Origin of the sequence: Brachybacterium fresconis (genome assembly GCF_017876515.1) — a bacterium.
Lineage (GTDB): Bacteria > Actinomycetota > Actinomycetes > Actinomycetales > Dermabacteraceae > Brachybacterium > Brachybacterium fresconis.
Map to the genome: position 1 here is coordinate 2,564,015 of NZ_JAGIOC010000001.1, position 56,598 is coordinate 2,620,612.

Below are 56,598 nucleotides of genomic sequence, written 5' to 3' on the forward strand. Positions count from 1 at the left end.
GACAGCGGCCCCCCGAGGAGGCCTCCGACGGCAGAGCCGCCCGCGAAGATGAGTGTGGTCGCCCAGTCGATCTGCACCTCGGTGCCGAGGCGGGCCAACAGGCTGGCGGCCGTCGCGATCACCATCACCAGCAGGCTGGTCCCGGAGGCGCGACGCATCGCCAGGCCCAGCGCGATCACCAGCATCGGCACCACGATGAAGCCACCGCCCACCCCGAAGAAGCCGGTGAGGAACCCGGTGACGGTCGCCGCGGCCAGGACCAGCGGCAAGCGCGGGGAGGCGGGCGGGGCCGGCGCCGTCGGCAGCTCGGGCTCGCCATGATGGCGGTGGATCCCGTCGGCCGACTCGACGGTATCGGGACCCGGCTGGTCCAGCACGGGGTCGTCGTGGGTGGTCACCGGCTCGTCGGCCTCGTGCTCCGCCCGCCAGGAGTGCGCGGCGGCCTCGGCGCGCTCCTCCGCGCGGCTGCGCAGCCCTCGACGCAGCATCATCACGGCCACGCCGACGAGCATCACGCCGAACAGGGTGAGCAGAACAGACGCCGGCACCAGCGAGGACAGGCGGGAGCCGACGAACGCGCCGACCACCGAGACCCCCGCGAACACGAGCCCGTTGCGCCATTCGACGTTCCCGTGACGGGCGTGGTGCGGAAGGCTGACCAGCGCGGTGATCAGCACGATGATCAGGCTGGAGGCCGTCGCGGAATGCGCAGGCATGCCGAGCAGGAACACCAGGACCGGCACGGCGAGGATTCCGCCGCCCGCGCCGAGCGCCCCGACCACGATCCCGACACCGACCCCGACGCCGATCGCGAGCAGGGCGAGCTCCATGGGCGGACTCCTGGGGGACGGCGGAACAGGTCGGCCCCCAAGGTACTCGCTCACCGCCGCGCCCCGGGTCAGCGGCCGCAGAGCAGCCGTCGGTCGCCGCGTAGGATCGAAGGCCCGTCCCAGGAGGTGCCATGGTCCCCGGTCGTCCCGGCCACCCCACGGCCCTGCTGGATCCCGCGTCCCCTGCGATGGGCCGGCGGCTGGTCGAGGCCTGGCGCAGCGGCACCCTGGTCCTTCCGCTGCGCGAGGACATCTCCCCGCTGCCGCTGCCAGGGCTGCACCGGTCGGTGCTGCCGTCCTCGCTCTCCGGCGCCGCGCGAGCGGTCCTGGCCGGCGTCGGCGAGCGCTTCGCCGCCTGGCGCGTGATCCCGCAGGGGAACGCCCCGGTCATCGTGCGGATCCCGCACGTCGCCCCGTCGGAGCTGCACCAGGACCTCGTCCACGAGATCGCGGCGCTGACCCTGTCCCCGCGAGGGGTGGGGCCCGTCCCCATCGCCGTGCACGACGACCCGAGCACCAGCCCCGTCGGCCACCCGTACGTGGTGACCACCGAGGTGCCGGGCACCGCCGCGGCTCCCGAGACCTGGACGCAGGGGCATCTGGAGGCCCATGCCGCACGCCTCGCGCAGCTGCACGCCGTCCCTGCGCCGGGGCGCGGACCGGTCACCCTCGGCGAGGACGCCTGGGCCGCGGTCCCGCCCGGACCACCCTCCCTGCTGCGCGAGGTGGAGCAGGAGGTCGCCTCCTGGCAGGAGCAGCACGGCGGCGTGCTCGCCGAACACGGCCTGGAGCCGTTCCTGGCCGCCGCGCTGGAACGGGTCACCGGCATCGAGGGGGAGATCGCGGAGCTGGACGGATTCGCCCTCGCCCACGGCGACCTGTGCACCACGAACATCATGTGGGAGCACGCCGAGCGGGGACGCGCCGACCCCGTCGTGCGCTATATCGACTTCGAGTGGGCCCAGGGCGATGATCCCGCCCGTGACCTGGCGATCATCGGCGGCGCCGTGCACGGCGGACCCTGGTACGTGCCGCTGTCCGAGGAGCAGGTGGCCGCCTTCGTGGGCGCCTATGTGCGCGCCCGCGCCGAGCACGGCGAGGTGCCGTCCTCGGTCACCGACCTCGCCGCGCTGCGCCGGCGGATGCGGGCGTGGACCGCGTACGACCGCACCGCGATGCTGGTGCATGTCGCCTCGCGCGCTACGACCCGGGCCTCGCATCGTCGGGTGCTGCCGCTGCTGCGCGGCACCCTGGCCGCCGAGCTCGCGATCGAGGTCTGAGCGGGCCGTCTCGGGAAACGGCGGGATGCGACGGACGCCACGGCGCGTCACGACGGCGATGGGCGTTCCCTATGCCGCCTTCGAGGCGCTCACGCTGGGCACGCTCGCCTTCATCATCGCGATCGCCCTGGTCGGCTACCTCGCCGGACGGCCCCTGCGGGTGCCAACTGGTGCCGCGGGGACGACGACGGAGCACCAGGACGCCGCGTCCTGACCTGCCCGCCTGCCGGTGTGACCGAGCAGCCGTCCACATCAGGTGGCGCCCACCCCTGGGCATCTGCGTACTGTGGGCCCATGAGTGACTTCGTGAAGACCGGACCCAGCGCGCCCCAGGGATACTTCGCCGCCGAGGCGGCGGGTCTCGCCTGGCTGGATGAGCCGCAGGCCGTGCCCGTGGTGACCGTGCTCGAGACCGGCAAGGACGAGCTGCGCCTGGAGCGCCTGGAGTCCGTCGAGCCGACGGCCGAGGCCGCCCGCGAGTTCGGCCGCCGCCTGGCACGGCTGCACGACGCCGGGGCCGAGGGCTTCGGCTGGGCACCCGGGGACAAGGCCTGGTTCGGACCGCTCGAGAAGCCCTTCGACGTCGCCTCCGACGTGCGCGAGGACTTCCCGGACTACTGGGCCGACGACCGCCTGCGCCCGCTGGCCGACCGCGTCACCCGCACCCTCGGTGCCGACGGGCACGACACGGTCGACGAGGCGATCGACGTGATCGCCGACGGCGCCTTCGACGGGATCAGCGGACAGGGCACCGAGGAGGCCTCCCGGGTCCACGGCGATCTGTGGTCCGGGAACGTGCTGTGGACCGCCGACGGCGCGACCCTCATCGACCCTGCCGCGCACGGCGGCCACCGCCTCGAGGACCTGGCGATGCTGTCGTTGTTCGGAGCGCCGTTCCTGGACGCGATCTTCGAGGGCTACGAGGCCGAGCATCCGATGCCGGGCGACTGGGAGCAGGACCTGCCCGCCCACCTGTTCTTCGGGCTGCTGGCGCATGTGCATCTGTTCGGGGAGGCCTACGTCGACCAGACGATCGCCACCGCCGAGGCGATCATCGCTCGGGCCGACCAGCTGGGGTTCTGACCCGCGCACACCCGGACGCCGGCACCGCGGCCGTCACCGCCGCCGGACCAGCACCAGCACCAGCACCACCACCAGCACCACCAGCACCACCAGCACCACCAGCACCACCACCACCACCAGCACCAGCACCAGCACCAGCACCAGCACCACCACCGTTGCGCGCTGTGCTTCCACGAACGGAAGCACAGCGCGCAATCGCGTGAGTGATGGGGCTCGTCAGTGCTCGTGCCCCTCGTGCTCGCCGTCGCCGCTCCCATGGTCGTGGCCCTCGTGCTCGTGGCCCTCGTGGTCCTCGTGGTCCTCGTGGTCCTCGTGCTCACCGCCGCCGTCGCTCGCCGCATCGTCGGATGCGGCGTCCCCGGCACCGGCACCGTCGTCGGCCCCGGGCGCGACCTCGTACTCGCCGGAGGCAGTACCGGTGGTCACCTGGATCTCGTGCGGGACCACCGGCAGATCCAGCTCGCGGTAGATCTCGCCGCTGGCCACATCGACCATGGTCAGCGTCTGTGCCGCGGGGTCGACGACGAAGGCGGTGCCATCGGCGACGTCCAGCATCGGGCCGGGCTCCTGCCAGTTCTCCGGCTCGGTCCACTCCCCCGTCACCGGCACCTCATGGAGCATCTCGCCGGTGTCCGGGTCGAGGATGTTCAGCTCCCCGTCGGCGGTGAGCACCAGTGCCTCACCGTCCGGGCCGCGGTCCAGCGAGCGGAACCAGTAGGGCGACCCCAGGTCGACGGTGCTCATCGTGTCGTCCCGGGTATCGATCAGTGCGATCTCGGTGGGGTGCTCGGCTCCTCCCGCGGGGTCCGCCTGCACCTTGTGGTCGGCGAGCACGATCGGTGAGTCCTCATGCCCCTTCTGATTGCCGGACCGCTGGTAGTCGCCCTCGATCGCGACCTTGTGGAACTCTCCGTCGCGGTAGATCACCGGACCGTTCTCGCAGCCCAGGCTGATCACGTCCCCGCTCTCGGTGGACTGGGCGGCCGCCTCCCCGTGCACGCCCGGGCAGTCGTCGGTCTCGGCGGTGACGTTCCCGTCGGCGTCGAGCACCTGGACCGTGCTGCGGGCTTCCTCGGTGCCCTGGGTGGTGAGCAGCCCGCCGTCGGACAGCGGCACCGCGACGCCGTGGTGGGGATCCGCGGTGCTGGTCTCCTCGAGCACGCCGAGGTCCCCCTCCCCGAGCGCGCTCGGGTCGATGACGGTGATCTCCCCGGAGCCGTCGGCGAACAGCGCGGTGCGGTCCCCGTGAGGGACGACGTGTCCTGGCATCGGAGCATCGAGCGAGAGGTCGGTCAGGGCCGGGTCCTGCACGTAGTAGTGGAAGTGGTCGCCGTGGCCCTGGGCGAGCAGACCGGTGTCGTACATGGTGATGGTGTCCGAGGCGCTGACCGCGACATGACGGCCGTCCCCGGCGGGGTTCAACCGCACATAGCCCTCGACGTCCTCGCTGCTCAGGGTGCTGCCGTCGGCCGAATCGAGGGTGGTGATCCCGCCGTCGTGGGCGAGCACGATGCGCGGCGAGAGGGCACCGACCTCGGTGCGATCCGAGGCGGGCGCGGTGTCGCCGCCGGCGTCGGAGCCTCCGTCCGAGGCCCCTCCGCCGGACGGCGCACCCCCCTCTCCGGCTCCGGCGCAGGCCGAGAGGGCGAGCACCCCGACTCCGAGGAGCGCGACAGCTCGCCGCTTCATGACAATGGTTCTCATCTGAATCATGCGACGAAGCGTACCAGGTGTTGAGAACCCTTCTCACCATAGCGACGGCTCATCATAGCGACGGCTCACCATTGCGACGGCCCGACCCGGGAGCCTGTCGTGCGCGCACCGAGCACGACGATCGAGGCACCGCCGGCGACGCGAGTTCTGGGCCCGAACGCGATGGCGCGCTGTGCTTCCGTTCGTGGAAGCACAGCGCGCAATGGCGTCAGGGGCAGGCCGTGCGAGCGGCGGTGGGTCGGCTCAGATGACGCCGAAGGCGATCATCGCGTCGGCCACCTTGCGGAAGCCGGCGACGTTCGCGCCCACCACGTAGTCGCCGGGACGGCCGAGCTCGTCGGCGGTCTCCAGGCAGGTGGTGTGGATGCCCTTCATGATCTCGGTCAGCCGCTGCTCGGTGTGCCCGAAGCTCCAGGCATCGCGGCTGGCGTTCTGCTGCATCTCCAGGGCGCTGGTCGCCACACCGCCGGCGTTCGCGGCCTTGCCCGGGCCGAAGGCCACATCGGCGTCGTGGAAGATGCCCACGGCTTCCGGCGTGCAGGGCATGTTCGCGCCCTCGGAGACCGCGAGGACCCCGTTCTTGACCAGGGTGCGGGCGGCGTCGGCGTCGAGCTCGTTCTGGGTGGCGCTGGGCAGGGCGATGTCGACCGGGACGTCCCAGACGCTGCCGCCGGGGACGAAACGGGCGCTCCCGCCCCGACGCTCGGCGTACTCCACGATGCGTCCGCGCTCGACCTCCTTGACCTGCTGGAGCAGCTCGAAGTCGATGCCGTTCTCGTCGACGACGTAGCCGGAGGAGTCCGATGCGGTCACCGGGATGCCCCCGAGCTGCTTCGCCTTCTCGATCGCGTAGATCGCAACGTTGCCGGAGCCGGAGACGGCGACGCGACGGCCGTCGAAGGAGGAATCGCGGGCCTTGAGCATCTCGTCGGCGAAGATCGCGGCACCGTAGCCGGTGGCCTCCTTGCGCACGAGGGACCCGCCCCAGTCCAGACCCTTGCCGGTCAGGACGCCGGCCTCGTAGCGATTGGTCAGGCGCTTGTACTGGCCGAAGAGGTAGCCGATCTCGCGGGCGCCGACGCCGATGTCGCCGGCGGGGACGTCGGTGTACTCCCCCATGTGCCGATGCAGCTCGGTCATGAAGGACTGGCAGAAGCGCATCACCTCGCCGTCGCTGCGCCCGTGCGGGTCGAAGTCGGAGCCGCCCTTGCCGCCGCCGATGGGCAGCCCGGTCAGGGAGTTCTTGAAGATCTGCTCGAAGCCGAGGAACTTCACGATGCCGAGGTTCACGGAGGGGTGGAACCGCAGACCGCCCTTGTAGGGGCCGAGCGCGGAGTTGTACTCGACGCGGAAGCCGCGGTTGATCTGGACGGTGCCCTCGTCGTCCACCCAGGGGACGCGGAAGATGATCTGACGCTCCGGCTCGCACAGGCGCATGATGATGCCCTGGTCGTTGTACTCCGGGTGACGACCCTGGATGACCTCCAGCGACTCGAAGACCTCCCGCACCGCCTGCTGGAACTCCGGTTCACCGGGGTTGCGGTGCAGCACCTGGTCGTACGTGTTCTGGAGCATCGAATCGATCATCGCGGTCCTTTCAGGGCCCGGGGGTCCCGGGGTCACGGGGTCTCCGCCGAGGCGGAGGTCGGAGCGCCGCCCAGGGTACGCGTCCGCTCCCGGCCGCGGCACGGGCCGTTCGCCGAGTGAACATGCATAGGCCCGATTACCCCTGCACGCTGGGGATACGTCCGACGGGGTCGTTCCGGGGGCAGTTGCCTTCGTCACGAACCCTCCGTCAACACTCCGCCACGAACCCTCCGCCACCAGCCCTCCACCTCGTCCCCCGGTTCGCCCGCTGCAGGGCGCGCGGCGGGCTCGATCGGATGTGACGTCCGACGCGGCGTGCGACGTGCCTCGGACTCATGGGTACGATCGTACGCATGCGCTCCGAGCCGTCCACCCTGCGCCGTGCCCGCGCGGCCGTCGCCACCCTGTTCTTGACGAACGGGGCGCTGCTGGCCAATCTCCTGCCCCGCTACCCCGAGATCAAGGCGGAGCTGGCACTCACCAATTCGACCTACGGGCTGGTCCTGGCCGCCTTCCCCGCCGGCGCGATCCTGGCCGGACTGGGAGCCGGGGCGCTGATCCGACGGCTCGGCTCCGCGCCTCTGGCCACCGGCGGGACGATCCTGACCGCTCTCGGACTGCTGGGGGCCGCCTGGTCACCGAGCGCAGGACTGCTGGCCCTCGCCCTGCTGTGCGCCGGGGGCAGCGATGCGATCACCGATGTCGCGCAGAATGCGCACGGCCTGCGGGTCCAGCGCGCCTACCGCCGCTCGATCATCAACTCCTTCCATGCCGTCTGGTCCATCGGGGCGGTGCTCGGCGGGTCCCTGGCGGCCCTCGCGATCGCCCTCGAGATCCCGCTGCGGATCCATCTGGCGGCCTCCGGCCTGCTGTTCGCGGTGGTCGCGCTGGTGGCGCTGCGCTTCACCCTGCCCGGGAAGGACCCCGAGAACACGCAGATCCCGGCGGGGGCCGATCCGGCAGGCCCCTCCTCCGGTGCCGGGACAGCGCCCTCAGCCGCCGGCGCGAGCCGGGCACGGCTCGCGGTGATGCTGTCGGTACTGGTGGCCATCGCCATCGGCGGCACCCTGGTCGAGGATTCCGGCAACTCCTGGGCGACGCTCTACCTCGGCCGCGATCTCGGTGCCCCGGCAGCGATCGCCGCCACCGGGTACATCGCCCTGGTGGGCGCGCAGTTCATCGGCCGCACGATCGGCGATGGCCTGGTGGACCGCTTCGGTCAGCGCGCCGTCGCCCGGGGCGGGGGCGTGGTCATCACCCTCGGCATGGGATGCGCCCTGGCCGTCCCCACGGTGCCGGGCACGGTCGCCGGCTTCGCCCTGGCAGGGCTGGGCAGCGCGACCCTGGTGCCCGCGGCCATGCAGGAGGCCGACGACCTGCCGGGACTGCGGCACGGCACCGGATTGACGATCGTGTCGTGGCTGATGCGGCTGGGCTTCCTGGCCTCACCACCGCTGGTCGGCCTGGTCGCCGATGCGGCCGGGCTGCGCATGGGCCTCCTGGTGGTTCCGCTGGCGGGACTGCTGGTCATCGTGATGTCCGGCGTCCTGAGCACCCGTGGCCCCGCCGCCGACCACGGTGCGCAGCCGGCGCCCGAACCGATCACCGACCACAGCTGAGCCGCGTCAGCGCTCAGCGGTAGACCTCCTCAGCGCTCTGCGGTGAGCCGTCCCAGTGCCTCCGCGATCAGCGCGGTTCGCGCCGGCGCGGTATGCAGCGCCCGGTGCAGGGCGAGACCCTCGTTCATCGCATCCAGCAGGATGGCTGTGTCCTCGTCGACGAAGGGAGCGAGCGTGGCGCGCGTGCGTGCCATCCAGGCGCTCGTGAGGTCGCGGTATTCGGGGCGGCGCGCCGCCAGGGTGTAGAGCTCCTGGGAGATCACCAGCTCCCGCTGCGTGGAGAAGACATCCTCACCGATGTTCGCGCCGAAGGCCTCGAGCGCCTCGTCCAGCGTCGCGGCGGATGCCATGCGCTGCTCGACCCGCGCGGCCATCTGATCGGCGAAGCGCGCGAAGGCCTCCCGCAGCAGCTCGTCCATTCCGCTGAAGTGGTAGGTCATCGACCCCAGCGGGACATCGGCGGCAGCGGCCACGCGCCGGTGGGACGTGCCGGCCATCCCGTGCTCGGCGATCACGTCGAGGCAGGCATCGATGATGCGATCACGACGCTCGGGGTCGTGACGTCGGGGCCGGGCAGGAACGGGCACGCCCCGAGCCTAGCTGCCGCCCGGGGCGCAGCTTCGGGGTTCCGAGCGCCACTGCCCCGCGCCGTCCCCGCCGACGACCGGACCGCCGACAGGACCACCGACAGAACCACCGACAGGACCACCGACCGAGCGCTCCAGGCTGGTCCGCTCAGGACGCAGGCGCCGTCTCCCCCAGTCCGAACTCGCGCACCTGCACCCACTGCCCGCCGGGGTTCTTCCCGGTCACGCGCAGTCGAGCGACGCGGACCTCCTGCGCCTCCGGCAGCGTCACCTCGAGGACGGAGGAGCCGTCGGTGGAGCCGACCTGCGACCAGCTCGTCCCGTCGGCCGAGAACTCGAGGACGCCCTCGTAGATCTGGTCCCCAGCCGTGGTGTCGCTGCCTGCCATCTGGATCCGGGCGAAGGTGATGGGATGGATCTGCTCGAGATCGATGCGGATCTCGTCGTCGACCTCCGGTGCTGCGTCGGACCAGAACATGGTCGCCAGGTCGCCGTCGACCATCCGCTCGGGTGCATAGTCCTGGTAGGTGCCCAGTGTCGTGCTCGCGGTGGCGGGCAGGCCGCGGAAGGGCAGGGAGGGATCATCGGGCAGCACCGCCCGCAGCTCCTCCCAGGCCCGGGACACGAAGGTCTCGAAGACCCCGTCGCCGACGCTGGGGACGATCTGGTCCTCGCGGTAGACGCCGTCCGCGCGCTGATCGGGCACGGTCGCCTCCCCGGCCGCCGCGATGTGCTGACCCACCCGGGCCGCGGCGGCGGAGGCGTCCTCCAGCCGGTCCTCGACGATCGCCCGCAGCATCTCGAGCTGGGCTCGCAACGCCTCAGCCCAATGACCGGCCGCGGTGATCCACGGGAGGGTGTCGGCGTAGAAGCCCGGGGAGGCCATCGGCTCCAGGGTGTCCTCGAGGCCGACGATGGTGGCCAGACGCTCGCTCAGCTCCTGGCCGCCGTCGGTCCCGCCGTCGTACGCGGCCCAGAAGGCCTCGACGTCGGCCGAGAGCGCGGGAGCGGTGGGAGAGCCGTCGCGGTAGGGCCAGTGGAGGTTCAGATCGACGAAGACCCGCAGGTCGTGGCGGATCTTCTCGTCGGCCCCGGCGAGTTCGTCGAGCACGGCCTGCCAGGAGTCCTCGGCGTCGTAGACGATCGGGTCCCAGCAGTAGTCGGCATAGTTCGCCAGGGCGATCAGCGAGGCGTAGGGCTCGATCATCGGGTTCGAGGTGAAGCCGGCGATGTGCTCGTGCAGCGTCGGGGCGCGACCTTCGAGAGGGTTCAGGAACAGGCGGTCGCGCCGCCCGTCGTTGACCGGGAAGTTGTCCCAGATGAACAGGTGATCGGTGTGGTAGCTCTCGACCGCCCGCACCACGGAGTCCTCGGTGACCTCGGGCGAGAAGACCCCCTCGCCGGTCCATTGGATGCGGACGTCGGGGTGGGTCTGCTCGCCGAAGGTCCTCTTGTAGGCGCTGGGCTCGGAGCCCGCGTAATGGGTGGGCACGGTCTCGAGAGGCTCGAGGCCGTGGGCCTGGACGTAGTCCTCCTGGAGACGGGTGAGGTAGTGGGCCTGCGCCTCGGCGAGGGAGGCGAACTGGGCGGCGTCGGCGTCATCGAGCTCACCGGGGATGTCATCCAGCGCGATGTAGAAGCGGGTGACCCCGAGTTCGCGCAGCTGCTCGAACTTCGTGACCGTGGCCTCGAAGTCCTCGTCGCTGCCGTAGGTGATGTCGTTGCCGGGTGAGAGCGCGTAGGTGAAGCTCACATGGTGCGCGCTCGCGGTCCCCACGAGCTCGGCGAGCTTCTCGAGCTCCTCCCCCTCGTACAGCTCGCGCCACTTCGAGCGCAGCAGCAGGTCGTCCTTGGGGGTGTAGATGTAGGTGTTGAGCTTGTGCGCGCCGTAGAACGCGAAGTGGTCCAGACGGGCCTGGTGGGACCAGGGGATCCCGTAGAAACCCTCGATCGCCCCGCGGATCTCCATCCGGGGAGCATCGCGCACGTGCACGGCGGGAACGCGCCACCCGCCGGCGAGCAGCTGACGCAGAGTCTGGACCGCGTAGTACGTGCCGCGGGCGTCGCGGCCGGCCAGGGTGACCACGGGCCCGCGGTTCCGTCCGGTCGCCAGGACGTAGCCGTCGGCGGCCAGGCCGTCGGGGCCGGGAACGCCGGCGGCCTCGAGCTGGACGGCGATGGTGGGATTGTCCTCGGGCGTGCCGAGGTGGATGCGGGGCCCGGCCACGATGTCGTCGGCGGAGCCCGCGACGACGGTGTGCACGCGGGATCCGGCGCTCTGGAGCACCTCGGCCAGAGCCTCCTGGGCGGCGGTGTCCGTCTCCGCGCCGATCACGACCGTCACCTTTCCGCGCAGCACCACCTCGTGCTCGCTGCCCTGGACCGATCGCGGCCTCGGCCGCAGATCCGAGACGCTCCCGGAGCCATGGCCCGCGTCGGCGAGCGCGGCGGGCAGCGGGAGGGCGAGGGTGCCGCCGAGCGCGAGTCCGAGGCCGAGGGCGTGGCGGCGGGACAGGCCGCGGACGCGGGGAACCGGGGTGCTGTCGGCGGGCGAGGAGGGGGACATGCGATGCACGAAGGACTGGCACCTTTCCGGGCCGCGCCGACCTGCGGGCGCGAGCAGTCCGAGTGGGGGCGGAGGCAGGGGGTGCATCACGGGCGTGACGCGCCCCACAGAAGCAGTGTCAGGTTAACAGGTTAAGCCGTTCACGCCGAGAGGTCCCCGTCGTCGGGATGGAAGATCGCCTCGATCGAGGAGCCGAAGACCGCGGCGATGCGGAAGGCCAGCGGGAGGGACGGGTCGTACCTGCCGTTCTCGATCGCGATGACGGTCTGCCGGGAGACTTCGAGGGCCCTGCCGAGCTCGGCCTGGGACCAGCGCCGGTCGGTGCGGAGGGCCTTGATGTCGTTGCGCATGTCGGTCGCCCCTCTCACCGGTACCGAACGGCGGAGACGATCGTGCCGATGATCCACGAGAGCATCAGGATCGAGAAGGCGAAGATCCAGTTCAGCTCGGGCAGCACGTAGAACTGCAGCACGCCGACGGCCAGGATCAGCGGGGTGGAGACGACGAAGGCGAGCAGGATCGCCTCGGCGATCTTCCGCCGCTCGAACTCGTCGCCGCTGCGATACATCGCAATGTTCGCCCAGGCCATGAGGCCGACGGCGGGGATGACCAGGAGCGCGGGGACCCAGCCGGGCCCGCCGAACGATGCGGTGCCGACGGCGAGCCCGAGCCCGATGGCGTACAGGGCGATGCCGGCGGTGAAGCGGAGGGCGAAGGCGCGGTTGGCGCGGGTGCGGGCGGGAGTGTTCATGACGGGTCCTTTCACAGCGGTCGGGCGAGGACGGCGCAGGGCGCGTGGTCCGAGGAGGAGGGACGGGCGAGAGTCAGCCCACGGCGAGCAGGAGGGTGGGCAGTCCCAGCAGCAGCAGGTCCAGGCCCCAGTGGGCGAGCACCAGCGGGACCAGTCGCCGCATCCAGAGCCACAGCCCGCCGAGCACCAGGCCGGCCAGCAGCGTGGTCAGCACTTTGGCGGCGACGTCGGGCCCGGAGGTGAGGGCGAAGCCGACATGCTGCAGCCCGAAGACGACGGCGACCACGACCAGGGCGCCGAGAGAGCCGATCCGGCGGCCCAGGCGCGGCTGGGCATAGCCGCGGTAGACGGCCTCCTCCGCGCAGGCGATGGTCAGCGGCGCGATCAGCACGGCCACGAGCCCCACCCACAGGGGGACGTCGGGCGCGGGCGGCGGCATCGGCAGGGAGCCGCGGTACACGATCAGGTTGGCGAGGAAGATCGCGACGAGGAATCCGACCACGAGGATCACCAGCATCAGGGCACCCCAGGCGAGGTCGACCCAGCGCCAGGGGGCGAAGAGGTCGCGGAGCCGGCGACCCTCGGCGCGCATCGCGCGGCCGACGATGATCAGGGCGATCACGTCGACGAGCACGACCAGGGCATTGGCGAGCACCAGCGAGCGCTCCGCCGCCAGAAGGCCGAGCCCGAGAGTGAGGATGAGCAGCGGACGGACGACGAGGACGCCGAGGATCCGCCCGACGGGGGCCGGGGCGGTCGCAGCGTCGGCCGGCGATGCATCCGACGAGGTCAGAGCGCTGTGGGGATCGAGAGGGGCGAAGGGTCGAGGTGCGGTGTTCATGCTTCGAATGTAAGGCGCTCTTGACATTCAAGTCAAGGGTTCTTGACACGCAAAGTCAAGATTCCTTGACGTCGCAGGTCAGGCGAGCGCTTCAGCCGAGCAGCCGTTCGAGGCCCTCCGCAAAGGCATCCGCCTCGGAGTCCGTGGTGTCCTGCACCCGGAACGGCGAGCCATTCGCCCCTGGTCGCGACCTCCCGAGGGGTCAGCGCACACGCCTCGGCACTCCGGAGTCCGGCCCTGGTCGCCCTCAGCCCTCGCGCACGTCCAGCTCCCGCTGCACCCAGGCGGGGTCGTCGGTGGTGATCGTGCCGGCGTCGCAGGCGAGCGCGACGGCAAGCTCCTCGGGGGTGTTCACGGTCCACGGATTCAGCTGCAGCCCGGCCTGGTGCGCGGCCTCGGCGGCGCGCAGCGAGAGCCCGCGGATCGACGGGCCGATGCCGACGGCCCCCAGCTCCCGGGCGGTCTCCAGCGCCTGCTGGTCGATCTGCTCGACCAGGTAGGAAACCGCCGTGGCGGTGGCTCGTCGGATCTCGGCGAGCGCGTCGGCGTGGAAGGAGATCACGGTCGAGGCGGCCCCCGGCGACCCCGCCGGCAGGGCCCGCAGCTGCTCGGCCACCGCCCGCGCGGCGGCGGCGACCTTGACCTCGATGAACACCGGCGCGGTGGTCATCGCCAGCAGCTCCTCGAGCGAAGGGATCCCCTCCCCCTCCGCCAGGCGCACCGTGTCCAGCTCGGCACGGGTGAGGTCCCCGATCGCGCCGGTCGCGAGCGGGGAGGCGGGATCGGCGGTGCGATCGATCGTCTCGTCGTGCATGACGACCACGTGCCCGTCGGCGCTGAGATGGACGTCGCACTCCAGCAGCTGCGCACCGTCCTCGAGGGCCCGACGGAAGGAGGCGAGAGTGTTCTCGGGGACGTGCGCGGCGGCGCCGCGGTGCCCGACGATCGCGGGACGCGGGGGCGTGCTCGCGAGGCGTCGTGGAGCGGACTGCTGGGTCATTGCTCTCCTGAGAAGTTGTCGGTCGGTGTCTCCGCGGGACACCGTGGTGGCCCGGGCAGATGTGCACGGGCGGTGAGGATCGGGCCCACCCTCTGGACCCTACCCAGTGGCCTGGCTCACACTGGGGACCTGCGCCCTGACGCAGGGTGCTGTGCCCGTCCCGACGGGCCGGGCATCGACCGGGCGGACCGCCCGGGAAGGGGAACCCATGTTCGGGAACATGATCAGAACCAGGACGACGAACGACCACCGCGACCGCCGTGAGCACCGACTCCACCTGGCGGATGCGGCGCACGGGCGCACCGGTCGACGACGGGTGGCTCCGCTGGCGGGCCTCGCTGTCACGGCGGGACTGCTCGCGGGGGCCGGAGCGGCCGCCGCGGACGGTCCTGGAAGCGGTGACGGCGAGAACCTGTTCGAGGGCACCTGGACCTTCGGCTACACCGAGAAGACGCTGACCGCCGAGGAGCTCGGCGACGTCGTCGAGGCGAAGGCGGAGGCCCGCGGCCCTGACGAGATGTCCTTGTCCGTCCGCTGTGCGGACGGCATCGACACCTCGGTCCGGGACTACGTGGCGTACTGCGTCGCGATCGCCGACGAAGGGGTCGAGCACCCCTGGAAGCTCACCGGTGGCCCGGCCGACGCCGGGCTGGTGGTCGAGGTCGAGAACTTCGGCTGACCTGACCGGCCGGGCACCGGCCGACAGGGCACCGGCCGGCAGGGCGACCTGACCTGCCGGTGGGGATCGGCCCGGCGGCGACCGGACGGTGCCGCCGGGCGGACCGCCTCAGGGCCCCGTCAGCTCCTCCCTCCGGGCGCGGGCCCAGGCGGGGTCGTCCACCGTGACCGTGTCACAGCCCAGCTCGAGGGCACGCGCCAGCTCCTCCTCGGAACGGGCCGTCCAGAGATTGAGCTGGATGCCGAGCTCACGCGTCCGGTCGACGTCCGCCTGGCGTGCGTCGGCGATCCGCACCCCGATCTGGGCGACGCCCAGCTCCGCCGCGGTCTCGAAGAATTCCGGGGAGGTGGCGGTCGTGGTCAGCAGCAGCGGGATGCGCGGCTCCGCCTCCCGTGCCGTCCGCAGCGCTTCGGGATGGAAGGAGATGATCTGTGCCGGCGAGATCCGCTGATCCCAGGCGTCCTGGTCGAAGTGCTCCATCAGGATCCGGGCGACGCGCTCGGCGGCGGCCGGTGCCTTGATCTCCACCAGCAGCGGGACGCGGGTGCCGTCCCTGCGGACCGCGGCGTCGAGCACCTGGTCGAGGGTCGGGATGTGCTCGCCCTTGCCCACCAGCACCCGGTCCAGCTGCGCGCGGGTCAGATCGGACACCGCCCCGGTGTGCAGCGGCGACTCCTCCTGCGCCGTCCGATCGATGGTGGCGTCGTGCATGATCACGTCGACCCCGTCGCTGCTGAGGTGCACATCGCACTCCAGCAGCTGAGCACCTTCGGCGATGGCGCGATGAAACGAGAGCACCGTGTTCTCCGGCTCCAGGGCGGCGGCCCCCCGGTGCCCGACCAGCGCGGGCAGGGCCTCACCCGTGGGCTCGTGCCCGTGCGCGCCCGTCGGCCGTCGCTCTGCGCCCGTCATGCGCTGCGCCGCCTCGTCCGTCGGCCGCCGCCCGGCCGAGTCGGACGTGCGGGCGGGGGCACTCACTTCCACCCCTGGAAGTCCACGGCCTCGTACGACTCGCGGTCCTCGTCCAGGCCTTCCTGCAGCTCGGCCGCCAGGGAGTCCAGGACCTCCTGCGGCGAGGAGCCGTCGCCGTAGACGCGGCCCTGGGCGACGCCGATCTCGTTGACCCGGCCGGCATCCCAGTTGGTGTAGTCCGCGGTGCGGGCGTTCTCGAGCTGGTTCAGGGCCACCAGGTAGTTGGGGTTCTCGGCGACCAGGTCCTTGACGGCCTGGGTCTCCGCGGCGGCCTGGACGATCGGCACGTATCCGGTACCGATGTGCCAGGTCGCGGACTGCTCGGGCCCGGCCAGGAAGCGCAGCAGCTCGGCGCAGGCGTCCTGGCGCTCCTGCGACTCCGTGCGCACGATCGACAGGCCGGATCCGCCGGTCGGGACCTGCTTCTGCTCGCCCTCCTTCGAGAGCATGTAGGCCACGCCGATCTCGAACTTCCCGTCGGCGGCCACGGTCTGTCCGGTCAGGCCGGCGGTGGAACCGCGCCAGCCGGCGGTCACCCCGGACTGGAAGTCCGTGCCGGCGTCCTTGGCGAGGTAACCGTAGCCGGCGTCGTGGATGAACGCCCGCTGCCACTGAAGCCACTCGACCCCGATCTCGTCGTTGATGGTGACCTCGAAGTCCTGATTCGAGTTCGCTCCGCCGAAGCCCCAGATGTCGGCCTGGCCGTGCCAGGCATCGGGCGAGAAGGCAATCGCCGACAGCGGCCGTCTCTCGACCTCGATCTTCGCCAGCTCCGGGGCGAACTCGGCAAGGTCCTCCCAGGTGCTGGGGCCCTCTTCGGGCAGTCCGGCCTCCTGGTAGCGGGTCTTGTTGAAGTAGAACAGCGGGGTGGAGCGGGCGAAGGGCACCACGAACGTCTCGCCGGCCACGATCCCCTCGTGCACGTAGTTCGGGATGTAGACGTCCGTGCTCCACTCGTCATCGAAGTAGCCGTCCAGCGGCACGAGCGCATCGGAGGCGTGGAACTGCAGCCACTGCATCTCGGGGAAGCAGACGATGTCCGGGACAGTGCGGGCCTGCAGCGAGGCGGTGAACTTCTGGACCAGGTCGTCGTACCCGCCCACGGACTCCGCGATCGCGACGATCTCGTCCTGGGACTCGTTGAACTCGGTGAACAGCTGCGTGACGACCTCGTAGTTCTCCGCCGTGAAGGGGGCCCAGAACAGGATCGGGGTCCTGCCCTCGTACTCGGGCGGGACCGTGAGGTCGGCCTGGGTGAAGCCGTCGCGGATGTTGCTCTCGGCGCCGTCGCCTCCGCCCAGCGGTGAGCCGCAGGCGGCGAGGCCGGCGGCGCCGGCGCCGAGGCCCATCGCGGTGAGCAGACCACGACGGGACGGGGTGATGAGGGTGCGGGACATGCGGATCGCTCCTTGGGGTGCGGGTGATCGTGCGGGGCTGGGGTGATCTGCTCGACGGCAAGGCTGGTCAGGGGTGCGCAGCGCGGCGACGCTGGAAGCTTTCGGCTCCCTGTGTGACCTCGATGCATCTATGGCCGTGAGGTCACGCTGAGGACCGAAAGGGGGTGCCGGCCGGCACCGACGGGCCGGGCCATCACTTCAGGGCTCCGGCGGCGAGGCCGCCGATGATGCGCTTCTGGGCGAGGAAGAAGAGGATCAGCATCGGCAGGGAGACGAACACGGCGCCGGCCATGATCACGCCCCAGTTGCTGTAGCCCTCCTGGCTGCGCAGGAACAGCAGGCCGATGGGCAGGGTGCGCATGTCCGCGGTGGAGGTGACGATCAGCGGCCAGACGTACTCGTTCCACTTGCCGACCATCACGATCAGCGTGGCGGTGAGGATCATCGGGCTGGACAGCGGCACCACGATGGTGAGCATGCGACGGATGTGCCCGGCGCCGTCGATCTCCGCGGCCTGCAGGATGTCGCGATCGATGGTGCGCATGTACTGGTACAGCAGGAACATCGCGAAGGCGCTGGCGATGCCCGGCAGGATGATCCCGGCGTACGAGTTCAGCCAGCCCAGGTTCGCCACGGTGATGTAGTTGACGATCAGGGTGACATGGCCCGGCAGCATCAGCGAGGCGATGATCAGGGCGAAGGCGATCTTCTTGAACCGGAACTCGACGAACACGAAGGCATAGGCGCACAGGATCGCCAGCGAGATCTCCAAGAAGGTGCCCACCCCGGTGGTCACGATCGAATTGACGAAGAACCGGTCGAACGGGGCGGAGCTCCACGCCTCGGTGAAGTTCTCCAGGGTCAACGAGGTCGGGATCCACTGCAGCGGCCAGGAGTAGATCTCCCCGTGCGGCTTCAGCGACGAGGAGAACAGCCAGAACAGCGGGACGAGGAACACCGCGATGGTCGCGAGCACCCCGGCGACGAGGACGCCGGTCACCCAGCGCGGCCGACGGGGACCGCGACTCCGGCCGCGGTTCGCCCGCGGGCCGCCGAGGGTGCCCTCGGCGGAGGCCCCGGAGGTCGCAGGGGCCCCGGAGGCGGGGTCGGGATGCAGGGTCAGGGAGCTCATGAGTCGTAGTTGACCTTCCTGTCGCCGACGCGGACCTGCAGGTAGGTGATCACCAGCAGGATCGCGAGCAGCACGGTGGCGGCCGCCGAGGCGGTGCCGATGTCGAACTTCTGGAAGGCCTCCTCGTAGACCATCCAGCTCAGCGTGCTGGAGGAGACCCCGGGCCCGCCGCTGGTCATGATCGAGATGATGTCGAAGGCCTGGGCCGCGGAGATGATGCCCGTGATCGACAGGAAGAAGATGATCGGGCTCAGCAGCGGCAGGGTCAGATGGCGCAGCAGCTTCCCGCCGTGGGCCCCGTCGAGCGCGGCCGCCTCGTAGAGATCCTTCGGCAGGTCGAGGATCGCGGTGTAGCAGATGACGGTCACGAAGCCGAGTCGCTGCCAGGTGTAGGCGATGGTGATCGCCCACAGCGACCAGTCCGAGGTGGTGGTCCAGTCCGGCGAGGCGGCGCCGAACAGGGAGAACACCCAGCGTGACAGCCCGTAGTTGGGGTCGAACATGAACAGCCACAGGATGCCGACGGCAGCGCCGGGGAGCATGTGCGGGGCGAAGGCCATGGTCTGCGCGAAGCCGGTCAGCGGGACCTTGGTGGCCAGCAGGCTGCCCAGCAGCAGGCCGCCGATGATCGAGCCGACCACGCTCACCCCGGTGAAGACGAGCGTGTTCAGCAGGACCTGCCCGAAGCTCGGGTCGGTCAGCAGGTCGATGTAGTTCTCCAGGCCCACGAACTCCGGACTCGGCGCCACGAAGTCCCATTCCATGACGCTGAGGCCGATGTTGTAGAGAGCCGGGTAGTAGGAGAAGACGATGATCGCGATCAAGTTCGGAGCGATCAGCGCGCCGAACAGCATCGCGTCGCGTCGACGGCGCCGACGGCGCTGCGGGGAGGTCCGGGACCGGAGCGGGCCGGGGCTCGCACCCGGGATGCCGGATGACCCGGGCCCCGGTCCGGCGGCACCGGGGTCTCCCTCGGCCCCGTGCGGGGCCGAGCGGCCCGGGTCGGGGTGCGGTCGGACGGCGAGTGTCATGAGAGCGCTCCCAGCTTCCTGGTCGGAGGGCGGCCCGGACATCGGACAGGGCCGACGTCGACGACCGCCCACACCGTAAGGACGACTCCGACGTGGGCGCCACCAGCGGGAACGTCGTGGTGAACCGATCGTGAACACCTGCTGTCACCCCTGGTGGGAGCGCTCCCACGCCGCCCCGAGGGGGCCCGAGCCGAGCAGAGTGGGGCCGTTCGGGGGCGGCGTCCACCGAGCGTTCATCGGCGCGTCCCCGACTGTTCCACCGTCGCGCGATCCCCCCGCGATCCCGCGCACCCAGGTTTCACCCGTCGGCCACCCGTCGGCCCGTGCGGGCACTCCGTGCTGCGCTACCCTGCGCTGGATACGCGGATCGCCGCCCGGGCTCGAGGATGAGCCCGCCCATGGGGCGCCGCCCGGCCGACCCAGGGGGATGAGCGCAGGAGATGAGCCGACCACCGACGATGGAGGACGTGGCGCGCGCCGCCGGTGTCTCGCGCTCGACGGTCTCCCGCGTGTTCCAGGGCGGCGGCGAGCGCGTCTCCCCCGATGCGATGATCGAGGTGCACGAGGCCGCGACGCGGCTGGGGTACGTGCACAACCTGGTCGCCAGCGGCCTCGCGAGACGGCACGGGCGTCAGCTGGGGCTCCTGATCCGCGACGCCACGAACCCCGCGTACGGCCATCTCCACGCGGAGATGAATCGCGCGGTCGAGGCCGCCGGGCGCACTCTGATCTCGGTCACGGCCTTCCGTCACGACTACGGCACCGCCGAGGTGGAGGGGCTGAACCGCCTGCGCGGGCAGCGGGTCGCCGGAATCTTCGTGGGCACGGGGGTGACCGCTGCCGAGGACCTCGTCGAGACGGTCACCGCACTCCCGCTGATGATCGTCGGCCGCCCGAACGACCATCCGCTGATCGAGTCCGTCAGCTACGACGAGCGCGCCCATGGCCGCCGGGTCGCCGAGGAGATCGCGGCGGCAGGCCATCGCCGGATCGCCGTGCTGAGCGCTCCCCTGCTCTACTCACGGGTGTTCGACCTGCGCATCCGCAGTCTTCTCGAACGATGCCGTGAGCTCGGGGTCCGGACCCGCGAGGTGCCGCTGCTGCCGGTCGAGCAGGGCGTGGTGCGGGCGCTCGATACGGCCCGTGACGACGGTCTGAGCTGCATCGTCTGCCCGGTGGACTACGTCGCGCTGGATCTGCTGCGCGCCGCGGCCGAGCGCGGGGTGCGGATCCCCGAGGACGTCAGCACGGTGGGCTTCGACGGCATCAGCGACGGACTGGACCTGATCGGTCTGGCCACCGTGCGCCTGCCGGTCGCGGAGGTGGCCCAGGAGGCCGTGGCACGGATGGACGACCTGCTGACCAGGGACCAGGCGGGGCCCGACGCACCGCCTGTGGAGTCCCCGCGCACGGCGGCCGACGAGGAGGATCCGGCAGGGACGGGCGCGACCTACGGGCAGGACTCGTCCGGGCCGGACGCAGCCGGCGGGGAGGGCCCGACCCCGCAGAGCCCGCCGCGCGCGCGACATGCGGTCCACGCGGGGCAGTTCCTGCCCGGTCGGACGCTCGGGGCACCTGCGGAGCTCAGGCGCGGCTGAGGAGGCCGCCGCGACGTCTCCGGGCTCTCGACGACCCGCCGCGTCGGCGGTCACCGCGCGAGAGAGACCACGCCGGACACCTCCATCCGTCCCACCCGTTCGAACACCAGCTGCTGCATCGCCGCGGCCGCCGTCGACAGCGGAGCCCCGGGCCGACGGGCGAGGTTCAGCGTGCGCTCCAGGACCGGCTCCGCCAGCGGGATGCTCCGCAGCCCCGGACGGTCCAGCACCACCATCGCCGGGACCACCGCCACCCCGATGCCGCGCTCGACGAATCGCAGGACCGCGTCCATCTCCGCTCCCTCGACCGCGACCTCCGGCGCCAGGCCCGCGAAGGCGAAGGCCGCATCGGTCGCCGCCCGCAGGTCGTAACTGCGGTGGAAGGCGACCTGCGGGAGATCGGCGAGCCGAGCCAGGGTCAGTCCCGCCGCCCCGTCGGCCCCGGCCGGGGCGGGCTTCCTCGCGGAGGAGGCCACCACCAGGCGCTCCTGAAGCAGGGGGAGCAGCTCGGCCCCGTCGATGCGCGGGGCGCCATCGCGCGTGACGATCACGGCCAGGTCGAGCTCCCCCGCCGTCAGCTGGTCCACCAGCGCCAGCGAACCGGCCTCGCTGACCTGCAGATCGACGCCCGGGTAGCGGTCGTGGAACACCGCGAGAACGTCGGCGACGAGGGAGACGCACACCGTGGGCGGCGCCCCCAGCCGCACCCGTCCCCGACGCAGGCCCGCGAGCTCGTCGAGCTCGGCCCGGGCGGCCTCGGCATCGGCCAGCATGCGCCGGGCGATCGGCAGCAGCACGCGTCCGGCCTCGGTCAGCTCCGCGCCGCGTCGGCCCCGCCGGAACAGCGCCGCGCCCAGCTCCGCCTCCAGGGTCCTGATCTGCCGCGACAACGAGGGCTGTGCGATGAACTGCTCCTCGGCAGCTCGGGTGAAGGTGCCCAGCCGGGCGACGGCCTCGAAGGCGCTCAGATGCTCAGCTCGCATACGTCATAGCGTATCGACATGGAACACTGCCGACGTTTGCATTGGCGCTATCTCTGCAGCGTCCCTAGCGTGGTGGTCATGAGCATCGACGCCCCCACCGACCGCCTGATCACCACCTCTGTCCTCGTCATCGGCACCGGCGGGGCCGGCCTGCGGGCCGCCATCGAGCTCGCCGAGCGCGGAGTCCAGGTGCTGACCGTGGGGAAGCGACGACGCCACGACGCCCACACGACGCTCGCCGCCGGGGGGATCAACGCGGCGCTGGGCACCATGGATCCCGAGGATTCCTGGCAGCAGCACGCCGCCGACACGCTGCGGGAGTCCTACTACCTGGCCGACCCGGCGATCGTCGAGACCGTCGCGCGCGGGGCGGCCCAGGGCATCGAGGACCTCGAGCGCTGGGGCATGCCGTTCGCCCGCGAGGCCGACGGCCGGCTCTCCCAGCGCTTCTTCGGCGCTCACACCTACCGCCGCACCTGCTTCGCCGGCGACTACACGGGCCTGGAGATCCAGCGGACCCTCCTGCGCCGCGCCGCCGAGCTCGACGTGCCCGTGATCGACACGGTCTACATCACCCGCCTGCTCGTCGCCGACGGCACCGTCTTCGGTGCCTACGGCTTCGATGTCGTCACCGGCCAGGGCGTGCAGATCCACGCGGACGGGGTGATCCTCGCCGCCGGCGGACACACCCGCATCTGGCGCGTCACCTCCTCGCGCCGCGACGAGAACACCGGCGACTCCTTCCGTCTCGCCGCCCGCGCGGGGGCTCGGATCCGCGATGCCGAGCTGGTCCAGTTCCACCCCTCGGGGCTGCTGGAGCCCGATGACGCGGCCGGCACCCTGGTCTCCGAGGCGGCCCGCGGGGAGGGCGGGGTGCTGCGCAACGCGCGCGGCGAACGCTTCATGGAGCGCTACGACCCTGTCCGGCTGGAGCTGTCGACGCGCGACCGGGTGGCGCTGGCGAACCACACCGAGATCGCCGCGGGCAGGGGCACCGAGCGCGGCGGAGTGCTGCTGGACGTCTCGCACCTCCCGCGCGAGCAGATCCTGGCCACGCTCCCCCGGGTCTACCGCACCCTCATCGACCTGCAGATGCTGGACATCACGGAGGAACCGATCGAGGTCGCCCCCACCGCCCACTACTCGATGGGCGGGGTCCGGGTGGGGCCCGAGGACCACGGCACAGGCGTCGCAGGGCTGTATGCGATCGGGGAGGCCTCCTCGGGGCTGCACGGCGCGAACCGCCTCGGCGGGAACTCGCTGATCGAGCTGCTCGTGTACGGACGGATCACCGGCCAGGCCGCCGCGGAGTTCGCCGCCGGGCTCACCGCGGTGCAGCGGGACCCCGACGCCGTCGCCGAGGCGCGGGCCGAGCAGACCGACCTGCTGACCGGGGACGGGCTCGAGGTGCCGCGGCGACTGCAGCGCGAGGTCCGGGACCTCATGACCGCCCACGCGGGTGTGGTGCGCGACGAGGCGGGTCTGCTCGAGGGGCTGGCGAAGCTCTCCCGACTCGAGGAGCGTTCCGCCCACATCACGGCCCATCCCGACGTCGCCGGGTTCGACGACCTCGCCCACGCCTTCGACCTGCAGGGATCGCTGCTGGCTGCCCGCGCGACCCTCGAATGCGCGCTCGAACGCCGGGAGACCCGCGGCTGCCACAACCGCTCGGACTTCCCCGAGCAGGACCCGCAGCTGCGCGGGAACTTCGTGTGGTCGCCCGACGCGGGTGTCGGGTTCGAGCCGCTGCCCGAGGTGCCGGGGCCGCTGCAGGACCTCGCCGCGGCGCCGCGGGACGACTCCCCGCGGGGCAAGCTCGTGGAGTAGCGGCAAGCTCGTGGAGGAGCGAGGCGCTCATGGAGGAGCTCCCGCGCCGGGTCGCCGGACGCCCTGGGACACTGGGGCACCCCTGTCCACCACGACGAGGAGCACTCCCGTGCGCATCATGACCCGATTCATCGTCCTGGACGCCGCCGATATCGATGCCGAGGCCGCTTTCTGGGCCGCCGTGCTGGGCGGGACGGTCCGCGCCTCCGCCCAGGACAGCGCCTACCCCGACTGGCGCGACGTCCGGGTCGACGGGGAGGTCGTGCTCGGTGTGCAGTTCGCCCCGGATCACGTCGCGCCGCAGTGGCCCGGAACGGCTCCTGATCGTCAGCGGCAGCAGCTCCACTGGGATCTCTATGTGGCGCGGGACGAGGTCGCCTCGGCGTGCCGCGAGGTCTCCGAGCTGGGAGCGCGCCTGCTGCAGCGCGCGGACGACCCGGAGGCCGCCGACGGGTTCCACGTCTTCGCCGATCCCGCGGGCCACCCGTTCTGCATCTGCTGGGGGTGACCGCGACCGGGCCGCGCAGTCCCATCCGCCGCACTCCTGCCCCTCCCCCACCCCGGCCTCGTGATCGGACCGACGGGCCGACGGGCCGACGGGTGGACCGGCCGACGGGCCGACGGGCCGACCGGCCGACCGGCCGACCGGCCGACCGGCCGAGGGTCAGGCAAGCCTTTCCATGGCTGACAAGCGCCACGACCAGCGCTATCGTCGACCTCATGAAGATGAGCAATGACCTTGAGAAGAAGTTCCAGGACCAGATCACCCTCGAGTTCGAAGCCTCGATGACGTACCGCCAGCTGGCCATCGAGGCCGACGAGCAGGACCTCCCCGGCATCGCCGCGTGGCTGCGCCACCAGGCGGACGAGGAGATCGTCCACGCCAACAAGTTCATCCAGCACGTCTCGGACCGCGACAACCATTCGGCCATCGGTGCCATCACGGCGCCGGGCGTGACGCCGGGCCTGTCGGTGCTGGAGATCTTCGAGGCCTCCCTCGCCCATGAGCAGAAGGTCTCCGAGGCGATCCGCGAGCTGTACCGCAGCGCCGACAAGGAGGGGGACTACGATTCCCGTCCGCTGCTGAACTGGTTCGTCGACGAGCAGATCGAGGAGGAGGCCACCGTCTCCGAGATCATCGGTCGCGTGAAGCTGATCGGCGACGACGGCTCGGGCATCCTGCGTCTGGACGCCGAACTGGGTGCCCGCCCCACCGAGTCCACCGAGGCCGACCAGGACTGATCACGCCGGGGCCGGGACGAACCGGCCGGCCGCGGGCGCCGGCGGCTCACCACGGACAGCCGCCGGCGCCCTGAGCAGCACAGCCGACCCGTCGTCGGTCGGCGACGGGTCGATCCGGACCCGCCGGCAGTGACTCATGCCACACTGTGAAGAGCGATAGACCCGCGGCCGATGACGACGACGAGGGATGCTCCGATGCCCGCTGCGCAGTTCACCCCCTACATCAGCTTCCCCGGCAACGCCGCCGAGGCCTTCGAGTACTACCGCGAGGTCTTCGGCGGCGAGCTGGAGCTCATGTCGTACGACGACTTCCCCACCGACGGCTTCCCCTTCTCCCCACCGTCCGGCGCGACCGCACACGCCCAGCTCGACGGCGGCCTGGTGACGCTGGCCGGCGGCGACGGCATCGCCGCCCCGGGGGACGAGCTGCCCCCGCTCGGATCCGACGTCTACTCGTTCCTCGTGGGGCTGGAGAGCGTCGACGAGGCGCATGCCCTCATCGAGACGCTGACCTCGTCCGGAGCAGAGATCGCCATGCCCTTCGAGCTCGCCCCGTGGGGCGATCACTACGGGCAGGTCACGGACCGCTTCGGGATCCTGTGGGCGTTCGTGGTCCCGGGCGAGAGTCCTCGAGGCTGACTCCTGCGGAACGACGCGGCGATGCCTCCGGGAGCGGGGCCGACGGGTTCCGGGCCGTGATCAGCGGATCACGGCACAGCAGCATCACCAGGGAGATCGCCAGCGCGAGGATCACGACGATGAACGGGGCCGCCGAGAGCATGACGGCCGCCTGCAGTGCTTCCAGGCCGCCGGCGTGGAGCAGCACGGCCGCGGTCGCGCCGGTCAGCAGGCCCCACATGCACGTGACCGGACGGCCCGGCTCCATGCGTCCGTCCGAGGAGATCACCGAGAGCACGTAGGTGTTCGAGTCGGCGCCGGTGACAAAGTAGAGCACCACCAGGCCGACGGCGACCACCGACGTCAGCGTCGTCAGCGGCAGCTGGTCGAGCAGGCCGAAGAAGGCGGTGTTGACGTTCTCGGCGGCGGCCTGCCCGATGGACGTGCCGCGCTCGAGGTCCATGAACATCGCCGAGCCGCCGAACACGGTGAACCAGGCGGAGAAGATCAGGCTCGGCAGACCGAGGACGACCAGCACGAACTGCCGGATGGTGCGGCCCCGGGAGATGCGAGCCAGGAAGACGCCCACGAAGGCGCCCCAGGAGATCCACCACGCCATCATGAAGTAGGTCCACCCCTGCATCCACGCCAGGTCCTCGCCGTCGGTGGGCAGCAGGAGGCTGATCTCCACGAATCCTCCGACGTAGCCGCCCAGGGAGCGCAGGAAGAGGTTGATCAGCCAGCTGGTGGGGCCGGTGACCATCACGAAGAGCAGCAGGGCCGCGGCGATCACCATCGTGGCCTGGCTCAGGTAGCGGATGCCGCGCCCGATCCCGCTCATCGCCGACGCGGTGAACAGCACGGTGACCAGGGCGATGACGAGGATCTGCACGCCTGTGGTGGTGAGATCCATTCCGGTGATCTGGCTCAGCCCCTGGCTGATCTGGGCGGCGCCCAGCCCCAGCGATGTCGTGGTGCCGAACAGCGTCGACAGGACCACCAGCACATCGACGGCCTTGCCCACCGTCCCGTCGGCGTGGCGCCCGATCAGCGGACGCAGGATCGGCGAGACCAGGCTCTTGTTGCCGAGCCGGTGGGTGGAGTAGCCGATGGCGAGGCCGAAGGTGGCGAACACCGCCCAGGCGTGCAGCCCCCAGTCCAGGAAGGTGAAGCGCAGGGCGTCGACCACCGCGTCCTGACTGCCGGGCTCGGCGAGGTCGTGCGGCGGGTCGACCAGGTGAGAGACCGGCTCGGCGACGCCGTAGGTGATCATCCCGATGCCCATCACCGCGCCCAGCAGCATCGCGATCCAGGCATGGGTGGGGTACTCGGGGCGCGAGTCGTCCGGGCCGAGCCGGATCCGACCGAACCGGGTGCAGGCCAGCACGAGCAGCAGACCGATGAGGCCCAGCGGTATCACCAGCAGGGACCATCCGCTGGTGGCGGTCACCCAGTGCATCGCCGCATCGGCAGCGGCGCTCATCCGCGCAGGCCGCAGACCGGCGAGAGCGAGCAGGACGACGATGAGCGACACGGAGACCCAGAAGACCGCATTGCGCGCGTCGCCCGGCCGCTGCGGCCCGCTCGGGAACCGCTCTCTCTCGCGCCGAGCACGTCGCCGTCCGAGCGCATCGTCGGTGCCGACCGGGCATGGTTCAGCGGGGGCGTCCTGCGTCATGGCGCGGTCCGTTCATCAAGGGGGAGGAGGTGCAGCGTCGCGGCGCGGCCGGGAGTGACGGGGCGGATCGAGGACGCGACAGGGGTGCCGGAGTCGGAGGCGGCCCTGGTGAGCGGGCTCGGCCGAGCGCAGCACTGCCGCATCCCGGTGACCCTCGACGCCACCCGCGAGGGGACGGCGCTCGGTCGGCGTCGCCGTGGCACGGACGCGGCACGGACGAAGCCTGGACGCAGAGCGCCCCACAGTACGCGGCCGACGGGGCGGACCTCGACGCGGCGGGGGAAGATGGGGCGCACGTCTCGTGCGAGCGCACGGAAGCACCCCTTCCGCCGCGACGTCCGGAGCGGTTCGTGGTCGCGCCTCGGGTGGCGGCCGAGGGCGGCGGCCGGACCCGGGCTGCCCCGACACCCTAGTTCAAAACTCAACCATCTTGTAGGATGGCGCCATGCGAGCCTTCGGATTCCTCAGCTTCGGCCACTACGGCGGCAGTCCCGCGCAGGGCGGGCTCAGCGCCCGCCAGATGCTGCACGACGCGATCGACATCTCGGTCGGCGCCGATGAGCTCGGCGTCAACGGTGCCTATTTCCGCGTCCACCACTTCGCCCAGCAGTCCGCCTCGCCGATGCCGCTGCTCTCGGCCATCGCCGCCCGCACCCAGCGCATCGAGGTCGGCACCGGCGTGATCGACATGCGCTACGAGAACCCGCTGTACTTCGCCGAGGAGGCCGGGGCTCTCGACCTCATCGCCGACGGTCGGCTCGCCCTCGGAATCTCCCGGGGCAGCCCCGAGCGGGCCGACCGCGGGTGGGAGGCCTTCGGCCACACCGGCTCGACGGACCCGCGCGGTGCCGACATCGCCTATGTAGAGGTCGAGGTGGCCACACAGCGGATCCTTCGCGAGCCGATGGCGCGCGGCTGCACAGTCAGACCCTGTAGCGGCTCCGATCCGCAGAGCGAACAGCCAGCGACCCGATGCTGCGGGTGCTGCTGCGGACGACGCCGCGGGCGGAAGCAAGCCATACTGCTTCACGCACCTCTTTTCGGGCGGCAGTACGGCAGTACGACGATTCAAGTCACGCCGTCCACACTATGTTGTACGGTGAAGACGTCGCCACGTCCACGATAAACAGACGGACGATGTTAGTGCTATGGCCGGGTGGACCGGGGGTTCGGGAGGGTGCCGCACATGAATGAGGCCGATGGAGACGAGCCGTGCCCGACGTCGAAACGTGACGCAGACACTGGGTCAGGACCGGGACCGCACCCCGCGAACCCATCGGACACCGCCATACCCATTACTCCGGATACGAGCGGCCATCCCATGGATGAGATCCCAGCTTCAGCCCCCTTCACGGACGAGCGCGAACCCAACGAGGAGCGGCCCGTTGTGCCCACGGATGTCGAGGAGGCGCACGAAGCTCCGGCCGCAGACACCGTCGAGAGAGAAGCCCTTCGAGCCCTCGAGGATCAGCTCGGGCTTCTCCGCGAAGACTTCAGCCGGCGAGCGGCGGAGTACGAGGGTACCGTCCGCGCTCTGCAGTCCACCGTAGAGGAGCTCCGTGCTCAACAACTGACCGGGCTCATGAAGCCGGTCTTCCAGCGGTTCGCCGATCTGAAAGCTGAGATTGATGCCGCTGCAAGCCGTGCGAGAGAACGTTCCGACTGGAATAACGCCGACGAGTATGAGTTCTTCTCCGGATCCGTGGATGCGATCTTGGACCATTTCGATCTCGAATCGGTTCGGGCTCTCGCCGGGGATCCGTTCGATCGCCATTCCCATGCGGCGGTGCTCAGGAAACCGACCGATGATCCCGAACTCGACCAGACAATCGCGCGGGTTGCACGGCAGGGCTTCCGTGTCATCGGTGGATCACGTGTCCTCATACCTGCTCGGGTCGTCATTTGGAGTTTTTCCTCCCCTCCAAATGCTCCTACCGCCGAGGCTTCACAGATCGGCCACACGTCTGGCTGAGTCGCCGAACCGTATCCGAGATCACTTCGCTACCTACCGCCCGCCGCAGAAGGAGAGTCAATGAGTACCGTCTACGGGATCGACCTCGGCACCACCTACTCCGCCATTGCTCGTATCAATGAGCAGGACTTGGCAGAGATCATCAACAACTTCGAGGGAGACACCACGACGCCTTCGGCGATCTTCTTCGAGGGCGCGGGGAACGTCGTCGTCGGCGCCGAGGCCAAACGCGTCTCCCTCGCGGAACCAGACAACTCCAGCCTGCTCATCAAGCGGGAGATGGGCACGGATTACGAGGTCGAGTACCAGGGTCAGGTCTACACTCCCGAGTCACTCTCGGCCCTCATTTTGAAAGCACTCGTCGAGGCCGCAAACGACGCCACCGGCGACGACACCAGCCAGGTCGCGATCACCGTCCCCGCGTACTTCGGGACCCAGGAACGTGAGGCGACGCGCCAGGCAGGCCAGATCGCAGGCTTGGACGTGATCGGCATCGTCACGGAGCCGGTCGCCGCCGCACTCTCGATCGGGGTCGGGCTCCGCGAGCCTGCTACCGTCATGGTGTACGACCTCGGCGGGGGCACTTTCGATACCACGGTCATGAAGATCGAGCCCGGAAAGGTCGAGGTGGTCGGCGTCGACGGAAGCCGCACGCTCGGTGGAGCCGACTGGGACGAAGCCCTGGTGAAGCTCATCATCGAGAAGTTCGTCGCGGAGGTGGGCGCGGACGCCGCTCCCTGTGAGTACGACGAGGAATTCCTCCTGGATGTGCGCCTCAAGGCGGAGGACGCGAAGAAGTCACTGACCCGGCGCGAGTCCATCCAGCAACGACTGAGCTGGGAGACCTACAAGGCGAACATCGCGATCTCCCGTGAGGAGTTCGAGTCGGCCACGAAGCATCTGGTGGACCAGACTGTCCAGATCTCCCAGCGTACAGTCGAAACGTCCCAGCAGAAGGCCCCCGGGTTGAGCATCGATAAGGTGCTGCTGGTCGGCGGCTCCTCCCGTATGCCGATGATCGCGGAGGCACTTCGCGGAGATCTGGCGTGGGACCCGGTGAATACGGATTTCGATCTGGCCGTCGCGAAGGGAGCTGCCATCTATGGCCAGGCACAGATAGAAGAGATTCTCTCCTATGATGACAGCGCTCCCGACGGGTCGGCCGAGGAGAAGAAGCTCTTTCTCGGAGGTGCCCAGTCCCTGAACGTCAAGAATGTGCTCGCCCGGAGCCTCGGCATAGAATTCCTCCGCTCGGAAGGTGATGGGGAGAAGTACATCCACCACGTCTCCCACGCCAACGACTCGCTTCCCTTCGATCCCGAGCCGATCAGCGCGCTCACCGTCAGCGAAAACCAGCAGAAAGTCTCGATCGCACTCTTCGAACAGGCTGGCGAGCAGGAGTCGGAGGTTCCGGAGGACAACCGTCTGTTGAAGGACGTCGACCTCCCCTTCGCGCGGCCGATGCCGAAGGAGTCACCGATCGACATCAGAATCGCCATCACCTCTGAGGGTTTGGTACGGATCAAGGCGGAGGATCCCGAGAGCGGCAACTCGGTCGACCTCGAGGCAACCGTCTCGCAGCTCGATGAGCAACAGGTCCAGGAGGCTGAAAGCCAGGTCTCGGCCATCTCGCTGCGCAGCTGACGGGACCGACAACCCGTGGCACCGTTCAACCCGACCGAATACAAGAAGCAGGTTCTCCTGCCCTTGATGCAGGACCGCGATCGCATGGATGCACTGAAGGCCGCCCTGGCCGATCTCAAAGCGGACCCGTGCTCGGAGAGCTACCTCTCCATCAACCTGCCGTTCTTGTTCGCCATCCCGGACGAGGCGACGAGCACCGCGGCCCTGGAGCAGCACGGTCGGAAACTTGCGCAGGCGTACAATAAGTCCCAGAACCTGCCCGCGGCCGTTCAGCTCAAGCATCTCAAATCCATCCTCAGCGAGACCGGGAGATTCGAGGATCCGTCCTTTTGGTCCCAGCTCAGCGACAAGAGGCGAGAGGTCATCGATACTCGGGTGCAGGATGCCATCCGCTCCTTGCAGGAAGAAGCCCCGCTCGGAGTGATCGCCTCCTCTGTCGCGACCGCGACCCTGCGGTCCCTCGGGCTGATGGAGATCGGGGTCGCGGACCTCACCGCGGAGCTGGGTCGCGCGGGCGTGACGGTATTCGCCGATCTCGAGCCTCCGATCGAGAACGTCCTCCTTCCCATCCGCAATACGTGGGAGCGCGTTCGGAAACACGCGGAGTACCGGACGATCTTCCATCTCCTTGCACTCAAGGATGGTGGGACTGTTGAAGCGGCACGCTGCATTGACGAGCTCTCCATCGCCGGCCGTAGGATCACGCCCTCCGAAGTCACTCAGTCCCATCTCCGTACAAAGACCGGGCGCGATACCAACGCCATCCAGGATGCCCAGAAGTTCCTGGCGGAGCTGTCCCGCGTCAGCGACGGCGAGCAGCTCCGCCAGATCGCGTACGCAACCGTCTGGGCAGATGCAGCCGAGCTCAGCGCACGAAGCATGCCATCCCGCCTCATCGCTGAGTCCTTGACCAATGCGGGGCTCGAAGAGTTCGATGCACACCGGCTGGCGGCTTCCGTCCGTGCCAGAGGCACTGCATCCGCCCCCTCTCTGAGCACGGATGCCGTGCGTGGGCTCCTTGCGGCAGGCCTGCTCGAGGAAGCCGGTCGGACCCTGGGGGCGCTGAAGGAGGAGCCGGATACCGCAGCAGAGAGAGAGCAGCTCGGCCTGCGGATCTCCGAGCTGCAGGAAGCGAAGCGCGACGCGCTGGATGCATATCGCCGAGCGGAGGACGAAGGCGACGTCGAGGTTGCGGACGAACACCTCCGCCGGGCGATTCGGGTGGACGGCGGCGACGACCGACTCCAGGAGCTCCTGGTCCAGTTACCGCTGAGAGCACCGCACGTCCGTGTGCTCCTCGACAGCTGCTCCGCGCTCCTGAGCTGGGACGTGCAGGATGAGACCGCTCGTTACACGGTGTACCGCTCGACCAGGCCGTTCAGCTCCATCCCGGCCGGAACCGTCGTCGCCAGCGATATCTCGGGCGGCGGCTGCTCCGACCGATCCGTACCGGCGGGCGAGCATGTGCACTACGCGGTCGTCGCCACACGTCCCGGTGGGACGCCGTCTCGCCCGGGCCTGACGGACATCGAATGTCTGCCCGCGCCGAACGACCTGCATGCCGAGGCCACGCTCGACGCCGTCGACCTCACCTGGGCCGTGCCGAAGGTCTGCCATTCGGTGGTCATCGAACTCCTCGACGACGCTGGGCGGACGATCCGTCACGAGGCTCCCGGAACGACCTTGCACCGATTCGACGGACTCACAGCCGGTGAGACCTACAGGGTTATCGCGACCGCGCGGTACCTCACGACGGCTGGACCTCGAACGTCAAAGCCTGCGTCGATCACCGTGACCCCACGTGAAGAAGCCCGACCCGTGCTCGATCTCGAGGTGGAGCAAGGATCTCCATCGGGAGGCGACGACAGCTTCGCACGGTGGACGGCGGTCCCCGGGTTCCGAGTGAGTCTCTGGGCTTTTCCGCGAGGGGCCGCCCCCACCGTCGGCCGGCACGTCACGGTGTCGGAAGCGCGATCAGCAGGAGGACGTGAGCTCCGCGCCCCCGTTCGAGCCCCGACTCCCGATCGGTTCGAGGCCCGACTGCCTGGTCTCTCGGGGATAGCGCTCATCACGCCTCTGCTGGAAACGGACTCTTACCTCCTGGTCGGGCAGTCTGCCCTCGCGGGAAGCGCCCCTGCAGTCGATGACGTCCGGACCAGCACGTTCGCGGACCACCTGCGCCTCACCTGGTCGTGGCCCCAGGCGGTCGAGCAGGTAGAAGTCAGTTGGCAGCTCCGAGGCATCACGAGGACTCGATACGTCACCCCATCGCGATACCGCAATGACGGGGGCGTCTATATCGCTGAGCCCACGGAGATCAGCGACATCGCCATCACGACCGTCATCGGAGGCGATGACGAGCAGATCGCCTCCGGGAAGGTGCACGCGACGTACCAGCCACAGAGTTCCGCTTCGCTGAACTACACAACGAAGATCACCCGAAGCCTCATCGGCAGATCCACCGTCCAACTTGTGATAACCGCATCCTCCCCGGTGCCGGCGCCGTGCGCACTCGGTCTCTTCCTGAGCAAGGGCTCGCTTCTGCCGATGGACCCCGGCGCAGGGCAACTGATCCAGCACATCCAGGCCGACTTCCCCGACAGCGGTACGCTCCGGCAAGACGTGGATCTGGGTCGGCTGAGATCTCCGTTCTGGATTCGGCTCTTCTCTCTGGACCCCTCTGGCCCACGCCTCATCGATCCTCCGACCCCCCAGCTGAAAGGCTGACCCATGCCCATCAGTTCGCTCCTCCGCAAACGCTCTGCGTTCTGCCCCCACTGCTATTCGACGGTGCAGCTGAGCAACCTCGGGTATCAGTGCGCGGGCCAGCCTGCCTCGGGGCGGCGCAGCTGCGTCCCCTTCCGGGACCCCCAACGGGATGAGGTCCTGAAAGACGCTGGGCCCGTCATGCCCCCTGTCCTCAGACGAACGTCCGACGGGCGTCACATCATCGACGACCTCGGCAGGCCGCTGCTCGAGACGGGCCCCATTGGGAAGTCGGTCGAGTGCGACCGATGCGGCGGGCGGACGGCCATCTCCATCTGCACCAACTGCCATTCCCTGCTCCCGGAGGAGATGACGGGTGGCGGCGTCTCGATCGGCATCGTGGGAGCTCGAAACTCCGGGAAGACCGTCTGGTTGACCATGCTGGAGCAGCAGCTCCTCACCCGGCTGCCCGGTCGCTTCCACTCGGCGATCGATCATCCCGGGGGGACGGTCGGTCTGGCCGGACAGCTGGTAGAGAATCGCAACCGGATGGAGGAACACAGTGCGCTGCCCGAGCAGACACAGTCCACCGGTGGGCAGAAGAAGACGCCGTCGGTATACAGATGGAAGTACATCAATGGTGGTGCCCGCGTCATCTCGATCTATGACACCGCTGGTGAGGACGTGGCGAACCTCCAGTCAGCCATCAACCAGCAGCACTTGCGTTCCTCGAATGCCATCGTCCTTGTCCTCGACCCGTTCATGTTTCCCGAGAACCGCCGCACGGCGCAGACGAAGGGCATCTCCGACCTGGGGCCGGAAAACGCACACGCAGACGTCATCGATGGGCTCGTCACCGTGCTGCGACAGTCCGAGCAGGGCAGAGGCACCAGTGGTAAGCAGGGCAAGATCTCGACTCCGCTGGCGGTGGTGGTGACAAAGATGGACGCCTTCTGGCAAGGGCTCGACGAGCACAGCCCGCTGCGCAGCCACGGCCAAGACGAGTCGTACTTCGATGACATCGACTCCCGCACCATGCACGATCATCTGCTGTCCCTCATCGACCGCTGGGGAGGCTCCACGCTCATCAACAAGCTGCAGACGGAGTTCGCGACGTTCCGACTCTTCGGCGTTTCCGCTCTGGGGAACGAGCCCGACTACTCCCACGCGCGCCTGGCGTCGACCCTGAGTCCGAGCCGAGTAGCAGATCCCCTGCTCTGGGTGCTGCAGAACGAAGGGTTCCTCCCGAAGCCGCCGAAGTCCACCGAGCGCTGAGGCCAATGTTCGAGACGGCAATCTTCACAGATGTGCGGGCCGAGGAGGCGCTCGACGGACGCAGTGGGTTCAATTTTCAGTCCGCCTCGCCCCGTTTCACAACCGCCGAGCAGCATGTGACCGTTCAGCACATGCTCCACCAGGTCACCTCACCGGAAACAGCTTCGTTATCAGACGGCTCACGGGCAGAGACCTTCTGCTATCGGCCTGTCGATGGACGGCTTTTCTTCTCCCGGGGACATGATCTAGGTGCAACGGCGAGTGGTCGTGGGGGAAACCAGATCACCGAGGTCGCTGTCGCCGACAGTGTCGGGGATTTCGAGCCGTACACGCCCGCCCAGGTCTACGCAGCGCGCACCTGGAACGTGTCGAAGCGACCCTCGAAGATCGCCGAACCGTGGAGCCCCCCGCTCGACATCGACGACAATTTCGAGGCTGACCCACTTCTGACCTGGGTCCTGGACGACGCCGAGCGCCGCCAGTATCTGCCGCAACTCCTCACCGCTTTCGAGGAGAAGATCACCGGGCAATATCCGGGCCCGTTGGTCCTCGTCGCTGGCGACCTCTCATCGCTCGTCCGATGGTTCGCGACATTGTCGCTGCTCTCGAATCAGCAAGCCGTGCGAAGCCTGAGTTTCCGAGCGTTCGACGGGAACCCGCTACGCGGAGGAGCAGACATCATCGGCTGCCGTCCCGAGGTCGGGCGCCGCCTTGAGGCGGGACCATCCATCTGCGACCTCGATAGACTCACCGGAGGGCCCGAACCGCAATCGCTCGCCGTGGAGCGGACGATGGCTCTGCTTCACGAACGAACTGCCTACGAAGCGCTCGACGTCATCTCCTTGGCGCGGCGCTGGGATCCCGTCGTGGGCTCCCGAGCGGCCTTCTGGGCGTCCGAGCTCGTCAATGGGACCCTGCCGGATGCCGCCTTCGTCGGCGGCGAGGATCTCATTGTGAACGTCGTCGACGGGCTTGCGAGCAACGGGTTCACGGACGATCTCGAGACGTACCTGGACGAGTTCGGCGATGCGCTCGCCCGCCTGCCCGAGCACAGCGATGCTGACATCGTCCGTCTCGCACGTAGCGCGAGATTCCTCGCAGGGGGGGCGAATCAGCCTCTCGCCGCTCTGCTGCTCGATGCCAGCGTCAGCCGCGTCACCGCGAGGCCGGAGCAGATCGCGGATTGGTCTGCGGAGCTGCTCGCCACATCCAGCACGCCTTGGCCCGTCGCAGAACTGCCTGCCTCGCACTGGGGTGAGGCCCTGGGAAACCTCGTCCGTGTGGCCGCCACGCCAGATCTTCCCGCTCTGTTCGCTCTCGCCGAGCACCTCCCCCGGGAGTCCCTGGATCACGAGGTCTGGACGGGAGCGGAGCAACGTCTGGTCGAGGCAGCTCTGACCACACCTCGCAGCTTGGAGTCGACCCGCGCCCTCGTGGTGGGCGTGAGGATTCGTGACCGTGTGCGTGAAGCCATCGTGAGGGATCTCGACCTCGCGCTGCGTGACCAGGACGGCCTGCTCGATGGCCATCCCACCTTCGACGCTCTTCGAGGCGGCGGCTGGCAGCCATTGATTGATTCCTCTGCTGAGGACAGTGGGGAGTCCGCATCCGATCTTCGGAGATGGCACCAGCTCACCGCCCTCGCACGGATGCCCGCGAAACAGCGGCGCGACCTGCTCTCTCAGGAGTCCGAGCTCCGACCCGCCCAATGGAAGGCTGCGCTGGCGGGAACCGACCCTCGTGAGGAACGCGACCTGTGGGAGGCCTGGCTCCAGCAGGTAGGGGTCGACCCCGAACGCGGCTTCCAGATCCACGTGCTGGCCGCCGTCGAAAGAGAACTCATGGGCCCGCCCAGCGGGGACCTCAAGAAGTGGAAGCGGCTTCTGAGGAGCCTCGAGCGGCGGCTGCCCCGATCGGCTGCCGACCATGCCGGCCAGCTCATCGACCAGATCGACGCCCGCCGCGACGAACGAGATACCCTCGGCTCGAGAGTCAGATCCTGGGTTCCCGGTCGGAAGGGGGACGACGGTTCCGACAGCGGTGAAGGATCACGTCCGAACGACGGTGGCCGTCGCTCTGGTCGGAGAATTCGATGAGCCCGAGACTCCCACGGAAGGCAAGTTGATGGACGCCCTCATGTTCGGCTTCGGTCAAACGCTCGCTTTGGTGGGCGTCCTATTCGGTGTGTGGACCGTGATCACAAGTCGCCGTTATCACTGGAGGCGACGGAGCCGAGGAATGACATGCGCGGTCCTCGTCGTCCTCGGCTGTCGCCTGAGGGCGTCCGGACGAGGCGCCAACATCGGATCCGAGTTCATTTCCACTGCCCCGAGTACGAGCGCGGTGCACCAGATTCTGACGCCGGAGGCGAACTGACATGTCCCACCGACCCTCCGACCCCGTCACGGAGATCGTGCAATACGGACAGGCCATGCATGATGAGGTGGCGGCTGCGATCCGTATCGCTCGCGACGAAGGTCGTGCCGGAGACCTCATATCGAGCGAGACACGGATGTCCGACGTCCTGCGATCTCTGCGACACCGGCGTGCAGAGATCAACTCGATGGCGCCACAGTACCGAGCAGCAGCCCAGGTAGAACGCTCCCAGATCAACAAGCGAGGTCGCACTGTCGGGCACCTGGTGGGCCGTTCGGGCTTCGGATCTGCCATTCGAGGCGGCATGGAACGGGGCCGCGGCAACGCGCGAGCGCGCCTCGCACAGCAGGAGGCCGATGTCCGGGAGGAAATCGAGAAGCTGAAACTCAGCCTCGCCGACCTGGTCTCGCAGGTCCAGAAAGAGGCCACGTTCATCAAGGAGGCACGGTCGGACCGCCGCTGACCGCCCCTGACACCCCCGCACCTGGTCGACCGAGGAGAACATCCCGATGAGCAATCCTTACAGCCAAGAGCCGCACTCGAGCCCCTACGGCAGTGGAGATCCTGCCCCCGCAGGAGGCAACCCTTACGGAGGCCAGCAGGGGCAGCCCGCACCCCAAGGAGGTCGCACTCTCCCAGCTTTTGTCGACCCGTATCAGCCTCGGGAGCGCCAGCCCCCTTATCTGCCGCCCGTTCCGCTGCACGAACTGGTACAGACGACTTCCTCCCCATCACCGACACAGGCTCCGCAGGCGAACCGTAGTGCCGCTCGCATCTCCGGCCCCTCATCTGCAGCCGCGAAAATCGGTGCCGTCGCCTGCTTGGTCCTCACTCTCCTCCTGCTCATCACACATACAGCAGTGCTCGCACTCGGTGCCACCGCGATCTTCTTCGCCGTGTGTAAGTCGGCCCTGCCCAAGATGTGGGCGGCCAATGCGTTCAACGCCATCCTCCTCTATATCGCGCAGGTCATCGTGCTGGGCATGGTTCTCGGTCTCATCGACATATTCACCGACGGAACCCTGAGGACCACGGTCGGCATGTGGATCCGCGTCGGCTTCGCGGTGCTCTTCCTCGCCAGTGCCGTCACAGCCGGATTTGGCAAGTACTTCCGCATCCCGCTGCAGATCAGAGTGCTCCGCTCCTGAGCGGCAGGGAGATCGGCCGCAGCGCGCCAGGGCGGCACGTAGCCTCGGGGGATGCTCCGCATCGCCACCGCCAACATCAACGGGATCCGCGCGACGCACCGCCGGGGGTTCGGCGACTGGCTGGCCGAGCGGGGCTGCGACATCCTCGCCCTGCAGGAGGTCCGGGCGCAGGTCGACAAGCTCCCCGCCGGTGCATTCGGCGACCGTCACGTCGCCCTCGACACCGGCACGCTCCCCGGCCGCAACGGCGTCGCCGTGCTCACGCGGCACCCGCCTGCGGCGGTCCGGACCTGGAGCGGGACGGCGCTCGTCGGCGCCCCCTCGGTCACGGACAGGCCGATGGCGACGGCCTCCGGCGATATCGCCAGGTCATCTCGCCATCGGCCCGCCGAGGACAGCGATCCGCCCCCATCGGCGCCGGGAACGGCCGAACCGTCGGGTACGGCCGAGCCCTCGGGTGGGGCAGGCATCCGCCCTGACCTCCACCGCGTCCCCTCCCTCGACCACGTCCCGCTCGCCCGCGGTCTCGGCCCCTTCGCCGCCGCGGGACGCTACCTCGAGGTCGATCTCGCCGACGCTCCGCTGACGATCGCCTGCCTCTACCTGCCCAAGGGCGGCCTGCCCGCACATCTGCAGCGACCCGAACGGATGCGCGAGGCTCCCGACGGCGGTGCGCGCTACGCCCGCAAGATGGCCTTCATGGCGGCGTTCTCCCGCTACCTGACCCGGACCCGCCGGGCGGCCGCGGCGGCGGGACGCGAGTTCCTGCTGATGGGCGACCTGAACATCGCCCACACCCGGCAGGATCTCGCGGCCTGGAGGCGGAACCAGAACAACGACGGGTTCCTCCCGGAGGAGCGAGAGTGGTTCGGTCAGCAGCTCTCTCCGCGCACCCTCGTCGACGTGGTGCGGCACCTCCACCCCGACCAGGACGGCCCGTACTCCTGGTGGTCGTGGCTGGGACAGTCCTTCGCGAAGGGTGCGGGCTGGCGACTGGACTACCACCTCGCCACACCCCGCCTCGCGCGCGCCGCGGTGCGCGCCGAGGTGGATCGGGAGGTCCGCGGCCAGCGACTCTCGGACCACTCGCCGGTGGTCGTCGACTACGACTGGCCCTGAGCCCGCACACAGGCGTCACCCGGGGCCCATGACATCCGTCATCACAGCGCACACCCTGCCCTTCGAGGAGGACCTCCCGTACAATGGATCCGCGTGAGTGCCGGTCGGAGCACTCGTCCCGCACCGCCCACGGAGGACCGGAATGCCCGCGCCGCAGCCCGCCGTCCTCCCGGCCGCGCCCGGCACCCCGCTCCCCGCAGCGCCCTCCTCGGATTCCCCGGGGACGGAGGCTTCGCGCCGCCTGCTGGGCGTCGGGCCCGAGCCCCGGGCGCTGACCCTGTGGGGCTCCTCCTCGATGAGCTCCGAGGGCGGGGACGAGTCCACCCCCGTGCCGATCCGCATCCACGAGCACCTCGCCCTCTCCGCGGCGCCCGCGACCGTCCACTCCTTCGGCGTCGGCGCCACCCGCTCCGCGCACACCCTGCTCATGCGCGGGCTGGACACCCCGCGCGTGACCTCGATCGACGAGGGCATCCGGGCCGCCGACGGCACCGTGCAGGTGCCGGTCGCCCTGGACTCCGCGCTCGCCCCGGCCGGGCCGCTGCGCATCCCGGGGTCGGTCGACGGGACGGCGGGCGTGCTGGACGGCAGCAGCGGGACCTGGTTCCTCGCGGTCGACGGCGCGGAGCTCGACCCGGGCGGCACCCTGATCAGCGGCGGGGTCGAGGGGGTCTTCACCTCCGACCTCGCCGAGGTCGCCGACGCCTCGCGGCAGGTGCTGTGGATGGGCAAGAACAACATCCTCGACGTCGCCGGGGTGCTGGCGGACACCCAGCGGATGTGGGACGCCGCCAGGACGCCGGAGACGGACACCCTCGTGCTCGGCCAGTGGTGCACCGAGGCCGACGCGGACGGCTCGGAGACCGGGGACGCCGTCGCGGCCGTCAACGCCGAGCAGGCCCGCCGCTACGGGGAGCACTTCCTGGACCTCCAGCAGCTGCTGACTGAATATTCGCGTCACTGGGGTCCGTCGGTAGCGCGTCTCGGGGCCGGTGCGCGAGTCGGGGTGTAGCGCGCTCGGGGGCCACCGACGGTGTGCTTGGGGGCCACGTCCATAGGCTCCTTCCGCCGCGTGTATAGGGCACGTGGCGGAAGGAGCAATCGGAAATGGTACGGAAGATTAGAGCGAAGCTCGTGCTGCAGCTGCGGGCGGAGGGCTTGTCCGGGCGGGCGATCGCGGCGTCGCAGGGCATGTCGCGCAAGAGCATCACGGCAGTACTGGAAGCTGCAGACGCGGCCGAGATCAGCTGGGACGATGTCGCCGACTTCCCTGACGGGGAGGTGTATGCCTGGTTGTTCCCGGGCCGGGGTGAGCATGAGAGCGTGTTCGCCCAGCCGGACTGGGAACGCGCCCACCGCGAGATGGCCCGGGTGGGGGTGACGCTGAAGCTGCTGCACGGTGAGTACGTCGATGCCTGCGCTGCTGCGGGAGATCCGGCGATGGGCTATGACCGGTTCTGCAAGACCTACCAGCGTCATGTCCTGGTCACCGGGGCCGCCTCCCGGGTCGGGCACAAGGCTGCCGCGAGCGTGGAGGTCGACTGGTCCGGCCCCACGATGACGCTGAGCGACCCGGTCACCGGGAAGGAGACCAGGGTCTACCTGTTCGTGGGGTGCCTGCCGTTTAGCCGCTACGCGTTCGCCTGGCCGGCGCTGGATATGCGTCAGGACACCTGGCAGCGCGCGCATGTGGCGATGTTCGAGGCCTTCGGCGGGTCGACGCCCCGGGTCGTGCCGGACAACCTCAAGACCGGGGTGATCAAGCATCCCCGCGAGGGCGAGGTCGTCCTCAACGACGCCTACCGGGAGATGGCCGCGCACTACTCCGCGGCAGTCCTTCCCGGCCGGATCAAGAAGCCCAAGGACAAGGCCAGCGTGGAGAACACGGTCGCGCACGTGGCGACCTGGATCATCGCGGGACTGCGGGATCGACGATTCACCTCGCTGCCGGAGTTGACAGCAGCGGTCGCCGAGCGGATGGACGAGTACAACGCCGAGCCGTTCCAGAAGCGGCCCGGGTCTCGGGCCAGCGTCTTCACCGCGGAGGAGAAGCCGTTGCTGACCGTGCTGCCGGCGGTGGGCTATGAGATCTCGCGGTGGGTCTATGCCCGCCGGGTCGGACGCAACGCGCACGTGGTCTGGGAACGGAACTACTACTCGGTGCCGTTCGCTCATATCGGGGAGCGGGTGGATCTGCGGATCACCGACCGGGCGTTGGAGGTCTATCGCGGCACCGAGCGGCTGACCAGCCACCTGCTGCTGCCGGAGACTGCGGCCAATGAGTACCGCACCAACGAGGCTGACCTTCCCGGTGGGGAGCGTTACCAGCCCTGGGACGCTGCACGAGTGAGGGCGTGGGCCGAGCGGATCGGCCCCGCAGCCGTGACCGTGATCGACCGGATCTTCGAGTCCGTGCCCATCGATGAGCAGGGCCTGGACGCCGCGCTGGCGGTGCTGCGCCTATCGCGCCGCTACTCCAGTGAACGGGTAGAAGCGGCCTGCCAGCTGGCGCTGGCCGGGAGGGTGAGGTCGCCGCGTTATGCGCACCTGCACCCCATTTTGGCGACCGGCCAGGACCGGATGGCCGCGTTGCGGCCACCACGAGAAGAGAACGCTGAGCAGGGCGGTTACGTCCGTGGCGGCGACTACTACGCCGGAGGTGTGAAGTGAGCGTCATCGATATCGAGACCAAGCGCAAGCTGCGCGAGATGGGCGCGGCACCGCTGCTGGAAGCGTTCGAGACCCAGGATGAGAACCTCGTGCTGGGGATGGGGTTCGAAGACCGTCTCCAGCTCGCCGTCGACGAGGCCCACTCGATGTTCACCCACGCGAAGGTCGAAGGACTGATCCGCCGGGCCAGACTGCGTTACCCCGGTGCTGACCTCCGCCGGCTCGACCTGATCGAGCAGCGCGGCCTGGACCGCAACGTGATCACCCAGCTCGCGACGTGCTCATTCATCGCCCGCCAGCAGAACGTCGTCTTCCAGGGCTTCACCGGCTCGGGGAAGTCGTATCTGGGATGCGCATTGGCCAAACAGGCTTGCCAGCACCGAATCCGTGCCCACTACATCCGGATGCCCGACCTCGCCGAGGCCTGGGCCCTGGCCCGCGACAAGCCCCAGGGGAAGAACAAGTTCCTGCGGAAATACGCAGCGTTCAGCCTGCTGGTGATCGACGAGTGGCTCCTGGACCACCCTGACGCGGACATGCGCTACATGCTGCTGGAGCTCCTCGAACACCGCTACGACAACGCCTCGACCGTGTTCTGCACCCAGTACGCGAAGAAGGACTGGCACCAACGCCTCGGCTCCGGAGTCCACGCCGACGCGATCATGGACCGGATCGTCCACAACACCATCTGGGTCGATACCGGCAGCCACAACATGCGCGAGCACGTCGCCACGCTCAAGTAACCAACCCCGGTGGAGGCCGGCGGCCCCGACAGCCGCGACCGCTGGCCCCCACCGGCACTACCCCTGGCCCCCAGAGGCAATATCCGGTGGCCTCCACAGCTTCAAATATTCAGCTGACCGGCGAGGAGGGGCTGCGCTGCTCCCCGCTCGCCCCCCTGACGCTGCTGGACCAGGGAAGCACCCAGGCGGCGCTGGAGCGCGGCGTCGTGCCCCCGCTGCTCGTGGCCACGGACGGCATCCACCTCAACGGCTGGGGGAACCTCGCGGTGAGCTGGGCCCTCGTCCGTCGGATGCAGGAGCTGCGATGGCTATGAGGCGACCCGCGCCGCCCCGCCTGCGCGAGGGCCGGCCCGGCACCCCGACGGCCGTGATGTCGCCGGTTCGCTCCGCCGTCGTCGGCCCCGCTCCCGCTCGTGCCTCCATCGCCCCCTCCCCGGCCGACGCGTCCCCGTCGACGGGCCCCGCCCCGACCCCCGGATCAGGTCCCGCCGCGGTCCGGCGCGCCCCGTCCCGTCGGGCCCTGCTGCTGACCGGCACCGCCGCCGCGGTGACCGCCGCTGTCTCCTCCGGAGCGCTGCTCAGCAGGGGTGAGGGCTCCACCCCGACCGCTTCCGCCGGCGGCGGAGGATCCGGAGACCCCGGCGCGACCAGGACATTCTTCGATGCGGCGACGGACGACGAGGTGCGAACCGCGATGGAATGGGCCGACGCCACCGGCGTGCAGCCGGCGCAGGAAGGGTCCCACCACGCCCCCGAGGAGCCCGTCACCCGCGCGGACCTCGCCCTCGCGCTGCACCGCTTCGCCGGCTCCCCCGCCGTCCCGCTGGGGACGACCCCCGCGCTGCTCACGGATCTCGGCGAGGACCCCGACCGCGCCGCGGCCCTGCTCTGGCTGCACGGGCGCGGTGCGCTCTGGGGCGACGCCTCCTTGCAGGTGCATCCCGGGCGGACGGCGACCCGAGGCTGCACCGCGAGCGTGCTGACCGCCCTGCTGCGCCCCGCCCTGGCCGGGGCCGGTGCCGTCTGGGACGTCCCGGACGACTCCGCGCTCCCACATCCGGTCGAGCCCTGGAGCGCGCTCGCGGCGGCGCGGTGGCTCGAGGCCACGGGCATCGTCTCCGGGGTCCCCGCCGGCTTCGACCGGGCCGACGAGGAGAGCACGACCCGCGGCGATCTCGCCCTCTGCCTGCATCGGGCCGACGCCGTCATCGCCGCCGCGTCGGCCTGACGCCGACCCGGGGCCCGGACCGATCGCGCAAGATCACGCCCGGGAAATCCTTCGACGTGTCGGTGCTCACGCATAGGGTTGAGCCATGCCATCGACCCCTGCTCATGCTGCCTACCTCCGCCATCCCGACGTCCGCGGCGACACCGTCGTCTTCACCGCGGCCGACGACGTGTGGCTCGCTCCCCTCGCCGGCGGCCGCGCCTGGCGCCTGACCGACGAGGGCGCCCCCGTCGCCCACCCCCGGTTCTCCCCCGACGGCGCCCACGTCGCCTACACCTCCCGCACCTCCGGCGGTCCCGAGGTGTGGGTCATCGCCACCGAGGGCGACACCGCCCCCCGCCGGCTGACCACCTGGGGAAAACCGTCCACGAAGCTCGTCGGCTGGCTGCCGGACGGCCGTGTCATCGCCTCCACCAGCTACCGCGCTCCCGTCGCCCGGGACGCGCAGCTGTGGGCGATCGACCTCGCCGGCCACGCGGAGCTGCTGCCCCTGGGCCGGTCCGGCGAAGTCGCGATCCATCCGTCGGGCACCACCGTGGTCGCCACCCCGACGGGTCGGGACCAGGCCTCCTGGAAGCACTACCAGGGCGGCACCGCCGCGAAGCTCTGGATCTCCCACGAAGACGTGGCGCTGGACGCCCCGCTCGCCGCGCACGCCGCCCGCGACTGGGAGCGCCTGCTCGACGACATCCTGGCCTCCAAGCGGCGCATCGCCTGGCACGGGGACCGCCTGATCTTCGCCTCCGACACCCCCGGGCCCACCGCCGCCCGCACCGACCGCGCCACCGCGAACCTGTGGTCCGTGGCGCTGGACGGCTCCGACCTGCGGGCCCACACCTCGCTGACCTCCGAGCAGGGCTACCTCCGGGAGCCCGCCACCGACGGCAGCACCATCGTGTTCACCTCCCGCGGCCGACTGTTCGCGATGGACTCGCTGGACGCCGCCCCGCGCGAGGTCGAGATCCTGGCCTCCGGCGTCGGCGCCGCCCGGCTGCCGCGCCCGGCCTCCCCGAGAGCGAACCTGCTGGCCATGCGTCCGGTGCACGACGCCCGCGCCAGCGTCGTCGAGTGGCGGGGCGGCGCCCATGCCCTCACCCACCGCGGCGGCCCGGCGCGGCTGCTCGCAGGCACCTGCGGTCTGCGGCTGCGGGAGGTCCGTCCGCTGGGCCGTTCCCCCTTCGCCCTGTTCGTCACCGACGCGGAGGCCCTCGCGGACCGCGAGACGGGCGGCGTCGGCTCCGACGTGCTGGGCCTGGCCCGCCTGGACGGGGGCGGCGAAGAGATCCGCTTCGACCTCGGCGACGTCGGCCGGATCCTGCACGCCATCCCGTCCCCCGATGGGTCCAAGGTCGCGATCTCCACCCACGACAACGTGGTGCGCCTGGTGACGCTGCGCGGCCTCACCGACCCGGCGAAGACCTCCCCGGCGCCCTCGAGCACCGGCTCCTCCCTGTGGGAGCAGGAGGGCGAGAGCGGCCCGGAGGCGCCCCGGCTCGATCACGTGCGCGAGGTGGGTCGCTCCACCGGCGGCGAGGTCGCGGACCTGGCCTGGTCCCCGGACGGCCGCTGGCTGGTGTGGTCCGAGCCGAACTCCTGGATGCTCAGCCGGCTGATGATCTCCGACTCCGAGGACGCCGAACCGATGGGCCGTGCGCTCACCTCGGGCAAGTACCAGGACGCCGCGCCGGCCTTCAGCGCGGATGGCAAGCACCTGGCGCTGCTGTCGCTGCGCACCTTCGAGACGGTCTACGACGACATGGTCTTCGACCTCGGCTTCGTCAACGCCGAGCGACCCTTCCTGATCCCGCTCGAGCGCTCGACGCCCGATCCCTTCGGGCCGCAGGCCGATGGCTGGGGCGCGAGCACCGAGGACGACGAGGCCGCTCAGAAGTCCGGCGACACGGACCCCGCCGGGCACGGCGCGGCGGGAGCGCATGCCGCGACCTCCGGCGCCGGCTCGGCCGCGGATCACCCGGCCGGCGTCACCAGTCCCTCCGGGGCCGACGAGGCGACGAAGCCGCCGGTCACCCGCGTGGACCTGGAGTCCATCGAGGAGCGCCTGGTGCCGTTCCCGGTGCTGTCGGGCTCCTACTCGCACCTGACCGCGGTCAGCGGCGGCTTCGTCTGGCTGCGCCACCCGCAGCAGGGCGTGCTGGGCTCCGCCCGCGCGGGCGTGGAGGGCGAGGAGCCCGGGCCCACGCTCGAGCACTGGGCCCTGGCCGACCGCAAGCTCACCGTGCTCGCGGAGGACGTCTCCGATCTCGCCGTCTCCGGCGATGGGGAGTCCCTGGTCATCAAGCAGGGCAAGAGCTGGGTGCAGGTCCCCGCCGCCCGGAAGGTCGAGGATGAAGACCCTGCCCGCGTGGTCATCGACACCGGCCGCCTGCGGCTGTTCGTCGACCCGGTCGAGGAGCGTCGCGGGATGCTCTGGGACAACTACCGGATCATGGCGCAGCAGTACTGGCGTGCGGACATGGACGGCATGGACTGGCACGCGATGACCTCCTGGTACGACCCGGTGATCGAGCGAGTGGTCACCGAGGACGACTTCCAGGACCTGATGTGGGAGGTCCAGGGCGAGCTCGGCACCTCCCACGCCTACGTGATGGGCGGCGTGTACCAGGCCGATCCCCCGATGCTGCCGGCCTACCTCGGGGCCGACATCGTCCCTCGCGACGGGCGCTGGGTCATCGACCGCATCCTGCCCGGGGACTCCTCCGACCCCGACGCCCGGTCCCCGCTGCTGGCACCGGGCGTGGCCGCCCAGGTGGGCGATGCGATCGTGCGCGTGGACGGGCGCGAGGTCGGCCCCGACGGCGGCGGCGTGCTGGGCCAGCTGGTCGGCTCCGCGGACACCCCGACGGAGCTGGTGCTCGAGCGGGACGGGGCCGAGCGCCGCGTCGCCGTCACCCCGCTCGCCGATGACGCCCCGCTGCGCTATCAGGCCTGGGTCGCCTCCCGCCGTGCCCGGGTCGAGGAGCTCTCGGACGGCCGCCTCGGCTACCTGCACATCCCCGACATGATCTCCTCCGGCTGGGCGCAGATGCACCGCGACCTGCGGGAGGCCTCCACCAAGGAGGGCATCGTGGTCGACGTGCGCTACAACAGCGGCGGCCACACCTCGCAGCTGGTCACCGACCGGCTGGCGCGGCGGGTGCTGTCCTGGGACTACCCGCGCCACGAGACGCCGGGCACCTATCCGCAGTTCGCCCCGCGCGGCGCGGTGGTGCTGGTGACCAACCAGGAGGCCGGCTCCGACGGCGACATCGTGAACGCCGTCTCCCGCGCGATGGAGATCGGCCCGATCATCGGCATGCGGACCTGGGGCGGCGTGATCGGCATCGATGGCCGCTACGACCTGGTCGACGGCACCGGCGTCACACAGCCGAAGTACGCCAGCTGGTTCGAGGGCGAGGACTGGGACATCGAGAACTATGGCGTCGAGCCCGACATCGAGGTGCCGCTGCCGCCGAACGCCTGGGTGAGCGGCGAGGACCCGCAGCTCCAGCGCGGCGTCACCGAGGCGCTCGCGCTGCTGGCCCGGAAGCCCGCCGCGACGGCTCCCCCGCTGCCCGCGCCGCGCTTCGGCCCCCGGAAGGGCTGAGCGCGGCTCGCTCGTCGGGCCCCTCGGTGTCGCTGTCCCCGAGGGCCCCGACGAGGTCGGTGAGGTGATGGACCAGCTCGTCCGGGATGCCCGGAGCGAGCGGAGAGAGCATGCGCTCCTCGATCCGGCGCACCCGAGCGTCCGCCTCGGCGAGCAGCTCATGACCCGCCGTGGTCAGCTCGGCCGGCAGCCGCCGTCCGCTCGGCGCCGTCGGGGGCCGGTCGATCAGCCCGCGCTCGCGCAGACCCGCGAGCACGGTGTTCATCGACTGCGGGCTGACGAAGGCCGCACGGGCGAGATCGGCGTTGGTCAGGCCGGGATTCTGATGCAGCAGCTCCAGGCACGAGTACTGCGAGACCGTCACGCCGAGCGGTCGCAGCTCCTGATCCATGCTCGACCGCAGCGCCGACTGCGCCTGCTTCACCAGGTAGCCCACCCGTCGGGCGAGCTCGCCGACGCTCTTCTCGGTCCGCTCCATGTCCTCCACCCGATCCTCTCCTCGATCTATATCAACATCTTGACATAGGTCGGCCGAAGGTGTTCTATATCAATGTCCTGATATAGATCGATCCACAGAGGTCACCATGACTGCCACCGGCCCGGATTTCCTCGCCCTGCAGGTCCACGATCCCGAAGTGGCTGCCCGGTTCTTCGAGACGCACCTCGGGCTGCACCGAGCACCGACCTCCCCACCCGGCGCGGTCGTCTTCCCCACCGAGCCGATCCCCTTCGCGGTGCGTGAGCCGCTGCCCGGCACCGATCCCGCGGCGGCCTCCCCCGGGCCGGGCCATGGCATCGCGCTCTGGATCGCCGTCGAGGACGCCGACGCCCTCCACACGCGCCTGACGGAGGCCGGCGTCCGGACCCTGCAGGAGCCGACGGATTCGCCGTTCGGGCGGATGTTCCCCTTCGTCGGCCCCGAGGGCTACGTCCTGACCGCCCACACCGCTGCGGACTGACCTGGCTGGTCGGCACCAGCAGACGTCGGCAGACCCTCCCTGCCGCCCACGCCCTGCAGCATCTCGCGGAACGTCGCACTCACCGCAGGATGGAGGCGGCGATCTCGGGATGGCGCAGCGCCAGATCCTGGTGCTCGACGGGATGAGGAGCCCGCGCCCCACCCGCCTCCCGCGAGGCGGTGCGGGCGACCGGATGGACGTCGTCGGGCTGCAGGTCGCGGGCGATCGCCTCGTTCCCGAGGGCGATGCGCTCCCGCGGCGTCAACGGGGCATCGCGCAGCTCGCGCGGGGCGACGATCCGGGTGGCGAGCAGTCGGGTGAGAACCCCGAGGACGACGGTGACGACGGCGATGAGCAGGATGAGGACGAGGCCGGTGAGTGCGGAAGTCATGCCTCGATCCTGAAACGCCGGACCCGTCAGGACAAGCGATGATTCGCGCCCCTCTGTTCAGTTCTGCTGAACGGACGTAGGATCCTCGCATGCTCGATCCCGTCAAACTCCGCGTCCTGCGCTCGGTCGTCGAGACCGGCAGCATCCGTGCCAGCGCCGAGGCGCTCGGCTACACGCCGTCGGCCGTCAGCCAGCATCTGTCCGCGCTGCGGCGGGCGACGGGGCTCGAGCTGGTCGAACGCACCGGCCGCGGGATCACGGTGACCGCTCATGCCAAGATACTGGCCGACGGAGCCGGCGTCGCCCTGGACGCCCTGAACGCGCTCGAACGGACCGCGAAGGACCTGCGGTCCGGACGCACCGGCACCCTGCGGCTCGGCTACGCCACCTCGATCGCCTCCAGCTGGATCCCGGAGCTCGCTCGCGACGTCCGGCGGCGGTATCCCGACCTCGGGCTCGAGCTCGTCCTGCGCGACTGCAGCTGCGAGGACCTGGCCGAAGCGGGGATGGACGTCATCGTGGGGGAGGGCACGGCGGACGCCGTCCCCGAGGACTGGGCGGTCCAGGACGTCCTCGAGGAGGGATACGTGGCGCTCGTCGCGCGCGACCACCCGCTCGCGGCGCAGTCGAGCCTGCCGCTCAAGGACCTGGCCGATCAGTCATGGGCCACGGACGATCCCATCGAGTCCTTCTGGTTCGATCGAATCGGCGCCGCCTGCCGAGCCGCCGGCTTCTCCCCCTGCGTCGAGGTGAACCCCGATGACTTCGCGACGGTGCTGGGCTTCGTCGCGACGGGCGACTACGTCAGCGTGCAGCCCTCCGTGATCGCCCAGGACCTGCGCTCGGACATCGTGGCGATCCCCCTGGACCCGCCCGCACCCCGACGCCGCCTGCGGATCCAGGTGCGCCACGCCGTCGCACACAATCCGGCGGCGCAGTACATCGTCCAGCGCATCCACGCCGCCGCCGAGCGCCGGGCCGCAGAGATCCCGGGCGCCGTCCACCTCGGCACGGGTGCCGTGCGCCCGCCGCGCAGGATCGCAGGCGACCAGGCGGAGGCTCCCGCCGCACCGCGGCCCGTCGTGCCCGCGGTACGGCTGCCGGGCGTCTCCGCGGTCTGAACCGGGACCCCACGGCCGCCTCACCGTCTCGCCCTCCGATCTCGCCGCCGGTGACAGAAGTCCCGCCCGGACCGGGGGAGCAGGTGGACAATGACGGGACATCGCCCTCGCCGCGCTGCCGCCGCGGCGCCCGGAAGGAGCCCCCGTGACCGCATCCGACATCGACCAGCGCATCGCCGATCTCCCGGTCGCGGTGGACCTCACGGAGGATGCCGTGATCCTGGAGGTCGACCTCTCCGGTACGGCCGAGCAGATCTGGGCGCACGTCACCGACCCGGAGCTCCTGGCCACCTGGTCCCCCATCGTGCCCGAGCGACCGCTGACCGAGGTCGGCCCCATGCTGTCCCGGGAGAGCCCGGACGCCGATCCGGTGACCACCGACGTGCTGGCCACGGCGGGCGACCATGCCCTCTCGCACCGCTGGGGCGATGACGTGTTGGAGTGGCTGGTCGACGAGGCCCGCCTGACGCTGATGATGAAGGTGGCGGCGCCGCAGTACGCGCCGACCTATCTGGCCGGCTGGCAGGTGTGCCTGGCGGTGCTCGACGCGCGCCTGGAGGGTCTCGACCAGGCTCGGATCGTCGGCCGGGAGGCGCTCGAGCACGGCTGGGAGGAGCTGCGCGCCCGCTACGCCGAGGAGCTCGACCTGCCGGACCAGCCCGCCGTGTGATCGCGCTCAGGCCTCGCCGATCAGCAGCCGGACCTCGATCTCGTCGCCGACGCCGACCTCCTCGGCACGTTGGACGACGGCCTTGACCGGCACCAGGTAGCCGCCCTCACGCGGGAAGAGGGAGGTCGTGAACCCGGTGTCGCCGATGCGGACCGTCGCCGGGATGCAGCCCCAGCCGTAGGTGACCCGGCGGGAGATCGCGCCGATCGCGTCGGCCTCCTCATCGGGCACGGGGGCGAACACGAACGGGGCGGGGCCGCGCCACTCGATCGTCGTGGTGGTGAAGAGGAGGTCCACACCCCGAGCGTAGACCTCCGCGGGATTCGCGCCCGCCCCACGGACGCCGCACCGGCCCGAGACCTCCGCGACGGCCTGCGGGCTCCCCGACTTCCCGGGACCTCTGCCGCTCCGGTGACCGGATCGGTCGCTACCATGGAGACATCGGCGGCGGCCGAGCACGGGGGCACCGTCGTCGGATATCGAGCGCCCCCGGCAGGAGGCTGTGATGAACGACGACATCCGCGCCTCGGACTCGCCCATCCCCTACGACCCCGCCGCCCGCGAGCTCGGTGTCCTCGTCGGCTTCGACGGCTCCGACCAGGCGGTCCTGGCCCTGCACTACGCGGCGCGCGCCGCGCAGCGCCTCGAGGCCCGCCTCAGCGTCGTCACCGCCTACACGGTCCCGCCGATGGTCTACGCCAACATCGCCTCCATGCCCGCGGAGACCGAGGGCGACGCACGCAAGGCGGCCGCCCACGAGCTGCTGGAGGAGGCCCGCGTCCACCTGCGCGGCTACCCGGGTGAGGTCTCCATGGCGATCGAGGAGGGCGACGCCGCCGGAGTCCTCGTGCGCCTCTCGGTCGACGCCCAGCTGGCCGTGGTCGGAGCGCGCGGCCGCGGCGGCTTCCTCGGTCGACTCCTGGGCTCGGTCTCCTCGGCGCTGCCCGCGCACGCCCACTGCCCCACCGTCGTCGTCCCGCGGCACTACAAGATCGGGGTCGGGGACGGCGCGGAGCGCTTCGCCCCTGTCGAGGACGACGCCCCCGTGGTGGTCGGCGCGGACCGCTCGCCGCGCAGCCACGTCGCCGTCCTCCTGGCGGCCGAGGCGGCGCAGAGCCGCAACGCGCCGCTGCACCTGGTGATGGCGATGCCTCCGCCGGACAACTGGGGCGGCGGATACGGGATGTCCGTCCCGGACCCCGGGATGATCGAGAAGCACCGCCAGGAGCTCGCCGAGGAGCTGACCCGCTACGCCGGCACGCTGCGCGAGCAGTACCCATATCTGACGGTGACCAGCGAGGTCGAGCTGGCGGATCCGGCGACGCAGCTGGTGGCCCACTCCTCCCGCGCGCAGCTGGTCGTGGTCGGCACCCGCGGTCACGGCCGGGTCGCCAGCGTCCTGCTGGGCTCGGTCTCCCGCTCCGTGCTCCATCAGGCCTCGGGACCGGTGCTGGTGGTGCCCGAGCTGGACCCGTCCCGCATCGAGGCCGACCCGCGCCGTCCGCGCTGACCGGTCCCCGGCCCGCGCGTCCGTCGGGAGGAGCACAATGGAGGTCGTGCCCCCGAGCCGCTCTCCCCTGCGCCTGCTGCGCGGGACCGTCGCCGCGACGCTGGCCACCTCGGTCGCCCTGGGCGGCCACCTGGTGGGCGGCGGCGCGATGCCGTCCTGGCTCGGCGTGGCGCTGCCGTGGTGGTTCTCGGTCGCGGCGTGCACCGTGCTGGCCGGCTCGCGCTTCTCCCTGGCGCGCATGAGCATCGCCGTCGTCGCCAGCCAGGCCCTGTTCCACGGACTGTTCATGGCCGGCACCCCTGGGGACCCCCGCGTCCAGCTCGTCGCCCCACCCGGGTCGCACCTCGACCACGCCGCGCACCTCGCCGGTTCCGGTTCCGGGTCCGGGCAGTCCGTTCCTGCGACCCACGCGGGGCGCTCGGGGGTCGCCTCGGCGACCGAGCACGCCCTGCACGGCGCTCATGCCGATCTGCGGATGCTGCTGTGGCATCTCGTCGCCGCCCTGGTCACGGCGTTTCTGCTGCATCGTGGCGAGGCCATGCTGTGGCGATCCTTCTCCCTGATCGGGCGGCTCCTGGCCGTCCTGGGGACACCGCGCACCCTCGCCCTCCCGCCGACGTCCCCGCTGCCGGCCCCGGCGCGGGTGGGGCTCGAGACCGCCCACGTGCGCCCTGCTCGGCGCGCCGTCCTCACTCCTCAGCTGCGGCGGGGCCCGCCGTGGGTCCTGGCCGCCTGAGCCGCGTCGGCGCGCTGCGCCGCCCCTCAGGTCGCCCTCCCGGAAGATCACCCCGCCCCGGCCCCGTGCCCCGGCGGTTCCCTCACGCTCCCCGCCGCCTGCGCCCTGCTGCCCGGCGGTTCTCGGGAGCCCCCTGGAAGGACCCCTGATGCCCCGTACCGTTCCCACCCGTCCCCTCCGTCCCACCCCTCCCGTCCATCCGGCCCGCACGCGTTCCGCCGGCGGGCTCTCCCGTAGGACCGCGCTGGCCTCCCTGGTGCTGCTGCCCCTGGCGGCCTGCGGCGCCGGTGATGCGGGGAAGCCAGCTCCTGACGAGGATTCCGCAGGCTCCGACGGAGGCGGGGTCGACGCCACCGCTTCCGGCACGATCACCGTCACCGATCCCTGGGTCAAGGCCGCTGAGGACGGCATGACCGCCGCCTTCGGCACCGTCGCCAACGGCACGTCCGGGGATCTCGTCCTGACCGGCGTGACCACGTCGGCCTCGAGCGAGGTGCAGCTGCACGAGACCTCCCCCGACGGCTCCGGCGGCATGAGCATGCAGGAGAAGGAGGGCGGCTTCGAGCTTCCCGCCGGCGAGGAGCTCGTGCTCGAGCCCGGCGGACACCACCTCATGCTCATGGACCTCACCGAGCCCCTGCGGCCCGGAGACCAGGTGGAGCTGACGCTGGTGTTCTCCGAGGGCACCGAGCACCCGTTCACCGCCACCGTCAAGGACTTCTCCGGTGCTCAGGAGCATTACTCCCCCGACGACGAGGAGGGGGCGGAGCCCTCGGACGGCGGCCGGGAGCACGCCGAGCATGGGGAGGATTCATGACCCGGCCGGACGAGCACGGTCCCGGTCACGACGATCCCGCTCGGCCACGTCCCGCTGAGTCGACGTCCTCCCCTCCGCCCCCCGCACGGCACCCGGGCGAGCCGGGCCGGCCGGGCGCCCCGGAGGAGACCTCCCCGCACCGGCCCGGTCGCCGGCAGCTGCTGCGCGCCGGGACCGTCGGCGCCGGCACGCTCGGAGTCGGAGCCGCCGCCATCGGCCTGGACCGTGCCCTGCGGGATCCGGCGGCATCCGCGGCACCGGCAGAGCAGGCCGGACCGACGCTGCACGGCGAGGAGACCGTCCCCTTCCACGGCGCCCACCAGGCCGGGATCGAGACCGCGCCGACCGCGTCCGCGACGTTCCTGGCACTGGACCTGCACCAGGAGGTGGACCGCGAGGGCGTGCTGCGGATGCTGCGGCTGCTGACCGACGACGCCGCGCGCCTCACCCAGGGCAGGCCGGCTCTGGCGGACACCGAGCCGGAGCTCGCCGGCAGACCGTCGCGTCTCACGATCACCGCCGGCTTCGGGCCGGGTCTGATGGAGCGCGCCGACCGGGAGGCCCCGCACTGGCTCGCTCCCCTGCCGGCCTTCTCGATCGACGCCCTCGAGGATCGCTTCACCGGTGGGGATCTGCTGCTGCAGGTCGCCGCCGAGGATCCGTTGACCGTCTCCCATGCGGCGCGGATGCTGCTCAAGGACGCCCGGGCCTTCGCCTCGGTGCGCTGGGTGCAGCGGGGCTTCCGCCGCGCCCAGGGCACGCAGGCACCCGGCTCCACGATGCGGAACCTGTTCGGACAGCTCGACGGCAGTGCGAACCCACAGCGGGGCAGCGAGCACTTCGCCCAGGTCGTCTGGATCGACGACGGACCCTTCACCGGCGGCACCTCGATGGTGCTGCGCCGGATCCGGATGGACCTCGACGGCTGGGACGAGGCCGACCGGATCGCCCGGGAGAAGTCCACCGGCAGGTCCTTGGACGACGGGGCGCCGCTGAGCGGCGGCACCGAGACCTCGCAGGCCGACTTCGAGGCCGTCTCCGACAACGGCTTCGCGGTGATCCCGGAGTTCGCCCACATGCGTCGGGCCCGCGGCGTCGACGAGGGTGAGCACCAGGAGATCTACCGTCGGCCGTACAACTACGACGTGCCTCCGCCGGCGGATTCCACGGCGCTGTCGGAGTCCGGCCAGCTGTTCGCCGCCTTCCAGGCGGATCTGACCGGTCAGTTCCTGCCGATCCAGCAGCGCCTGGCGGACCTGGACCTGCTGAACCAGTGGACCACCCCGATCGGATCAGCGGTGTTCGCGATCCCCCCGGGCTGCACCGAGGGCGAGTACCTGGGGCAGTCGGTGCTGGCGTAGGCAGGGCCCGTCTTCGGCCGGGCCGGGCCCGCGGGTCAAGGCCGGGCCGGGCGCGCGGGTCAGGGCCAGGCGCGCGGGCTCCTCACAGGCGGGTCAGCACCTGCGGGACGTCAGCGGCACGCGCTGCGCCATATCGACAGCGCGTGCCACCGGCGTCCGCTTCCTGCCGACCGGACGAGACGGCCGGGCAGATCGCGTCTCGCCCGTGGCAACCGACGGCGCAGTGCTCGCGCTCGCGCGGGCCCCTCGTATGCTGGCCCGACGCCGCGCGCTCACGCATCGGTGCTCGACGGGGCGCAGGCGACTCATCCGATCCGCAGGAGACAGCCATGCCTCGCTTCAACATTTCCGCCGACGACGCCCACGGGCCCCTGGTCGTCGGGATCGACATCGGCTCCGGCGGCACCCGTGCCGCCGTCTACGACGTCAGCGGGCGTGAGGTCGACAAGCTGGCCCACAAGGAGTCCCACGAGTTCACCGTCGGCGACGACGGGGCCAGCACGATCGACGCCGACCAGGTCGTCGAGGAGATCCGCACCGCCCTCGGCGTGGTGCTCGGCGGCGAGCTGCCCGGCACCGTCCGCGGCATCGGCTTCGACACCTTCGCCTCCTCGCTGGTCGCGGTCGACGCCGACGGCCGCGCGATCACCCCCTGCATCACCTACGCGGACACCCGCTGCCACGCGCAGGTCACCGACCTGGCCGCACGGCTCGACATCGACGAGCTGCACGAGCGCACCGGAGCCCGCCTGCACTCCTCCTACACCGCGCCCCGCCTCGCCTGGCTGCGCGAGGAGCACCCCGAGGTCTTCACCCGCACCGAGCGCTTCATGGCGCTGGGCGAGTACGTCGCCTTCCGACTGCTGGGCACGGCGGCGCTGGGCACTGCCTCCGCCGCATGGTCGGGGATGATCGACCGCCGCACCGGTCAGTACGTGCCCGAGGTGCTCGAGGCCATCGGGGTCCAGGCGTCGGCGCTGGGCGAGGCCCTGGATCCCGACGACGCACTGCCGGTGGCCGACACCCCGCTGGCCGAGGAGTTCCCGCAGCTCACCGAGGCGGTGTGGCTGCCGGTGATCGGCGACGGCCTGGCCGCGAATCTGGGCATCGGGGCGCTCGGAGCCGGCACCTGGGGCATCTCCACCGCCACCTCCGGCGCGATCCGCCAGCTGCTGGACACCGAGATCTCCTCCCTGCCCAGCGGCCTGTGGGCCTACCGGGTCGACCAGCGCCGCACCCTGGTCGGCTCCGCCATGAGCGACTGCGGGCGGGTGCTGGACTGGGCCCGCTTCCAGCTCGGCATTCCCGAGGACATCTCCGAGACGGATACCGAGACCCTGTTCTCGGCACCGCCGTCGAACGGGACCCCGCTGGTGATCCCGTTCTTCTCCGGGGAGCGCGGCACCAAGTGGCGGGGCTCCTCCCGGGCGCTGTTCGCGAACGTCGGCGCCTCCACCACCGCCGAGGACATGCTGCGTGGGGCGATGGAGGGCGTGGCCCTGTCATTCCTGCGCATCGCCGACCAGATGCGCGA

The 56,598-nt window shown here is 70.5% G+C and carries 51 protein-coding genes and 1 pseudogene (2 of these 52 only partly in view); 33 read left to right on the top strand and 19 right to left on the bottom strand.

Annotated elements, in window-relative coordinates:
• Positions 1-830, bottom strand: the 5' portion of a protein-coding gene (locus JOF44_RS11530; protein ID WP_209891256.1) for a sulfite exporter TauE/SafE family protein. The gene continues 91 nt to the left of window position 1, outside the view; 830 of the gene's 921 nt are visible here — the first part of the coding sequence; it begins with the start codon at positions 828-830; its stop codon lies off the left edge, out of view.
• A gap of 131 nt (positions 831-961) precedes the next feature.
• Between JOF44_RS11530 and JOF44_RS11535 the strand changes: the two genes are divergently transcribed.
• The 3 genes from JOF44_RS11535 (at position 962) to JOF44_RS11545 (ending at position 3,193) form a co-directional block, all read left to right on the top strand.
• Positions 962-2,110 carry an aminoglycoside phosphotransferase family protein gene (locus JOF44_RS11535; protein ID WP_209891259.1) on the top strand — a complete coding sequence of 383 codons (1,149 nt, stop codon included), beginning with the start codon at positions 962-964 and terminating at the stop codon, positions 2,108-2,110.
• Between the two features lie 58 nt (positions 2,111-2,168).
• Positions 2,169-2,324: a hypothetical protein gene (locus tag JOF44_RS11540; protein ID WP_209891262.1), complete on the top strand. Its 156-nt coding sequence runs from the start codon at positions 2,169-2,171 to the stop codon at positions 2,322-2,324.
• An 80-nt stretch (positions 2,325-2,404) separates the two neighbouring features.
• Positions 2,405-3,193, top strand: coding sequence for a fructosamine kinase family protein (locus tag JOF44_RS11545; protein WP_209891265.1), 789 nt, complete (start codon positions 2,405-2,407; stop codon positions 3,191-3,193).
• A 33-nt stretch (positions 3,194-3,226) separates the two neighbouring features.
• Here JOF44_RS11545 and JOF44_RS11550 read toward each other — a convergent pair whose 3' ends face one another.
• From JOF44_RS11550 to gdhA, 3 genes are all read right to left on the bottom strand, one after another.
• Complete coding sequence (locus tag JOF44_RS11550) at positions 3,227-3,367, bottom strand: hypothetical protein (protein WP_209891268.1); 141 nt, start codon at positions 3,365-3,367, stop codon at positions 3,227-3,229.
• A 42-nt stretch (positions 3,368-3,409) separates the two neighbouring features.
• The gene (locus tag JOF44_RS11555) at positions 3,410-4,906 is read right to left on the bottom strand and encodes a hypothetical protein (protein ID WP_245348926.1); all 1,497 of its coding nucleotides are present in this window, start codon (positions 4,904-4,906) and stop codon (positions 3,410-3,412) included.
• Positions 4,907-5,149: 243 nt separating this feature from the next.
• Positions 5,150-6,493, bottom strand: a complete 1,344-nt coding sequence (gene gdhA, locus JOF44_RS11560; RefSeq protein WP_209891271.1) for an NADP-specific glutamate dehydrogenase — start codon at positions 6,491-6,493, stop codon at positions 5,150-5,152.
• A gap of 353 nt (positions 6,494-6,846) precedes the next feature.
• Here gdhA and JOF44_RS11565 point away from each other — a divergent pair, with 353 nt between their 5' ends.
• Positions 6,847-8,112: an MFS transporter gene (locus tag JOF44_RS11565; protein ID WP_209891274.1), complete on the top strand. Its 1,266-nt coding sequence runs from the start codon at positions 6,847-6,849 to the stop codon at positions 8,110-8,112.
• A gap of 29 nt (positions 8,113-8,141) precedes the next feature.
• On the opposite strand, the gene JOF44_RS11570 is transcribed toward JOF44_RS11565, so the two are convergent.
• The 6 genes from JOF44_RS11570 to JOF44_RS11595 all read right to left on the bottom strand — a co-directional run bounded on the left by JOF44_RS11570 (position 8,142) and on the right by JOF44_RS11595 (position 13,857).
• Entirely contained in the window at positions 8,142-8,699 is a 558-nt protein-coding gene (locus JOF44_RS11570; RefSeq protein WP_342591764.1) for a TetR/AcrR family transcriptional regulator, read from the bottom strand.
• Between the two features lie 148 nt (positions 8,700-8,847).
• The gene (locus JOF44_RS11575; protein WP_245349407.1) at positions 8,848-11,265 is read right to left on the bottom strand and encodes a glycoside hydrolase family 84 protein; all 2,418 of its coding nucleotides are present in this window, start codon (positions 11,263-11,265) and stop codon (positions 8,848-8,850) included.
• A gap of 140 nt (positions 11,266-11,405) precedes the next feature.
• Complete coding sequence (locus JOF44_RS11580; RefSeq protein ID WP_209891281.1) at positions 11,406-11,615, bottom strand: helix-turn-helix transcriptional regulator; 210 nt, start codon at positions 11,613-11,615, stop codon at positions 11,406-11,408.
• A 14-nt stretch (positions 11,616-11,629) separates the two neighbouring features.
• A complete protein-coding gene (locus JOF44_RS11585) occupies positions 11,630-12,016 on the bottom strand; it encodes a hypothetical protein (protein ID WP_209891284.1) in 387 nt (128 codons plus the stop codon).
• A gap of 73 nt (positions 12,017-12,089) precedes the next feature.
• Complete coding sequence (locus tag JOF44_RS11590) at positions 12,090-12,857, bottom strand: CPBP family glutamic-type intramembrane protease (RefSeq protein ID WP_209891287.1); 768 nt, start codon at positions 12,855-12,857, stop codon at positions 12,090-12,092.
• 247 nt (positions 12,858-13,104) lie between these two features.
• A complete protein-coding gene (locus JOF44_RS11595; RefSeq protein WP_209891290.1) occupies positions 13,105-13,857 on the bottom strand; it encodes a glycerophosphodiester phosphodiesterase in 753 nt (250 codons plus the stop codon).
• A gap of 220 nt (positions 13,858-14,077) precedes the next feature.
• On the opposite strand from JOF44_RS11595, the gene JOF44_RS11600 reads away from it, so the two are divergent.
• Entirely contained in the window at positions 14,078-14,536 is a 459-nt protein-coding gene (locus JOF44_RS11600) for a hypothetical protein (protein WP_209891293.1), read from the top strand.
• Positions 14,537-14,644: 108 nt separating this feature from the next.
• On the opposite strand, the gene JOF44_RS11605 is transcribed toward JOF44_RS11600, so the two are convergent.
• The 4 genes from JOF44_RS11605 to JOF44_RS11620 form a co-directional block, all read right to left on the bottom strand.
• Positions 14,645-15,514 (bottom strand): glycerophosphodiester phosphodiesterase, encoded by an 870-nt coding sequence (locus JOF44_RS11605; protein ID WP_342591765.1) that lies wholly within the window; start codon positions 15,512-15,514, stop codon positions 14,645-14,647.
• Positions 15,511-16,905 (bottom strand): ABC transporter substrate-binding protein, encoded by a 1,395-nt coding sequence (locus JOF44_RS11610; RefSeq protein ID WP_209891296.1) that lies wholly within the window; start codon positions 16,903-16,905, stop codon positions 15,511-15,513. Before JOF44_RS11610 ends, JOF44_RS11605 begins: the two co-directional genes overlap by 4 nt.
• Before the next feature lie 193 nt (positions 16,906-17,098).
• The gene (locus JOF44_RS11615; RefSeq protein WP_209891311.1) at positions 17,099-18,037 is read right to left on the bottom strand and encodes a carbohydrate ABC transporter permease; all 939 of its coding nucleotides are present in this window, start codon (positions 18,035-18,037) and stop codon (positions 17,099-17,101) included.
• Positions 18,034-19,068, bottom strand: a complete 1,035-nt coding sequence (locus JOF44_RS11620) for a carbohydrate ABC transporter permease (RefSeq protein ID WP_209891315.1) — start codon at positions 19,066-19,068, stop codon at positions 18,034-18,036. The genes JOF44_RS11615 and JOF44_RS11620 overlap by 4 nt, the downstream gene beginning before the upstream one ends.
• 440 nt (positions 19,069-19,508) lie before the next feature.
• Between JOF44_RS11620 and JOF44_RS11625 the strand changes: the two genes are divergently transcribed.
• Positions 19,509-20,666: a LacI family DNA-binding transcriptional regulator gene (locus JOF44_RS11625; RefSeq protein WP_209891318.1), complete on the top strand. Its 1,158-nt coding sequence runs from the start codon at positions 19,509-19,511 to the stop codon at positions 20,664-20,666.
• 50 nt (positions 20,667-20,716) lie between these two features.
• Here the strand turns inward: JOF44_RS11625 and JOF44_RS11630 are convergent, their stop codons facing one another.
• Entirely contained in the window at positions 20,717-21,649 is a 933-nt protein-coding gene (locus JOF44_RS11630) for a LysR family transcriptional regulator (protein ID WP_209891321.1), read from the bottom strand.
• Between the two features lie 78 nt (positions 21,650-21,727).
• On the opposite strand from JOF44_RS11630, the gene JOF44_RS11635 reads away from it, so the two are divergent.
• The 4 genes from JOF44_RS11635 to JOF44_RS11650 all read left to right on the top strand — a co-directional run bounded on the left by JOF44_RS11635 (position 21,728) and on the right by JOF44_RS11650 (position 25,357).
• On the top strand, positions 21,728-23,476 hold the full coding sequence (locus tag JOF44_RS11635) for an L-aspartate oxidase (protein WP_209891324.1): 1,749 nt from the start codon (positions 21,728-21,730) through the stop codon (positions 23,474-23,476).
• Between the two features lie 118 nt (positions 23,477-23,594).
• Complete coding sequence (locus JOF44_RS11640; protein WP_245349408.1) at positions 23,595-23,984, top strand: VOC family protein; 390 nt, start codon at positions 23,595-23,597, stop codon at positions 23,982-23,984.
• A 212-nt stretch (positions 23,985-24,196) separates the two neighbouring features.
• On the top strand, positions 24,197-24,718 hold the full coding sequence (locus JOF44_RS11645) for a ferritin (RefSeq protein ID WP_209891330.1): 522 nt from the start codon (positions 24,197-24,199) through the stop codon (positions 24,716-24,718).
• A 195-nt stretch (positions 24,719-24,913) separates the two neighbouring features.
• Positions 24,914-25,357 (top strand): VOC family protein, encoded by a 444-nt coding sequence (locus tag JOF44_RS11650; RefSeq protein ID WP_209891333.1) that lies wholly within the window; start codon positions 24,914-24,916, stop codon positions 25,355-25,357.
• On the opposite strand, the gene JOF44_RS11655 is transcribed toward JOF44_RS11650, so the two are convergent.
• The gene (locus JOF44_RS11655) at positions 25,296-27,014 is read right to left on the bottom strand and encodes a BCCT family transporter (RefSeq protein ID WP_209891336.1); all 1,719 of its coding nucleotides are present in this window, start codon (positions 27,012-27,014) and stop codon (positions 25,296-25,298) included. The genes JOF44_RS11650 and JOF44_RS11655 overlap by 62 nt on opposite strands.
• A gap of 445 nt (positions 27,015-27,459) precedes the next feature.
• Here JOF44_RS11655 and JOF44_RS11660 point away from each other — a divergent pair.
• The 15 genes and pseudogenes from JOF44_RS11660 to JOF44_RS11730 all read left to right on the top strand — a co-directional run.
• A pseudogene (locus JOF44_RS11660) lies at positions 27,460-27,880 on the top strand (LLM class flavin-dependent oxidoreductase); the annotation flags it as partial.
• Between the two features lie 455 nt (positions 27,881-28,335).
• Positions 28,336-28,986, top strand: a complete 651-nt coding sequence (locus JOF44_RS11665) for a nucleotide exchange factor GrpE (protein ID WP_209891339.1) — start codon at positions 28,336-28,338, stop codon at positions 28,984-28,986.
• Positions 28,987-29,046: 60 nt separating this feature from the next.
• Positions 29,047-30,630 carry an Hsp70 family protein gene (locus tag JOF44_RS11670; RefSeq protein ID WP_209891342.1) on the top strand — a complete coding sequence of 528 codons (1,584 nt, stop codon included), beginning with the start codon at positions 29,047-29,049 and terminating at the stop codon, positions 30,628-30,630.
• 84 nt (positions 30,631-30,714) lie between these two features.
• Complete coding sequence (locus tag JOF44_RS11675) at positions 30,715-33,357, top strand: fibronectin type III domain-containing protein (protein ID WP_209891345.1); 2,643 nt, start codon at positions 30,715-30,717, stop codon at positions 33,355-33,357.
• Positions 33,358-33,360: 3 nt separating this feature from the next.
• On the top strand, positions 33,361-34,611 hold the full coding sequence (locus JOF44_RS11680) for a hypothetical protein (protein WP_209891348.1): 1,251 nt from the start codon (positions 33,361-33,363) through the stop codon (positions 34,609-34,611).
• Positions 34,612-34,616: 5 nt separating this feature from the next.
• The gene (locus JOF44_RS11685) at positions 34,617-36,707 is read left to right on the top strand and encodes a GAP1-N2 domain-containing protein (RefSeq protein WP_209891351.1); all 2,091 of its coding nucleotides are present in this window, start codon (positions 34,617-34,619) and stop codon (positions 36,705-36,707) included.
• Between the two features lie 281 nt (positions 36,708-36,988).
• The gene (locus JOF44_RS11690; RefSeq protein WP_209891353.1) at positions 36,989-37,450 is read left to right on the top strand and encodes a hypothetical protein; all 462 of its coding nucleotides are present in this window, start codon (positions 36,989-36,991) and stop codon (positions 37,448-37,450) included.
• Between the two features lie 358 nt (positions 37,451-37,808).
• Complete coding sequence (locus tag JOF44_RS11695) at positions 37,809-38,135, top strand: hypothetical protein (RefSeq protein ID WP_209891355.1); 327 nt, start codon at positions 37,809-37,811, stop codon at positions 38,133-38,135.
• A gap of 51 nt (positions 38,136-38,186) precedes the next feature.
• Entirely contained in the window at positions 38,187-39,254 is a 1,068-nt protein-coding gene (locus tag JOF44_RS11700; RefSeq protein ID WP_209891358.1) for an exodeoxyribonuclease III, read from the top strand.
• Positions 39,255-39,396: 142 nt separating this feature from the next.
• Positions 39,397-40,266 (top strand): hypothetical protein, encoded by an 870-nt coding sequence (locus JOF44_RS11705; RefSeq protein ID WP_209891361.1) that lies wholly within the window; start codon positions 39,397-39,399, stop codon positions 40,264-40,266.
• Positions 40,267-40,361: 95 nt separating this feature from the next.
• Positions 40,362-41,924: an IS21 family transposase gene (gene istA / locus JOF44_RS11710; protein ID WP_209887479.1), complete on the top strand. Its 1,563-nt coding sequence runs from the start codon at positions 40,362-40,364 to the stop codon at positions 41,922-41,924.
• The gene (locus JOF44_RS11715; protein WP_342591655.1) at positions 41,921-42,667 is read left to right on the top strand and encodes an ATP-binding protein; all 747 of its coding nucleotides are present in this window, start codon (positions 41,921-41,923) and stop codon (positions 42,665-42,667) included. Before istA ends, JOF44_RS11715 begins: the two co-directional genes overlap by 4 nt.
• An 86-nt stretch (positions 42,668-42,753) precedes the next feature.
• On the top strand, positions 42,754-42,981 hold the full coding sequence (locus tag JOF44_RS11720; protein WP_209891363.1) for a hypothetical protein: 228 nt from the start codon (positions 42,754-42,756) through the stop codon (positions 42,979-42,981).
• Positions 42,972-43,895 carry a hypothetical protein gene (locus JOF44_RS11725; RefSeq protein ID WP_209891368.1) on the top strand — a complete coding sequence of 308 codons (924 nt, stop codon included), beginning with the start codon at positions 42,972-42,974 and terminating at the stop codon, positions 43,893-43,895. Before JOF44_RS11720 ends, JOF44_RS11725 begins: the two co-directional genes overlap by 10 nt.
• A gap of 85 nt (positions 43,896-43,980) precedes the next feature.
• A complete protein-coding gene (locus JOF44_RS11730) occupies positions 43,981-47,499 on the top strand; it encodes a S41 family peptidase (RefSeq protein ID WP_209891370.1) in 3,519 nt (1,172 codons plus the stop codon).
• On the opposite strand, the gene JOF44_RS11735 is transcribed toward JOF44_RS11730, so the two are convergent.
• Complete coding sequence (locus JOF44_RS11735) at positions 47,411-47,977, bottom strand: MarR family winged helix-turn-helix transcriptional regulator (protein WP_209891373.1); 567 nt, start codon at positions 47,975-47,977, stop codon at positions 47,411-47,413. The genes JOF44_RS11730 and JOF44_RS11735 overlap by 89 nt on opposite strands.
• A 106-nt stretch (positions 47,978-48,083) precedes the next feature.
• Between JOF44_RS11735 and JOF44_RS11740 the strand changes: the two genes are divergently transcribed.
• A complete protein-coding gene (locus JOF44_RS11740) occupies positions 48,084-48,458 on the top strand; it encodes a VOC family protein (RefSeq protein WP_209891376.1) in 375 nt (124 codons plus the stop codon).
• Between the two features lie 79 nt (positions 48,459-48,537).
• Here the strand turns inward: JOF44_RS11740 and JOF44_RS11745 are convergent, their stop codons facing one another.
• Positions 48,538-48,849 (bottom strand): hypothetical protein, encoded by a 312-nt coding sequence (locus JOF44_RS11745; protein WP_209891379.1) that lies wholly within the window; start codon positions 48,847-48,849, stop codon positions 48,538-48,540.
• Between the two features lie 89 nt (positions 48,850-48,938).
• Here JOF44_RS11745 and JOF44_RS11750 point away from each other — a divergent pair, with 89 nt between their 5' ends.
• A complete protein-coding gene (locus tag JOF44_RS11750) occupies positions 48,939-49,970 on the top strand; it encodes a LysR family transcriptional regulator (protein ID WP_209891382.1) in 1,032 nt (343 codons plus the stop codon).
• A gap of 145 nt (positions 49,971-50,115) precedes the next feature.
• The gene (locus JOF44_RS11755) at positions 50,116-50,640 is read left to right on the top strand and encodes an SRPBCC family protein (protein ID WP_209891384.1); all 525 of its coding nucleotides are present in this window, start codon (positions 50,116-50,118) and stop codon (positions 50,638-50,640) included.
• 6 nt (positions 50,641-50,646) lie between these two features.
• Here JOF44_RS11755 and JOF44_RS20745 read toward each other — a convergent pair whose 3' ends face one another.
• Positions 50,647-50,937, bottom strand: a complete 291-nt coding sequence (locus JOF44_RS20745; protein ID WP_342591766.1) for a DUF1905 domain-containing protein — start codon at positions 50,935-50,937, stop codon at positions 50,647-50,649.
• Between the two features lie 208 nt (positions 50,938-51,145).
• Between JOF44_RS20745 and JOF44_RS11765 the strand changes: the two genes are divergently transcribed.
• From JOF44_RS11765 to JOF44_RS11785, 5 genes are all read left to right on the top strand, one after another.
• Positions 51,146-52,150, top strand: coding sequence for a universal stress protein (locus JOF44_RS11765; protein WP_209891390.1), 1,005 nt, complete (start codon positions 51,146-51,148; stop codon positions 52,148-52,150).
• A 37-nt stretch (positions 52,151-52,187) separates the two neighbouring features.
• A complete protein-coding gene (locus JOF44_RS11770) occupies positions 52,188-52,886 on the top strand; it encodes a hypothetical protein (protein ID WP_245348927.1) in 699 nt (232 codons plus the stop codon).
• 148 nt (positions 52,887-53,034) lie between these two features.
• Entirely contained in the window at positions 53,035-53,703 is a 669-nt protein-coding gene (locus JOF44_RS11775) for a copper chaperone PCu(A)C (protein ID WP_209891393.1), read from the top strand.
• The gene (locus JOF44_RS11780; protein ID WP_209891396.1) at positions 53,700-55,064 is read left to right on the top strand and encodes a Dyp-type peroxidase; all 1,365 of its coding nucleotides are present in this window, start codon (positions 53,700-53,702) and stop codon (positions 55,062-55,064) included. The genes JOF44_RS11775 and JOF44_RS11780 overlap by 4 nt, the downstream gene beginning before the upstream one ends.
• 329 nt (positions 55,065-55,393) lie before the next feature.
• Positions 55,394-56,598 carry the 5' portion of a gluconokinase gene (locus JOF44_RS11785; protein ID WP_209891399.1) on the top strand. The gene runs 283 nt beyond the window's last position, so only the first 1,205 of its 1,488 coding nucleotides appear in the window; the start codon lies at positions 55,394-55,396; its stop codon lies off the right edge, out of view.

What these genes read in the sequence shown, in the direction of transcription:
- istA (WP_209887479.1), top strand. Translation starts at nt 40,362, where the DNA reads ATGGTACGGAAGATTAGAGCGAAGCTCGTGCTGCAGCTGCGGGCGGAG.
- JOF44_RS11690 (WP_209891353.1), top strand. Translation starts at nt 36,989, where the DNA reads ATGTCCCACCGACCCTCCGACCCCGTCACGGAGATCGTGCAATACGGA.
- JOF44_RS11725 (WP_209891368.1), top strand. Translation starts at nt 42,972, where the DNA reads ATGGCTATGAGGCGACCCGCGCCGCCCCGCCTGCGCGAGGGCCGGCCC.
- JOF44_RS11700 (WP_209891358.1), top strand. Translation starts at nt 38,187, where the DNA reads ATGCTCCGCATCGCCACCGCCAACATCAACGGGATCCGCGCGACGCAC.
- JOF44_RS11765 (WP_209891390.1), top strand. Translation starts at nt 51,146, where the DNA reads ATGAACGACGACATCCGCGCCTCGGACTCGCCCATCCCCTACGACCCC.
- JOF44_RS11640 (WP_245349408.1), top strand. Translation starts at nt 23,595, where the DNA reads ATGACCCGATTCATCGTCCTGGACGCCGCCGATATCGATGCCGAGGCC.
- JOF44_RS11665 (WP_209891339.1), top strand. Translation starts at nt 28,336, where the DNA reads ATGGATGAGATCCCAGCTTCAGCCCCCTTCACGGACGAGCGCGAACCC.
- JOF44_RS11740 (WP_209891376.1), top strand. Translation starts at nt 48,084, where the DNA reads ATGACTGCCACCGGCCCGGATTTCCTCGCCCTGCAGGTCCACGATCCC.
- JOF44_RS11590 (WP_209891287.1), bottom strand. Translation starts at nt 12,857, where the DNA reads ATGAACACCGCACCTCGACCCTTCGCCCCTCTCGATCCCCACAGCGCT.
- JOF44_RS11625 (WP_209891318.1), top strand. Translation starts at nt 19,509, where the DNA reads ATGAGCCGACCACCGACGATGGAGGACGTGGCGCGCGCCGCCGGTGTC.
- JOF44_RS11775 (WP_209891393.1), top strand. Translation starts at nt 53,035, where the DNA reads ATGCCCCGTACCGTTCCCACCCGTCCCCTCCGTCCCACCCCTCCCGTC.
- JOF44_RS11630 (WP_209891321.1), bottom strand. Translation starts at nt 21,649, where the DNA reads ATGCGAGCTGAGCATCTGAGCGCCTTCGAGGCCGTCGCCCGGCTGGGC.
- JOF44_RS11565 (WP_209891274.1), top strand. Translation starts at nt 6,847, where the DNA reads ATGCGCTCCGAGCCGTCCACCCTGCGCCGTGCCCGCGCGGCCGTCGCC.
- JOF44_RS11730 (WP_209891370.1), top strand. Translation starts at nt 43,981, where the DNA reads ATGCCATCGACCCCTGCTCATGCTGCCTACCTCCGCCATCCCGACGTC.
- JOF44_RS11540 (WP_209891262.1), top strand. Translation starts at nt 2,169, where the DNA reads ATGGGCGTTCCCTATGCCGCCTTCGAGGCGCTCACGCTGGGCACGCTC.
- JOF44_RS11750 (WP_209891382.1), top strand. Translation starts at nt 48,939, where the DNA reads ATGCTCGATCCCGTCAAACTCCGCGTCCTGCGCTCGGTCGTCGAGACC.
- JOF44_RS11555 (WP_245348926.1), bottom strand. Translation starts at nt 4,906, where the DNA reads ATGATTCAGATGAGAACCATTGTCATGAAGCGGCGAGCTGTCGCGCTC.
- JOF44_RS11580 (WP_209891281.1), bottom strand. Translation starts at nt 11,615, where the DNA reads ATGCGCAACGACATCAAGGCCCTCCGCACCGACCGGCGCTGGTCCCAG.
- JOF44_RS11675 (WP_209891345.1), top strand. Translation starts at nt 30,715, where the DNA reads ATGGATGCACTGAAGGCCGCCCTGGCCGATCTCAAAGCGGACCCGTGC.
- JOF44_RS11685 (WP_209891351.1), top strand. Translation starts at nt 34,617, where the DNA reads ATGTTCGAGACGGCAATCTTCACAGATGTGCGGGCCGAGGAGGCGCTC.
- JOF44_RS11545 (WP_209891265.1), top strand. Translation starts at nt 2,405, where the DNA reads ATGAGTGACTTCGTGAAGACCGGACCCAGCGCGCCCCAGGGATACTTC.
- JOF44_RS11745 (WP_209891379.1), bottom strand. Translation starts at nt 48,849, where the DNA reads ATGACTTCCGCACTCACCGGCCTCGTCCTCATCCTGCTCATCGCCGTC.
- JOF44_RS11645 (WP_209891330.1), top strand. Translation starts at nt 24,197, where the DNA reads ATGAAGATGAGCAATGACCTTGAGAAGAAGTTCCAGGACCAGATCACC.
- JOF44_RS11615 (WP_209891311.1), bottom strand. Translation starts at nt 18,037, where the DNA reads ATGAGCTCCCTGACCCTGCATCCCGACCCCGCCTCCGGGGCCCCTGCG.
- JOF44_RS11620 (WP_209891315.1), bottom strand. Translation starts at nt 19,068, where the DNA reads ATGACACTCGCCGTCCGACCGCACCCCGACCCGGGCCGCTCGGCCCCG.
- JOF44_RS11650 (WP_209891333.1), top strand. Translation starts at nt 24,914, where the DNA reads ATGCCCGCTGCGCAGTTCACCCCCTACATCAGCTTCCCCGGCAACGCC.
- JOF44_RS11600 (WP_209891293.1), top strand. Translation starts at nt 14,078, where the DNA reads ATGATCAGAACCAGGACGACGAACGACCACCGCGACCGCCGTGAGCAC.
- JOF44_RS11705 (WP_209891361.1), top strand. Translation starts at nt 39,397, where the DNA reads ATGCCCGCGCCGCAGCCCGCCGTCCTCCCGGCCGCGCCCGGCACCCCG.
- JOF44_RS11585 (WP_209891284.1), bottom strand. Translation starts at nt 12,016, where the DNA reads ATGAACACTCCCGCCCGCACCCGCGCCAACCGCGCCTTCGCCCTCCGC.
- JOF44_RS11680 (WP_209891348.1), top strand. Translation starts at nt 33,361, where the DNA reads ATGCCCATCAGTTCGCTCCTCCGCAAACGCTCTGCGTTCTGCCCCCAC.
- JOF44_RS11780 (WP_209891396.1), top strand. Translation starts at nt 53,700, where the DNA reads ATGACCCGGCCGGACGAGCACGGTCCCGGTCACGACGATCCCGCTCGG.
- JOF44_RS11655 (WP_209891336.1), bottom strand. Translation starts at nt 27,014, where the DNA reads ATGACGCAGGACGCCCCCGCTGAACCATGCCCGGTCGGCACCGACGAT.
- JOF44_RS11610 (WP_209891296.1), bottom strand. Translation starts at nt 16,905, where the DNA reads ATGTCCCGCACCCTCATCACCCCGTCCCGTCGTGGTCTGCTCACCGCG.
- JOF44_RS11575 (WP_245349407.1), bottom strand. Translation starts at nt 11,265, where the DNA reads ATGTCCCCCTCCTCGCCCGCCGACAGCACCCCGGTTCCCCGCGTCCGC.
- JOF44_RS11535 (WP_209891259.1), top strand. Translation starts at nt 962, where the DNA reads ATGGTCCCCGGTCGTCCCGGCCACCCCACGGCCCTGCTGGATCCCGCG.
- JOF44_RS11595 (WP_209891290.1), bottom strand. Translation starts at nt 13,857, where the DNA reads ATGACCCAGCAGTCCGCTCCACGACGCCTCGCGAGCACGCCCCCGCGT.
- JOF44_RS11735 (WP_209891373.1), bottom strand. Translation starts at nt 47,977, where the DNA reads ATGGAGCGGACCGAGAAGAGCGTCGGCGAGCTCGCCCGACGGGTGGGC.
- gdhA (WP_209891271.1), bottom strand. Translation starts at nt 6,493, where the DNA reads ATGATCGATTCGATGCTCCAGAACACGTACGACCAGGTGCTGCACCGC.
- JOF44_RS11770 (WP_245348927.1), top strand. Translation starts at nt 52,188, where the DNA reads ATGGAGGTCGTGCCCCCGAGCCGCTCTCCCCTGCGCCTGCTGCGCGGG.
- JOF44_RS11670 (WP_209891342.1), top strand. Translation starts at nt 29,047, where the DNA reads ATGAGTACCGTCTACGGGATCGACCTCGGCACCACCTACTCCGCCATT.
- JOF44_RS11635 (WP_209891324.1), top strand. Translation starts at nt 21,728, where the DNA reads ATGAGCATCGACGCCCCCACCGACCGCCTGATCACCACCTCTGTCCTC.